This is a genomic window from Pedobacter segetis, assembly GCF_016623585.1.
Lineage (GTDB): Bacteria > Bacteroidota > Bacteroidia > Sphingobacteriales > Sphingobacteriaceae > Pseudopedobacter > Pseudopedobacter segetis.
Genome location: NZ_JAEHFY010000020.1, coordinates 1 through 57,671, shown reverse-complemented (window position 1 = coordinate 57,671; position 57,671 = coordinate 1). Strand labels below are relative to the sequence as shown.

Below are 57,671 nucleotides of genomic sequence, written 5' to 3'. Positions count from 1 at the left end.
AAGTTGGAGTTGATGATGATCTCATTGTCCATTTCGCTAAAGCGGGAAGAGCTTTCTATTTCTTGTGATTCTTCTTCCGAGGAATATTTAATATCGAAATAAGTTTCAATGGTTATCTTTTCTTCTACCGTTGGGTTTTGAAGATCTACCCAAACCATATCTTGCATCGGTATTTCCCGTAAAATCCCCACATCAGACTCTTTGGCCAAACGGGTATTTTTCTTATAGTATATTCTCAGCATCTCACCTCAATTTTAGATTGATTATCTATTCGTATCTTTGCAAAAATATCATTTGACATTGGAAAAAGCATTAGCCTTCGGCGAAAAGAATTATAACTACTACAGTGCATACTTAAAAAACAAGTATAAAGTAAAACGGGTTTACAAAGTTATTGTAGATGGGGGCTTTACTTGCCCCAATAGAGACGGTTCTAAGGGCTACGGGGGCTGTACCTATTGCAATGTAGATTCTTTTACACCAACTTCACGCACCATGGCTTCTATGAAAGAACAAATAGAATTTGGGATGGAAAGAGCTTGGAAACATTATAAGGCAGAAAAATTCATTATCTATTTTCAGCCCAACACCAATACTTATGCGCCTGCGCACTATCTTAAAATAATGTATGATGAGGCTTTAAGTGTGGATATGACAAATGTTGTTGGCCTTTCTGTTGGTACCAGGCCAGATTGTATAGATAAAGAAAAAATAACTTTATTAGAAAGTTATACCGATAGGGTAGATGTGGATCTGGAAATGGGAATGGAGTCTATCTATAACCAAACGCTTTCACAAATTAATAGAGGTTGCTCTCATGACGAGTTTGTTGATGTGATGGGCTTGTTGACAAAATCTAAGCTGGATATTTGTGTACACACCATTTTCGGTTTGCCCGGAGAAACAAAAGAAATGATGTTGGCTTACGCCGATGAGATCAATCGCTTTCCACAGATCAATTTCGTAAAATTCCATCATTTACATATTGTAGAAGGTTCTATAATGGGTGCTAAATACAAAAAAGATCCTTTCAAACTGTTCTCCTTACAAGAATACGCCGATTTTCTTTGTGAACTTTTACCACTGATACGCCCTGAGGTTGTAATACAACGTCTTTTCGGAATATCTGATTTAGAGATGCTCATTGCCCCAAAATGGGGATTAAGGAAATCTGAAATCCAAACTTTTATTGATAATGAGATCGAGAGGAAAGGAGTGGTGCAAGGAAGCAAATACAGTAAAAGTTCATTAGTTGAAATACTTCATTAGATCTTTAAGGTTTATTAGGATCGTAATCAAATTAAAATATTTATGAACCAATGACCTCATTGCCATAACGCAAGTACTACAGTTAACAGTAATGTTTCCAGATAGAAAGAAAAGAAACTAAAAACTTGAATTAGAACCATGAATTTTGTAGTAGAAAATGAAAAATTAGAAATTCAATATATCCCTGGGAATGGTGCTTGGACTTATCAATTGATTATACCCAATACTAAAGATATCAAAGGAAAATGGGGAGATTTAAAAGTATCTGGTAAGATAGACAATTTAGAAATTAAAAATAAGAATTTAGGTCCGATGAAAAACGCCGACAAAAAAATGGCGGTAAACTCTGAAATTAGAAATTCTATTGGAAAAGGTGCTGGAGATTTTGTCTATGTTACTCTTTATCTTGAAAATAAAAACACCGAAGAAAACAATAAAGATGAAATGATTTTTGAATGTTTCAAAGATGCTGGGGTATTAAATATATTCAACAAACTTAAAATTGAGGAACAAAATGAAATAATGCAAAACATAAATTCAACCGCTACTGAAGATCAGAAAGTAGAAAAGATCGTAAAATTTATTTCAAAACTTGAACAGTTAAATTAAAAAAATTACTGCTAACCAATTACAAATGACCTAATTGCCATAACGCATCTACTAATGAACCAATGAACTTAATAAACACCAAAAATTTCATCCACCGCCTTAACCCTAAAATCAAAAATCTCTTTGGTTTGTTTAGAAACCATTATTGAGTTAGCTAATTGGCCGATAATCCCATAGGGTATGGCATAGGTTAATTTATCGGTCATTAATACACCGCCTTCAATTTCTTCAAAATGATGCTCGTGGTGCCAAAATTTAAACGGACCAAAACGTTGCTCGTCAATAAAATATTTATTCTCTTTTACGGTGGTAATCTCCGTCATCCAATCCATTTTTATTCCTAAAAGAGGAGAAACCTTATAGGTAATGATCATCCCTTCATACATCTTAGTTTTTTCGGTATAATCAGAGGTAACTATAAAAGACATACTTTTTGGGGTAATCTTGGATAGATTTAACGGAGAAGAGAAAAAATCCCAAGCTTTTTCTAATGAGATGGGTATTTTTTGTTGATAATGTAATGTATAAGTTTTCATAATCTATTTAACAAATCATTATGACTATTGTTTATTGATTTATTCTATTCTTTTTTTGCAGAATTTAGCCGGTAATTTTATCAATTATGATAAAAAAGTGAAATTATAAGGTTAAAAACATGATATTGATTATATTTTTTTAATAAAAATATGAAATATTGGAAAATATTTTAGATAATTGTCTAAAATTTAAACGTTATTTAAAAAATGAACACAACTCCTTTAAAAAGATACTTGCCATTTGTAATCTTTTTAGCAATTTCAATTTCAGCACTTTTTATAAAAGTATTGCCCAATTTCGCTGATGAATCTAAATACAACCAAGCAGATATCACATTTATTTTAATAGCAACCGCCCTGGTTTTTATCATGACACCCGGCTTGGCTTTCTTTTATGGAGGAATGGTGCACAGGAAAAATATTTTATCCACCATGATCAAGAGCGTAGTAGCAACTGGGGTTGTTGGTGTATTATGGATAGTTGTTGGTTATAGTTTATGCTTTGGCGAAGACATCCACGGTTTTATTGGTAACCCTTTCACGCATTTATTTTTTAAAGACGTTGCTTCTTCTGGGCCCTGGCCATTGGCACCTACCATACCCAGAACGTTGTTTGCGTTTTTTCAATTGATGTTTGCGGTAATTACCCCGGGTTTGGTTGTTGGGGCGGTTGCCGAACGGATAAAATTTACTTCTTATATTTTGTTTACCGTACTGTTCAGCATATTTGTTTATGCACCTTTAGCACATTGGACCTGGCATCCAGATGGTTTCTTGTTTCAGTTGGGGGCTTTGGATTTTGCCGGTGGAACAGTTGTCCATATTTCTGCTGGCTGCGCTGCATTAGCGGGAGCCATGGTTTTAAAACGTAGAAAAGTACATCTAGAACATAAAGAAATTCCGCCAACCAACATTCCTTATGTTTTAATAGGTACTGGCTTATTATGGTTTGGTTGGTTTGGCTTTAACGCCGGTTCTGCATTGGCAGCAAATGGTTTAGCGGTTTCTGCTTTTGCAACTACCAATACTGCAGCAGCTGCGGCAGGTATAACATGGATGTTTTTTGACGTGGTAAGGGGCAAAAAACCATCTGTATTGGGCTTTTGTATCGGTGCGGTTGTAGGCTTAGTAGCAATTACGCCAGCTGCGGGTTTTGTAAGTATCCCCCATAGTATTTTTATAGGCACCATTGCATCTTTAATATCTAATGTAGCGGTCTCTATAAAATCTAAATCTAAGTTAGATGATACTTTAGACGTGTTTCCTTGCCACGGGATCGGCGGAATGGTGGGCGTTATCATGACAGGTATTTTTGCTTCTAAAATGATTAACCCGGCTGGTAATGATGGTTTGTTTTTTGGGAATATTGCTTTTTTCTTAGTACAAATGAAAACATTGTTTATAACCGTAATTTATAGCTTTGGTGTTTCTTATGCCATTTTTAAACTGGTAAACTTTATAGAACCAATAAGGGTAAGCGAAGAAGAAGAAGAACTGGGTTTAGATGAGAGCCAACATTCAGAGAAATACACCCAAGGAACTTTATTGAGCGCAGAAGAGTTTGTAAAGCATTAATTGATGAGGGTATATTAAGGTTTTATGGGTGCTTTAACACGCCTGCCCGTACAGGCGGGGATGCCGTTTCAATTGTTAGCGCCATAGATATCAACATAAAAAGCATTGCAGTTTGGCTCAATGCTTTTTATTCATCCTCATATATCTTCAATCTGTTTTTAAGTGATCTAAGCTCCAATTGCATAGCCTCAACCCTGTTTAAAAGATTAAAGATAGTATCTATGCCTGCCACGTTGATCTGTAGATCTTCATGCAGCCTCAGCATTTTTTCTAACGATGAAATAAAATCTTGATGGATGCAAGGAGACTTTTCTATCTGGATAATCGGTATCAACCCGTTATCGTCCAGGTCTTTTATTAAAGACATTTCTACATTGTAATGAGTGCATAAAGTAGCTATTGGGATATAGTTTTCTTTAGTCATGATGTTCTCAATTTAGCAAGTTGTTCAAATAAATCTTTTTCTTTATCACTTAGGTTTTTTGGCAAAACAATCTGATAAGTAAGATAGAGATCACCAAATTCATTTTCGTTCTTATAAACCGGGAATCCTTTACCTTTTAATTTTACCTTGGTGTTGGTTTGGGTAGATGGTGCAATTTTCAGCTTTACCTGCCCATCCATAGTATCAACAGTGATTTCTCCACCTAATAAAGCCTTATATAGGTCTAGATGAATAGTTTTATAAAGGTTATTGCCATCCCTTACAAAAGAAGTATCATTTATGATGTTAAATTTAATGTTAAGATCCCCTTTTGGCCCACCGTTAACACCATCAGACCCATAACCTTTGATTTTTATCACTTGCCCATCGGCCACACCGGCAGGTATGGTTAACCTTATGTTTTTGCCGTTTACAGTTAAGGTTTTTTTATCTGTTACGTAAACCTCTGATAGGTTTAACTTTAATTCGGCATTAAAATCTTGGCCTTTAAATCTCGATTGATTTCCCCTTCTTGCGCCCCCGCCACCAAACATAGAACTAAAGAAATCAGAAAAATCTGATTGATCAAAACCGCCACCTTGGTAACTTTGCCCAAACGGATTTTGCTGGTTTTGGTTGCTGTTGCCTCCGTAACTTTGCTGCCTGCCCTGTGCATCAAATTGATCGGCATGTTTCCAATCTTTGCCGTATTTATCGTATTTCTTACGATTTTCGGCATTGCTCAAAACCTCGTTCGCTTCGTTAACTTCCTTGAATTTAATTTCGGCCTGTTTATCGTTAGGGTTAACATCCGGATGATATTTACGGGCCATTTTACGATAAGCTTTCTTGATATCTGCCTCTGTTGCAGATTTATCTAAGCCTAAGATCTTGTAGTAATCTATAAACTCCATTGATGATGGTTAAATTGAAATGACTGCTGTTTAAATGATACCATTAAATAATTGATATAGCCTTTATTGATCCACGGGAAATATTAGATTTAATGGGTTTTATTTGGGATAAACTCATCCTTTAAGTTAAAATCCGATCTTTTAAATGTCCCTGGTGTGGCGTGATCGCCCATCTTAAAATTTATTTTAACATAGTTTACACCCGCTATTTCTGTAAAAGAATAAGTGGCTTCTGCCAAGTATATCTCTGATCCCATGTTGCCGCTTTGCTGCGTTAAATAAGTTGCATTTGGGATATTTACCAAAACAGTATCGTTGCTTTGGGTTTGCGAAGCGATCTGTATCTCTGGATATTTCCTGTTTAAAGATTCGGCTACGTTATCTATATCCAAATCTTCTTTTTTAACCATATCGCTTTTTTTCATGCTTATTTTTTGCGAATTGGCATCCAATTCTGCTGCCCAAGGTACATCGGCAATTTCTTTAGGTTTTTCTTTTATTGAGTAGTGCATGATTTTGCTGCTATCTGCTTCATTATCTGCTTGTTTTTTATCTTGGTTACAAGCCGAAATGGTTATAGCCATTAAAAGGATGCTCAAGAAATATATCGGTTTTTTATTCATATCTTTTTTTGATTTTAAAGCGCAATAATCTTGCCTTTTTATTGGTTTTGATTTTTTTGTTGGGCCAAACTTCATAGCCCCGATTGTACGGAAAGCCCGCAGGACCGTGGGAGCGGACTTGGAGGGAAAGCGGGAATATCGCCCCGTTTGAAACACAGGCTTTGCGCTATAAATTTTTAAATATTTTCTTTTAGGGCGTACTCAATGCTACTGGTAAAATTTTGCCATTAAAGAATTTGTTGCCGGTTAAAGCGAAATCTGCCAAATATTGACCCATTTCAAAAGCTTGTACGGGCGACTGGAACCCGGGAAACGCTTTTTCTAACATTTCTGTTTGGGCAGAGCCTAGGGCAAGGCAATTCACGCTAATTTTATCTTCTATCAATTCTTGCGCTAAACACTCGGTTAAATTATGCAGGGCGGCTTTACTGGCAGAATATGCGGCAAGCCCACTAAATTTTGAGCTGCCTTGGTAACCGCCCATAGAGCCTACATTAACGATGTGCGAGTTGGGCTGCATCAGCGGAATTAAAGCTTGTATCATTCTAAAATGGCTCAAAACATTGCTTTGGAACATTTCGGCCATATCCAGTTCGGTTAGTTGTTTAAAAGGTTTGTTTATTAGGGTGCCCGCGTTGTTGATCAAGATGTTGAACGCACCAAATTGTTGTATAACAAAATTTGTCAATATGTTCTCATCATCATTTAAAATATCAAAAACCACTGGGTAAATTTTAGCATCGGGGTTTAAGCTTTTAATGATCTTATGGAGGTTTTGCAGTTTTTCTTTAGTACGGGCAATGGCAATTATTTGATGCCCTTTTAACGCCAGATCTATGGCGGTTTCAAAGCCAATGCCGCTACTTGCGCCTGTAATCACTATTTTTTTTGTTTCTATTTGATCGTCTAAAGAAGTGGTTTGCATTAATTTTGTTCTTTTATGGTGAGTTGTATTACGGGGTTATCTATTAATTTTATACCATCCACGATCAGTTTTTTTAATTCTGATTGGTTAGATGCTTTCATCTCCAAATATATCTTAATCTCTTTTTGTAAAGAAATATTTAATTGGTGCTGGCGTAAGATCTCTAATAATTCTATGCTACAAAGCCAATCTTCCCGGTGTTTGGTTTTAAGCTGGGTAAATATTTCTTCTAATTTTTCTAGTGCTGTATCGTTTTCTCTAATTTTTCTGGTTTGGGCATATAGCTGATGTAATTCGGTTTCTTTTTTAGAACGTTCGGGTATTTTCTTTGATGTTTTAGAAACATGGGCAATTTCTTCAAAAGCGTCTTTATCTGCCGCCCCGCAATATACAGAAACAATTTTTTCTCCTACTGCCATATCAAAAGCTCCCCAACCGGGTTTAAAAAGTGTTTGGTTTTCTTTTGTGGTTACCGTACAATCTTCAAAACTGATCAGTAGTATCTTGTTATCTTCTTTTAAGATGGAGGTTGTTTTTCCTTTTACAATGGTCCCGCTCTCAAACTCTAAGCTGCATTTATCTCCAATGATGATATTTAGGGCCTCTAAATCTTGGGCATCAAAATCTTCTAAGCTTTTTTCTTGATTTTTCAGTTTGCCTACCGGCGAGCTAAATCCATTTTTATGGTTTTCTTTACCGTGGTTGGCTAATTGTTTGTTTTTATGGCTCAAGGCCGATGCTCCCGTTGTTTTTATAAATAGCACTTCATCGTTCTTACTGATGCCGATATCGGTAAAGACACCACTTATCTGTAAACCAGAAGAGTAAACAGCCGTACAGGTCTTTTTACATTCTATAGCTTTTAAAATGCTTTCAGCACCTCCTTTTCTAAACGCCATGGTATCGGCGAAGGCCTCCAAAACATTCACAAGGTTTTCAAAATTTGGTGTTACAAATAGTTGTGGCTGTGTTTTGGTAATATCATAAGCATAGTTTACCGTATCTAAATTATACCATAATTTCTTCACATCATTTTTCATGCAGCTAGCGCTCTCGCCAATAGAAGAGAGCAAACCAGCACCATAGATCTTTGGGCTTTCTAAAGTACCTATTAGGCCATATTCTACCGTGTACCAATGTAAACGGCTCAATAATGCCATTTCAGAAGGGTCGCCAAGGTTTTCTTGGCAAAAAGCCACTTTGTTTTCTGCCTTTTTAATATCTGCAGGATGCGCATGGGCATCTTCTTTTAAAATAGAAAGATTTCTAATGGCCTCATATAATTGGTGATCTTTTGAAGAAAACATCGCTTTGGCACCAATAGCACCAAAATAACTTAGGTATCTATTATAAGCCTCATCGGCGATAATGGGAGCGTGGCCAGCAGATTCATGAATGATATCTGGTGCGGGAGTGTATGCGATATGGTTTATCTGCCTAATGTCTGCGGCAATTACCAAAACCTGGTAGGCCTGAAATTCCATAAAGGCAACCGGAGGGATAAAACCATCAACAGTAACCGCTCCCCAACCAATTTTTGCCAAATTATGGTTCATGGTTTGCAGATCGGGTATGTTTTCTATGCTTAAACCTGCCCTAGCCAAGCCCTTTATGTAGGGGTAATAGGCCACATCTTTTAAATAGCTATAATTTTGCCTCATAACGTATCGCCAAACGGCATGGTCTATCGGCGAGTAATGATCGTAATTTTGTGCAACAATGTATTGCCTAAGATGATTTGGTAATTTTTTTACTTGAGGATTTTTAAAGTCGTCTATTTCTATCATCAAATGGGTTTTTCAAAATTGGGTTAATAGCAAATCTAACAATTTACAGAATTAATTATTGTTTTTTTAAGGGTAACTTTTTGGATATGCTTAAATGATAGTATTTTAAAATTTATTATTTGTTAAGCTGCTTTCAATGCCTGCACCATCACAATAAATTCTTGTAAATAATCTGTTGTGATAGATTTTTATTAACTTATTTGCTTTAAACTTGTAACTTATCTAAGGTATAACGGTCTTACCTTTAACTATGCTGTTTTTAAAATTATTTAGAGAAAGTTTCATTTTTGCTTTTGATGCGTTAAGGCAAAACAGAACCCGTACATTTTTATCATTATTAGGGATAACCATAGGTATTTTTACCATTATAACGGTTTTTGCAGCCGTTGATACCTTTAGGGGAAACTTACAAACCAGTGTAGATAAATTGGGAAGCAAAACCGTTTATATACAAAAATGGCCTTGGGGTGGTTTTGGGGATTATCCTTGGTGGAAATATATGCAGCGCCCAAATGCCAATCTGAGAGATTTTGAGGCATTAAAAGGTAGGTTAACCACCGCCGAAGCTATTTCTTTTGAAGTTGGCTTATCTAACAGAACATTAAAATATAAAAGCAACAGTATAGAAGGGGCAAGGGTTTCTGCAGCTTCCCAAGATTATAACAAAACCTTTAATTTTGATTTATCAGAAGGAAGGTATTTTACAGAAAATGAATCTAATAGCGGTTCGCCCGTTTGTATTATAGGTGCTGATTTGGCAGACGGGCTTTTCCCCAACCAAACCGCAACCGGAAAGGAGATAAAGGTTTTGGGGAGGCGGGTACAGGTAATTGGAGTTTTTGCTAGGGAGGGAGAAGATTTATTGGGCGTTTCTTCTGATAATACCCTTTTATTACCATTAAATTTTGCCAGAAACCTGGTTGATGTAGAAAGTGATAGATATGGCCCACAAATTACCGTAAGAGGAAAAGATAAATATTCTGTAGATGATGTAGAAAGCGAATTAAGAGGTGTAATGCGTTCTATAAGAAGGATAAGACCAACAGATGATGATAATTTTGCATTAAATAAAACCACAATTTTATCAGGACAGTTGGATCAACTTTTTGGGATCGTAAATGTTGCTGGTTGGATAATTGGCGGCTTTTCTATTTTAGTTGGCGGCTTTGGTATAGCCAATATCATGTTTGTTTCGGTAAAAGAACGCACAAACATCATTGGGATACAGAAATCTTTGGGTGCCAAAAACTATTTCATTTTGATGCAATTCTTGTTTGAAGCTATTGTTTTATGTTTGATAGGAGGAATGATCGGTTTGGGAGTGGTATATCTGGCCACCTTAGTTGCTACTTATGGTTTTGATCTAAAGATTGTACTGGATAAAGGAAACATCATTAGGGGGATAAGTATATCCGTAATCATAGGTATTATTTCTGGTTTTTGGCCCGCTTTTTCTGCTGCGAGGTTAGATCCTGTTGAAGCAATTAGGTCTAAGTAGTATATTGAAGCGATAACTCACTAAGCACTCTTTTGTAAATAAACTCTACCAATCTTTTATTGATCTCTTGTTGATTGTTTAGATAGTATTCTAGTTCTAATGAGGTAAACATCCCTTTTATCATCCCGATTAAATCTTTTTTAAATGGGATGTCTTTTTTTAGGCTTTGATAAAACAGTTCTTCTTTGACGGTCTCATCACGAGTAGAGAAACCTTTGTATTTATGTTCTAAATAATCTCTTGTTGTTTGCACTAAAACATCGTGTTGAAATTTTAAGACCTGCCTTAAAACTTCTTGAAACTGCTCTAATGGTTGCGGAATATCACCAAAATCTATTTCTGGTCTTAATTTTATAATTTCGTTATCTCTATTTGTCATCGATATAAAAAGAAATATAACTATATTTTGTTTTCGATGGTAAAAATTGTGTTTATCATGATTTATAGGATTTTAGGATTAACGGGATTAAAACCTCAACGAATTTTTCCATCATGCTCTGTGAACACTGCGTCCTCTGCGGTAAAAAAAATTACATTTGTTTACTCTGTGCAAAAAATCCGAGAATTTTGTGGTTAAACTAATCGACTCAAACAGTCTCAAAAGCCAACTTATCCATCATGTTTCTAAAACGGAAATATAATAATGTTGCTGATGCGGTTAATGCGATGGAGAGGGAGATCCAAATGCCTTGCGGGCCTAAATGAAACGTGAAACCTAAAACATAACCTAATGGCAAGCCAATTACCCAATATGCTACCAAAGTGATAATCGTTGGGATCTTAACATCAGACAATCCCCTTAAAACCCCTGCACCCACTACTTGTATGCCATCAGATAACTGAAAAAATGCTGCCAAGATCAACAATTGCGATGCCAAGGCAGTTACCGCTGCATTGTTAATGTATAACCTTGGTAATAACTGGTTGCAAGTAAGAAAGATGAAAGCAGTTGCCAACATATAAGCCATCACTAAATGATAAGAGCTTATTGCAGAAAGTTTTATTTCTTTAAAGTCTTTTTTGCCCATTGCATTTCCCGCTTTAATGGTTGCTGCTGCGGCAATTCCGCTTGCGCCCATATAGGTAAATGCAGCCAGATTTATTGCAATTTGATGAGCCGCCAATTCTACTGCTCCTATCCAACCGATCATGATCGCTGCCCCAGAAAAAGCCCCTATCTCGAAAAAATATTGTAGGGCAATTGGGAAGCCTAATTTTACAATCTTTTTAATTTTATTCCAATCTGGCCGATGGATCTTGAAATCGCTTAAGTATGCGGTAAACAAAGATGATTTAATAACATAAAAGCCCATGGCAAGTGCCATAAAAATTCTGGAAACCAAAGTCCCAATACCGGCACCAAATAAACCATAAGCAGGGAACCCCCACCATCCATAAATTAAAATGAAGTTGAAAAGGATATTTAGCGCATTACCCGCAATAGAAATAAACATGGCCTGTCTGGTATAGCCCAAACCTTCTGCAAATTGCCTAAAAATTTGAAAAACCATTAACGGAACGATAGATGCCGCAATAACCAAAAGATAATCTTTAGCTGCAATTTCTACTAAAAAGGGCTGTGCTAATAAGTGTAGATGTTGGGCAATTAAGGCAACGATCCCAAAAAGAAATATGCCACTAAAAATACTGATGATTACGCCTTGTTCTAAATAAAGTCCGCATATTTTTTTATTGCCCTTACCGTTTTCTTGCGCCACAATAGGGGTAATGCCCTGGGAAATACCAATACCACTTACCAAAAAAATACTTAAAATACTATTGGCTAAAGCACAAGCTGCCAGTGGGATAGTGCCTAATTGCCCTACCATAACGGTATCGCCAATGGCCGTAAGCATTTGCCCCAATTGCGAAATTACAACTGGGTAAACAAGCAAGAAATTACTCTTATAAAAAGGTTTGTACTTTAAAAAATAGTTTAACATCTGGGCAAAAGCAAACGGCGAAATTAATAAAATTTAGCTTGCCGTGTAGAATTCTTCTTTTTCTGAGGTATGAACCCTAACTAAGCCCATAAGGATCAATTTAACCAATATTTTGGATGCCCGCCTTTTAGAAAGATGAAGCATTTCACAAAACTCTTTTAGGGTAATCCTATCGTTTGTTTCTAAGTATCCCAATAATGCTTTTTCTTTAGAACCATATTCTATCAAAACGCCCGTTTCTTTATGTTCTCTTTTTAAAACATCAACCACAATTTTACTCGCCAAAACGCTTTTATCTTTAACCCTGATGTAAACCCACCATTTCTCGTCTTCGCCCAAGGCATAATGTGGTTTTTGTTCGCTTTGTAGAATATCTACCACTAAAATTATTTTATCATCTATGTAGATTTCTTCAAATATGGGTTCTAACAAGGGTTTTATAAAAAATGTAGCTGCTTTTTCTATCATATAGCGTTCTTCATCTTCAGATTTTACGCCGCTGATGCTGCCATTATCTGCCACACCGATAAACAATTTGCCACCTTTGTTATTGGCAAAAGAAACCATTGTTTTTGCGATCTTATGGCAAGAGGTGATGGTTTTTTTAAAATCGAGGCTCACGCTTTCTCCTTCCAAGATCATCATCTTTAGTTGAGCGATTTTTAACCTATTCATGATGAGGATGTTTGGTAAGGTTTGAATTTTTGCATAAACCTATCAGGTTGGTTTAAAGGCTCAAATCCAAATTTTTTATACAATTGATGGGCATCGGCGGTAGCCAATAGAAACCTTCTAATGCCTTCAAAATCTTTATGGTTGATGATAGTTTGTACCAACCATTTAGATAGGCCCTGTTTTCTAAAATGTTTATCAATAAAAACATCGGCCAAATAGGCAAATGTGCTTTTATCACTGATCACCCTGGCAAAACCAATTTGTTTTTCTTGCAAAAAGACCCCAAAACAGGTAGATCCTTTAATTGATGTCTCAAATTTCTCTCGCGACAAACCCTTTGCCCAATAAGATTCTTCTGATAGATATTGATAGATATAATCTAGTTTCAACAGCGATTTATCTGTATTTATGAAGTAACCTTTTTTAAGATAAACCTCGTCATTAATGATCGTTTCCATTTAATAAGCTATGGTATTTTGCTCGCCATAAAACAAGTTTCTTATATAAACTTCGTTGTTTACCAAGGCACAAAGCATACCTTCTTTGTTATAAATTTCTATGGGATAGGATTTTACAAACTTGCCTACAGTTTCTAAAGCTTTTACGGCTTCGGCTATTTCTGTTTCGCTAATGCTGATTTTGAAATATAAATTGCCCTTGCCGGGTTTTAAATATTGGATATTGGCGCTTTTTAACCAAACCCTTGTTTTAAAACCTTTGATCCTTAATATTTGATCAAACAATAAGGCATAAAAGGGATCTGAGGCAGCAAATATGGTTCCTCCAAAAATGGATTTATTATAATTGATGTTGAATATGCTTTTGTTGATCTTTACATTTACACCCCTAAAATCCTTCTCAAATTTTTGCACCCAAATACGTTGGAAAAATAAAGGCGGATAAAACCTGAGCATCCATTTTAAAGTGTTGGCACTTACTTTCATAGATTTATAAATATCATAAAATATAGCTTTTAAAAAAAAAGATTAAATGTTTTATGTGTAGAAAATATATTAAAACAAGAAAATCAAATTATTACATTAAATATATTTTTGGTAGCTATTTATGGGTTAACGGTTGTAAAATACAGATTAAAATAGATTTAAAATTAATGATTTGATAATATTTTGTTTTGTTTAATGAATTGTAAGTAATTCGGTTATATTTGAAAATCACAATAAAAAACGCCTATCAGCAAAAATTTATCAATAAATGAAGGTTAATTTAAAGGAATTTGAACAATACGAAGCGGTTATTGGTTTAGAAGTCCATGTTCAATTATCTACAAATTCTAAAGCCTTTTGTTCTGATTCTGCAAGTTTTGGCAGTGAACCAAATCAAAACATTAGTGCGGTATCTTTAGGCTTGCCGGGTGCATTGCCCGTTTGCAACCAAAAAATAATTGCCTATGCCGTTAAATTAGGGCTCGCCATCAATTCAGAGATCAATAAATATAATTTTTTTGATAGGAAGAATTATTTCTATGCAGATTTACCTAAAGGTTATCAGATAACTCAAGACAACAGGCCTATTTGCGTAGGTGGTAAATTGAAAATAAGGTTAGAAAGCGGTGCAGAAAAGGATATCATCCTTAACCGTATCCATATTGAAGAAGATGCCGGCAAAAGCAACCATGATCTAGATAGGAATTTTTCTTATATAGATTTGAATAGGGCTGGGGTGCCTCTGTTAGAAGTTGTTACCGAGCCAATGATCACTTCTGGCGAGGAAGCTGCCGCTTATTTAACAGAGTTGAGAAAGTTGGTACGTTACCTTGATATTTGTGACGGCAATATGGAAGAGGGCAGTATGCGTTGCGATGCCAATATTTCTATCCGTTTAAAGGGCGATAAAAAATTAGGAAACCGTTGCGAGGTTAAAAACCTAAACTCGATTAAAAATGTTCAAAAAGCGATTGAACATGAGATAGATAGGCAAATTAATTTGGTACATAAAGGAGAGAGCATTTCTCAAAATACCCTAAATTTTGATGCCATTACTGGTAAAACCAGCCCATTACGCTCTAAAGAAATGGCTAATGATTATCGTTATTTCCCTGAGCCTGATTTATTGCCGATAGCCATTTCTGATCAATTCTTGCAAGAAATTAAGGCAGAAATGCCCGCTTTGCCAGAAGAACTATATCAAAAGTTTACCAATGAAATGGGTTTATCTTCTTATGATGCCTTGGTTTTAATAGCTGAAAAACAAACTGCCGATTATTTTTTATCGCTAGCAGAACATACCAAAGCCTATAAAATAGCCTCTAACTGGGTAATGGGTGTCATGAAATCTTATCTTAAAGAAAAACAAATCGGATTTGATGATTTTCATGTCCCTTTGAATGAGATAGCAGCGATCATCAATCTATTGGATAATAAGCGCATTAATCATCATCAAGCTAAAGATAAATTATTTGCCAATTTGGTAGAAAACCCTCAATTAACCGTTGCTGGTTTGGTAGAAAAACATCATCTGGGAAACCATCACCATGAGGATGATCTTTCTGATTTTATCATGGCAGCGTTAAATAAATTCCCGGATAAAGTAAAAGAGTACCATAACGGGAAAAAGGGAGTTATAGGTTTGTTTATGGGCGAAGTGATGAAACTATCACACGGTAAAATAGACCCAAAGAAAACAAATCAGTTAATTATAGAAAAAATAGAAAGTTTAAAATGAGAAGGATTTTTTTAGCGGTAATTTTTTTAGCCACAGTTTTAGCGGCCTGTAAAAACAAAACAGAATTTACCATCAATGGCGAGGTTAAAAATGTTGGTAACAACAAAAAAATATATCTTTTATTGGCAGATAGTTTAGGGCAAATGGTGCCTAAAGACTCTACCTTTTTTAACGAAAAGCAACAATTTGTTTTAAAATCTAAAAGTGAAGAACCAGAATTTTTTCAGTTGATCATTGGGCAAAGGTCTTATTTTGGAATTGCGCAAAACGGCGATGATATTGAGTTTAAAGCAGATCTAACAGACCAAGCAAATACCTACCAGATCAAGGGAACGCCAGAAGCCGATAAACTGACCGCTTATAATAAAATAACCAGTGATTATAGCTTAAAAACAGGCAAGCTGGCCGAAGAGTATAGTGGTAAGATCACAAAAAACCAAGATAAAAAAGAAGAAATTATAGCAGAGTTTAATGCCAAGTCGCAAGAAATAAACAAGCCTTTTTTAGCACAATCCTATCAATTTATACAAGACAATAAAAACTCGTTAACAGCATTTTTTGCTGCTAACATTATGGCCGGCATGAATGCGCCAGAATATGAGAACAAATTGATCGCTTATAGTAAAGAAGCTAAAAACAACTTCCCAAAAAACAAAGCGGTTGATGCCTTTTATCAGCAAATGGCAGCGGCAGAAAAAGTTGCTATTGGGCAGCAAGCACCAGAGATTACAGCAGTAAGCCCAGAAGGCAAAACAATTAGCCTATCTAGCTTTAAAGGTAAATATGTTTTGGTAGATTTTTGGGCATCGTGGTGTGCACCCTGCCGACAAGAAAACCCTAACGTGGTAAAGCAATACCAGCAATTTAAAGACAAGAATTTTACCGTTTTTGGTTTTTCTTTAGATACAGATATTGATGCTTGGAAAAAAGCGATCAAAACTGATGGTTTAGTTTGGGACCAGGTTTCAGAATTGAAACAATGGGATTCCCCAACAGCCAGATTGTACAATATCAACGCAATACCCGCCTCTTTCTTGGTTGATCCATCTGGCAAAATTATTGCTAAAAATTTAAGGGGAAACGAGTTAAACGCTTTTTTAACTAAAAATTTATAAGCTATCTTGTTGCGGATGCTTTTTGTTTTTGTTAAGAAATTGTAAACCTTAACAATTTCTTAATGTAAAGTTAATCATTTGGTGCTAAAAACAACTTAGATTAGTAACAAATTAAGTTTATGAGTAACAACAAGCCAAAAATTTTAATAGTTGATGATGAGCCCGACATTTTGGACTTAATAGAATACAACTTAAACAAAGAAGGCTATCAGGTTTATACGGCCAATAACGGTAAAGAAGCGATAATAGAGGCGAAAAAGGTAATCCCAGACTTGATCATCCTTGATATTATGATGCCTAAAATGGACGGTATTGAAGCTTGTAGGGTTATGAGAACAATGCCCGAGTTTAAAAACACTTTTATGGTTTTTTTAACCGCCAGAAGCGAAGAATACTCTGAAATTGCGGGATTTAATGTTGGTGCTGATGATTATATAGCGAAACCGATAAAACCTAGGGCCTTAATTAGTAGGATCAACGCCATTTTAAGGCGTAATGTGCAAACAGAAGAAGAAATTGATAACAAAATAGAAATCGGGAATTTAGTAATAGACCGAGAATCTTTTTTGGTTTACCAAAACGGGAAAAAGGTTGTTTTGGCAAAGAAGGAGTTTGAACTGCTGTTTCTTTTAGCATCTAAACCAGGTAAAGTTTATACCAGGGAAGCTATTTTAAATAATATTTGGGAAGATTCTGTAGTGGTAACCAACCGAACAATTGATGTGCACATCAGAAAATTAAGAGAGAAATTAGGAGATAACTACGTAACCACTGTAAAAGGTGTAGGCTATAAGTTTGACTCATAGGCTTTTATTTTCACAAGTATTTAAAGATTATGATTCTTGATTTAGATTCACTTAGTTGTAAAATTCCCCAATGAATCTCTTTAAAGTATTTTCTTTAACATAAAAAAAGCAATCATTAAGATTGTTTACAACTTCCCTTTGATCATAAACTTTAGTTGACATATCCATTATTTGAAGCTATGCACTTTAATGCTTATTTTCAGTTTTAAAAAATATTTTCCTGTTATAATTACTTTTTGCTTTACGTTTTGCTTATAATTGATTGCTTTCAATAAAAAGAATTTGATCTTTCTTTGCCGCAAATCTATTCACTTTTATTTTCAAGTGGTTTGGTTGAATAATTATCCATAACCAAAACAAAAAAAGTTTTAATTCCGCAACGCCTGCCTCTAAATAAAGAGAAATTCGCAACCTTTGGTCGAGGTAGTTTTTTGCTCTATAATATTTGATACAGTTCTTAAATGCTATTTAAGTTGACCTGATTTCTTATCCTAACGATAGAGGTTTTCAAAATTATAAGCTCAATTTTTTTTTATTTGATTTTTATAAATTGTTATTCAGCACTATTTGATTTTCTCAAATTTATTTTGGTTAAAATTAATAAAGTCTTATACTTGCACCATTGTTTATAATTAGTCTAAATAAAAATGAAGCAAAAGATACCATTAATGATGATAGCCTCCTTGACCATTGCTCAAGTTCAGGCACAGGAAAAACCAGACAGTTTGAGGAACAAAAAAATTTCTTTAAAAGAGGTAATAGTAACAGATGTAAGAGCTATTAAGGGGATGGGTTATTTGGGCGAAAGCAGCAATCATATTAATTATTCGGGTAAAAAAACCGAAGTAATTTTATTGGATAGCTTAGATGCCAATACGGCACAGAATAATCCAAGGCAGGTTTTGGGCAGGGTACCCGGAGCCAATTATTCTGAAACAGAAGGAAGCGGTTTCCCTACCAATGGTATTGGTTTCAGAGGGTTGAATCCTTCACAATCCATAGAGACAAATACACGCCAAAACGGCTACAATATTGCCGCAGATTTGTACGGGTATCCTGAATCATATTATTTGCCCCCGCTTGAAGCCGTGGAAAGAATAGAAGTGATCAAAGGTTCTTCCTCGCTTCAATTTGGTTCTCAGTTTGGTGGAGTGATTAATTACGTTTTAAAGAAAGGAAACCCAAACAAGCGTTTTGAATTCACATCGAAAGAAACAGCAGGGAGTTTTGGTTTTGTAAATGCCTACAATGCTGTGGGTGGTCAAATTGGTAAATTGAATTATTTCAGTTTTATAGAGCACAAAAGAAATGATGGCTGGCGGCCAAATTCTTCATTGAAGCAGTTGAGCGGTTTCGGAGGCTTATCCTACCAGGCGTCTGCAAAATTAAAACTGGGTTTAGAATATTCTATCTTAAGAAATCGAATTCAGATGCCAGGTGGCTTTACAGATGAGCAATTTAACGCAGATAGCAGAGCTTCGTACCGCTCTCGCAATTGGATTACTTCACCTTGGAACGTGATTACGGCAAAAGCAGATTATCAAATTTCAGAAAACACCTTCCTTTCTCTAACAAATGCACTTAACTTAAGCAGGCGTTCTCTGGTATGGCGTAATGAAGATGGTGGACCAGGTGCACCTGATGATATTGACCCAATAACCGGTCAGTATGTAAACAGGGAAGTGGAGAACGAAAAATTTAATAACAATACCTCAGAACTTCGTTTTTTTAGAAAATATAAGAATAACGCTTTCTCGGGTAATCTGGCTGCTGGTATCAGAGGTTTTTATGGCAAACTCCACCGCCAAGGAGGTGGAAAAGGCACCACAGGAACAGGTTATGACCTAACTTTAGTAGAACCCGGTTATGAATATGACCTTAATTTTTATACTACCAATATTGCCCCTTTTATAGAAAACACCTTCAAATTTGGAAAGCTATCCATTACCCCTGGATTGAGGTATGAATTTATCAAATCAAGTGTAAAGGGTTACAATCCCTCAGAAGATGATAGTGAGGTTTTGCAAAGTGATTATGCTCAAACAAGAAGTTTTCTTTTAGGTGGATTAGGGTTGCAATATAATCTCAACTATAATAGTAACCTTTATGGAAACATTACACAAGCTTATCGCCCGATTGACTATTCTAGTCTTACCCCATTAGGAAGTATCGCCCAAGTAAACCCTGATTTAAAAGATTCCAAAGGATTTAATGTGGATGCAGGCTTTAGGGGGATACTCAAAAATTACCTTAATTATGATATCAGTTTATTTTATTTGCGTTACAATGATAGAATTGGTGTGATAGAAAAAACCGATAGTCAAGGCAATACCTATCCTTTCAGAACCAATATCGCAGATAGCGAGCATAAAGGAATCGAAAGTTATCTGGAATTGAATTTAACCAAATGGCTTTCGCCGATGCAGAAAAACTGGGGATTCAGCATTTTCAATTCCAATGCTTTTATAGATGCCAAATACATCAGCGGCGAATACAAAGGCAAACAGGTGGAGTATGCCCCTAAAGTAATTAACCGTTCTGGCGTTACCGGGAAATATAAAAACCTGTCTGCCACCTATCTATTAAGTTATACCTCTAAATCTTTCGGGGATGCAGCGAATTCCATAATTCCATCTGCAGATGCGGTAGCAGGGTTAATTCCTTCCTATACGGTAATGGACATGGCATTTACCCTTCGCCTAAAAAATGTGAATATAAAAGCCGGGGGAAATAATTTAACAGATGAAAGGTACTTTACCAAAAGAACGGATGAATATCCTGGCCCGGGAATCATTCCGTCTATCGGCAGAAGTTTTTACCTTGGTTTGGGCTTCAAGTTATGAGTTTATTCAATCGGGGAGATATAAGTTTTGCTCCCTGATTTTTTTATTTCTATTTAATTTAGTATCATTTTTGATTGATTTTTCAAAAAGCTAAACCATCAGACAATAAAAGTTCGTGGTGGTTTAGTTGTTTTTAGGGGCAAATGCCTATGAATTGATTCCCGAAAAGAGAAAAGAAGAATTTTTTGGGTTAGAAATACCGAATTATTTAGGGTTAACAACAGATTTTGATGGCAGTAAATTCTGCTAATCTACTTCTAGGTGTAATGATGCCAAATTGCGATAATAATTTTTCTGAGCCTTAAAGGTAAGGTTTTTTTAATTACAAATATATTCAAAACAAAAAATCGCCGTCTAAAGTTAATTAAAGACGATTTATAAATTTTAGGTGCGGGCTGAAAGGGATTACAGTCGAACACTTAATACCGCTTTTGACGTTTTTCGATGGCTTAAAACGGTAGTGTTGTTACTTGTTAAAAAATAAGAAGACTAATAAATATTATATATCCACTATTGTTGCCATAACTTCAGCCTCATTTGTATCTCGTCAACTAAAGGTTTGTTATTCTGAAAAATAAAATTAGTTGAGACGAGTTCTTCAAGCTTCAAAGCCGCTTGTTTCTTTGTAAGAATATTGGCTTCTACAAGTTTATCAAATATCCAAATCATACCGTGATACTCAATATCTTTATTTTTTGCACAATTACGAACGGTTTTGTCGCTACTCAAAACACAAGCATCTAATTTATTGGCAACGTGTAAAACTGATTTGTCAGTTTCAGATAAAGATTTAGGATAAAGTTCTGACTGAATTTGAAGAAAATCTTCCTCTTTGAGATTATGAACAAGAAGTCTATCAACGGATTGATAGGCTTTTAAAATTTGTTGCTGTTCAGAATATAATTCAAAATAAACTGAGGTCGTAATATGTATTTCTATTTCAAGTTGGAAAAATTCATTAACAAGACCTAAATCATAAAGGTCTATAAAAATACAAGCATCTGTAACAGCTATTTTTAATTTCATTCTCCTGACAGTTTTTGGCTTTGGGAATCAATACTAAAACATCGGTTGATGCTGTTTTTTAAATTCAGCCAAAGATTGATTAGATAATGAAGCGGCTTTTGACATTGAAATCTGGTCTTCAATCAAAGCTCTAAATAATAATTGTTCGAAGCGGTTGCTCTCTTCAATTCCTTGATATTCTACGGGTTCATCTACTTTCCAATTTTGCTGTCTAATTAAAAAGAAGAATTGTTTGGTATAATTGTCATTGATAATACCACAAACCTTTGCTCTCATCACAATGGCCTGCATTGAAATGCCATATTGTTTTTTGATATTACCCAGTTCTAAAGTCGATAGCTTTGTACGGTGGTTACCTAATTCTGCTTTAATAGCTTCTTCAGGAAGTAGCATTGCTCCTGCGAACTGATGGCATAAAGTTTCCTTTTGTTTTTCGGTTACATCACCCAATACTAAAAGTAAATGAGCCAACTCGTGAAGCAAAGTAAAACGTATTCTATCAGCCTTATTAGCCTTTCTTTCATTATAAGCTACAACAGGTATGGTTTTGTTAACAAAAGTCTGTAAGCCATCGAAATCTTCGTCCACACTTAACTTTACAACTTTGATATTCTTATCTTCCAAAAGTTCAACGATATTGAATATTGGGCCAGTGCCTAAAGACCATTCCTTCCTTAACAGTTCAGCAGCTTTATTTACCTGCTCATAAGTAGTAACCTTTCCAAAATCTTTTAGAGGATTATCAAAACTATGAGGAAGTCCGATAATTTCTTCTAATTCTAAGTAGCGTGAAAGATATTCTTTAGTAGTTTCATTGATGATTGCCACATCTTTTTGTGGCATTCTGCTTAGCTTTCTGTATTCGATATCGCTAAATTCAACTTTAGTAGTTCTGAAAAAATAATCAGGACTTATATTAAGTGCTTTGCTTAGCAAATTGATTTTTTCTGCATCAGGAATGACTTCTCCTTTTTCGTAACGATGCAACGCCTGACGTGATAAAGTACCACCTAAAGCGTCAGCCAAATCCTGCAATGAGAAACCATTCATAAGACGGGCTGACTTAAATCTTTCCGCAAATATTGCTTTTGTTTCCATTGTATATTGATTTTGTACCGCAAAGGTAATTGTTTTGGTTGACAAATGCAATAGTATTATGGTGTATTGTGCCATCAGTTGTAACTATGACAAAAGTTCACATACAGCAAACGCGTTAGAAAAGGGCATTATCTCACAATTTAAGTAAAAACTAACTGGTTGACAGATTTGGTTGACAGATTTATTATTTGGAATACATTTTGTAACTTTGTATTTGGATGCCTATAGATGCATCAGTAACTTTTTAAATATTACAAAATGGATAAAAACAAACATTTAGATTCAGTTATTTCGACGCATCAAATAACGAAAGAAGAAACACTTTTTGATAAATACGTCAAAAAGAAAAACGAGGTTAAAGAAGCCTTAGAAGACAAATACGAGAGCGACATTTACTCTCCGTTTAACTCCGGTTCGTACGCCAAGAATACCGCTATTAACACAAAATTCGATTTCGATTTGGTGTCTCCATTCAAACGTAATGCTTTTGGCTGCAGCGGAACATTAAAAGAAATGTATGAAGATGTCTATGATTTCCTTTACGAAAAATACAAAGATGTTGCCGAGGTTAAAAAACAAAAGGTTTCAATTGGGCTGGAGTTTTATGCAGATAGTGATGGAGACGTAATTAAGATTGATGTTGTCCCAGGACGAGAGTTATCTCAAGACCAATACAAGGAAAATGAAAATTTGAACTTGTATGTGTATTACAAGTACGGGAATATCGATGCAGGAAGCGAACGTATTAAAACTAATGTCAAAGCTCAAATCAATAACATTAAAACCAGAGCTACGGATGAAAAAGATTCAATAAGAAAAATTATACGCCTTTTGAAAGTTTGGAAAAACACTAAATATAATTATCCTACAAAATCATTCTTTTTGGAACTCATTACTATTAAAGCATTTGATAACAAAACCATAACCGGAAGTATTTGGGAGAAACTTGAAACTGTCTTAGAATATATTAGGGATAACGTAACCAAGGACAGCTTTACACTAAAAGACCCAGGTAATAGCTCTAATGATTTGGCCGACACTTTAACTTCGTACGAAAAACAACAGCTATCGGATGATATGAAAAATATGCTTGACAGGATTAGGGATAATGACGAAAATTTGAAAACCTATTTTCCTGAAAATTCAAAGTTTAAAAAGGAAGAGTCTAAAACTAACCAATATGGAACCAACAGCGGTATGCCAGTCCCTCCACCGAAACTAAATTTTGGATAATTATAATGAGCCAAAGAGTAAATGAAATCAATACAGTGATAAAAGGCATCCCCGATGTGAAAATTGTAAAGCCATTTGAGCAAAGCAAAATTGACATCGAGGGATGTATTACAGTTTTTGTTGGCGGTTTGATGCAGCCATTAGAATTCAATGTTACTATCCATCCTCAATATCCGTTTAAAAGCCACGAGACTGAAACTATTAAGTTTTCTAATGATAATTTAATAGAACACAAACACATTATGCAGAATGGAGCCATCTGCATTCATACGGCACATACTCCTGTTTTGTCCCAAAAACTGATATATGATATTGAATCTGTAAAGGCTTGGATTAAGAAATACTACATCAACAAAGATTCAGATACTCATTATGAACATTTAATTGTACCACAAAAAGCATTCAAGGAAAATTATTTTGCTTACTTCTTTAGTGAAGTAGATTATACTTTTCATAAAAACCAATTTGGCTTTGTTGATTATTCAATAATGAACAATGGGGTTTTTTATAAAGAGAATATTCAAAGCAGTATTTTCCAAGCTTTCTTAAATAAGGATAGGAAAAAAATAGTAGATGTAGATTGGAATTTCCAACTTAAAAACCTGCCTCAAAGCACCGCATTATTCGTCTTCTTAAAAGATGCACCAAGTAAAAATCAACGATGGGTTTTTAATGATTGGAAAGACTTTGAGACGACATTACCACAAGATTTTTTAAAATTTCTACACAATGTTGAAGAAAGACTGGCAAAAGAGAATGGGAAAACGCTTCCTTTATTTGTAGGATACAATATTTCTGAAACAGAAATTCATTGGCAGGCCATTATACTTGAGATTGGTAACTTTCCTATCTACGGCGAAAAAATAGACAAGCAATGGCTTACAAAGATTGAAGAAGATAGGTCCATCCATTGGGCGATGACCCGAAACTGTTCTTATAAATACTTTTTTGGCAGAGGAAAACTAAGTGAGCGAATAACTGAAAGTAAAATATTGATTATTGGAATCGGAGCCGTTGGAAGCATATTAGCCAAAACATTGATAAGATGTGGTTGCCGCAGATTAGGTTTTATTGAGTTTGATGTAAAAGAACCGGAAAATGTTTGCAGGTCAGAATATTCTTTCTTTACAGGAATTACAAATAAGACCAATGATCTGATAAACGAATTGTGTCTAATTTCTCCCTTCTTTGAGCCGATTAATGGTGGATATGATTATTCCGAAGCCTTTGATTTTTTCATTAAATCGCACTTGGCAGATACCGGTATCAAAGCTGAAATGGAAAAACATCTTGAAGAGTATGATATTATAATTGATTGCTCGGCTGACAATGGTTTGCTATATGTGTTAAGTCAGCTACAAATAAAGTCAACACTCTTAAATCTTTCAATATCAAATCACGCCAAACATTTGGTGTGTGCTGCGGAACAAAACAGATATGATTTCATCATCTCTCAATTTGCTGGGAATATATTAAAGTTTGATGTTGACGACTTGCATAATCCTACAGGATGTTGGAGCCCGACGTTTAAAGCCTCATATAATGATATAAATGTTCTTGTACAGGCAGCGATAAAACAGATAAATACAAAGTTCGAGCAAGAAAAGACACTACGAAATTTTTTCATTGAAACGGATGATACAAATTGCTTCAACATTAGTATAAAGGAATTTTGATTTTAAAAATAGAAAAAATAGGGTTAAGCCTTGAAGCTGAACTACTGAATAAACTTTTGGAAATTGGCAAAACTCATTACCAGAAAGAATTTGGTGGATTTTTAATTGGGTATTATTCCGAAGATAACCGGCATTTGCACATTACAGATACTGTGCTTCCAAAGAGATATCAAGCATCAAAATATTCTTTTGAACGAAGTACAGAAGGAATTGAAAATGAATTTACGGAATTTTATACAGGCACCCCGATAAAAATTTACATCGGAGAATGGCATACTCATCCGAATAATAGCCCCATCCCGAGCGCAACAGATATTTCGGCAATAAATACAATTATTAATAACAAAAATACTTCCATTGCAAATCCTGTTTTATTAATAATAGGATATTCCAAAAACACAGTAGATTTTGGATTTTATGTATGGTTTGAAAATAACTTATATAAATATGACTAAAGTCGATTTAAAACAATTATTCAATGGGTTGCAGCGCCAGATGTCTGCCCAACTAAATACAAATAGAGAATTTATTGACCATCCTGGTTCTAAAGGCGACGCGATAGAAAATGCTTGGATTGAATGGTTGCGAAAATATTTACCAAACAGATATTGCGTTGATAAAGCAATAGTAATAGACCACGAAGGCAATACAAGCCAACAAATGGATATTGTTGTATATGACAATTGGTTTACTCCTTTTATCTTTAATCAGAATGGATTTTACTATGTTCCGGCAGAAGGAGTATATGCAGTTTTTGAAGTAAAACCTGATATACAAGGTAATGTTGGAGAAAAAACATACATAGAATATGCAGGAGAAAAAATTGAAAGCGTAAGAGTGCTAAAAAGAGAGGCTGCAAGCTTTATTAACGGAGGCACAAAATTTACTCCCCGCCCCTTAACAAAAATAATAGGTGGAATTCTTTGCAGCACTAACGGTTTCACTCATAAGAATAATGATACAATTGAAAAGCATATCAAAGCGTTAGATAATCTCCAAAGTGTTGATTTAGGGTGTATCGCTGATTATGGTAGTTTTTATATTGATTATAACCCAAATGAAGAAATTACAATAGTTGGACAGGAAGCCTATTTAAAATTTTATGCTAATCGGAAGTTTAATAAGATGAAATTTAGCGAGGCTGACCACTCATTTGTAACTTTCTTTATGCAGCTAACGAGATACTTACAGCAAGCAATTGGGACAATTCCTGCAATTAACTTAAACGCTTATTTGAAAAATATAGGCGAAGAGGTTGATGAGCAGATATAAATCTTGGACTATAAAATGTTCTTTGCTTAGATAATTTATCGTCCTTCAGTACTTCCAGTTATTTCATAATATTCTTACAACGTCGCTTGAACGATGATATCTACAATAAGAGCGTCTAATGCTTTTTCTCTTTCCTCTTCATTTCGAGCACGGAAATCAGCTATTCTCTGCTCTAAATTTCCTGGATGCTTTTTTTAATGCGTGATTTTTGTTTCATAAATTAGGTTAATCTGAGAGGGATTCGAACTCACAATGTATCAAAAATACTTGATTGTCAGTTTTTTATAGTAATAACTTGCGATGCTGATGAATTAGCAGAATAAAGCTTAAACATAAAAGCCTGTCTAAATCAACGATTTAACAGGCTTTTAATATTATTACGCGGAGAGCGAGGGATTCGAACCCCCGGACCTGTTACAGTCAACAGTTTTCAAGACTGTCGCAATCGACCACTCTGCCAGCTCTCCGCCGCAAAAGTACGAAAGCGAATCATTTTGGCAAATATTATTTGAATAATTATTGATTTTTTTTAGTTGAATGCTGTAATCTATTATCCATCAGAATATTAATTTTTTATATTTTATGATTTGTTAAAGTTTTACTTTAAAAAGCCAATAATTTATTAACTAGTCTGAAACTTAAAATGGTATATTTTCTTTATTTATTTGTGTACTAACAAAGATTTTGTAATTTTCACACATCATGTCGAAACTAAACAAACAACTCAATTCAAAAGATATCATTTTCAAAAATGAAGTAACAACAAAATTTGACCTTTATAACAGTTTATTCTTAACCCTTCCATTTTACAGCGTTAAGAATACAGGCCTTGCCCTGCCTTATTTCTTTGATCATTGCGAGAAAGGCATTGAAAACAGGTTAAAGCCAGATGAAATTATCGAATCTTTTTTTACCCAGCAAAAGGGCTTAACCAAACAGCAAGACACTACTGATCTGTTGTTTAGGTTTATCCAATACATTGAAAGGCAAGTGGTTTTGTTTGATGCCGTTGAAGATGCCGCATTCAGTAAAATCAGTTCCCAAGAAGAAGCAACTTCGTTAAAAACATTGATGAATAAATCTTTAGAAGACGAGGTACTTTATAAAAAGATACAAGATTGTTTAAAGGAATTTAAGTTGAGGTTGGTGTTAACCGCTCACCCCACCCAGTTTTACCCTGGCCCTGTTTTAGGCATCATGACGGATTTGACCGATGCCATAAAAGAAAATGATGTTAACGCCATCAACCTTTTATTGCAACAATTGGGTAAAACCCCGTTTTTTAAGAAGAAAAAGCCTACTCCCGTAGATGAAGCAATCAGCCTAACCTGGTATTTGGAGAATATTTTATACCAAACAGCTTCGGATGTGCATAGGAACCTGGAAAATGTTTTTAACCTAAACCTAGATAACCATTCTTTAATAGAACTAGGTTTTTGGCCAGGCGGCGATAGGGATGGCAATCCTTTTGTAACCGCAGGAACCACCGATCAAGTTTCTTCTTTTTTAAGGAAAGCTTTGTTTAGGTGTTACTACCGTGATTTTAAAAACATGAAACGCAGGGTAACATTTAATGGCGTTGAGAAATACATGGATATTTTAGAGACCATCATTTATGATAATGCATTTAGGGCTAATGTTAATGTTTACGATAATAAAGAAGACCTTTTAGAGAATTTAAGAAATATTAAACGTGTTTTAATAGAGTATCACGATAGCTTATTTGTTGATATTGTGGACGATATGATTTGGAAAGTGAAACTTTTCGGCTGCCATTTCGCATCTTTGGATATTAGACAAGATAGCAGGGTTTTAAGGAGGCTTTTTGAAGAGTGCATGACGAACCCCGAAATTAAAGGCAGCATTAGCGAAAGATATATGGATCTATCCGAAAGCGATAAAATCTCTTCAATACCTTTAAATGCCGCCGAACTGATCGACTATAAAAAATTTGAAGACCTTAGTAAAGATAGTTTGGATGTTATTAGACTGATTAAAGACCTTCAAAAGAACAACGGAAAAAGAGCTTGCCATCGTTTCATCATCAGCAACTGCCAAAAAGCATCCGATATATTGCAACTGATGCAATTGTTTTTATGGAGCGGATGGAAAATGGACGAATTAGATATTGATTTTGTACCACTTTTTGAAACCATAGACGATTTAAAAGATGCTGAAAGTGTGATGCAAAGCCTTTATAGCCACCCTATTTATTCAAAACATTTAGAACGCAGAAAAAATAGGCAGGTTATTATGCTGGGTTTTTCTGATAGTACAAAAGATGGTGGTTATTTAATGGCTAACTGGTCTTTATATTATGCAAAATTTACTTTAACCTCTGTTTCTAGAAAAAACGGGATTGATTTGGCCTTTTTTGATGGCAGAGGAGGCCCACCAGCAAGAGGTGGAGGTAAAACACATAAGTTTTATGCTTCATTTGGTAAAGATGTGGCTAACAAACAAATCCAAATCACGGTTCAGGGGCAAACAATAAGTTCGCATTATGGTACTTTTCAAACCTCAATCAATAATTTAGAACAATTGATACATGCTGGTATTTCTTCTGCTCTAGATAAACAGAAAGAAAATACAATGAATGAGAGCGAGAAAGTTTTATTGAGCAAAATGGCAGATATAAGCTATAACACCTTTGTAGATTTAAGAACAAACCCTTTGTTTTTAAAATTTATGGAAGTACAAAGCCCTTTAAGAATGCTTTCTCAAATAAACATTAGCAGCCGCCCGGTAAAGAGAAACTCTGATGCCGAATTAAAATTAGAGGATTTAAGAGCCATTAGTTTTGTTACCTCATGGAGTCAGTTGAAACAAAACATACCGGGTTTTTACGGCGTGGGCACCGCTTTGGCTAAGGTAAAAGAAGAAGGAGAATGGTTAAACATTAAAAATCTTTACAAAGATTCTGGGTTTTTTAAAACCATTGTAGATAATTGTATGATGTCTATGAAAAAAGCCGATTTTAGGTTAACGGCCTACTTAGCTGATGATGAAACTTTTGGGGAATTTTGGAAAATGCTGCATGCAGAGTATCAATTGACCCAAAAACTGTTATTAGATTTATCAGATACCGAGGTTTTGATGGAGAAATACCCAATAGAAGCACAATCTATCGATGTTAGGGAAAAAATCATCCTGCCTCTGGTTATCATCCAACGTTATGCAATTATCAAAAGCTTGGATAAAAACACTAAACCAAAGCAAAAAGAAGTTTATGATAAACTGATTTTAAGGACTTTATATGGGATCGTTAATGCAGCAAGAAATTCTGCATAATTTCTAATCTCTTCTAAACATAAAATGATTTGGTAAAAACCAGATCATTTTATGTTTAATCTAAGTTTATTCCCATCGGCATTGCGTTGATCAATTTTTGTGTATAAGCCTTGGTTGGGTGATGATAGATTTCTTCAGGGTAACCAATTTCCTCAATTTGCCCTCTATTCATTACCATCATCCTATCAGAAACGTGTTTTACGATTGCCATATCGTGAGAAATAAAGATATAGGTAAGTTTAAATTGTTGTTGCAGATCCTTTAAAAGGTTGATCACTTGCGCTTGCACAGAAACATCTAGAGCAGAAACACATTCATCGCAAATGATCAATTTCGGTTTTAAGGCTAATGCTCTAGCAATAACGATCCTTTGCCTTTGACCGCCAGAAAACTCATGGGGATACCTGTTAAATTGTGATGCAGTTAAACCAACCTTCTCCATCAAATCAATCATAAAATCTTTTCGCTGTTTGTTGTTTTTTAAAGTTTGGTGCACAATCAAAGGTTCAATTAAAGCTTCGCCAATGGTTTTTACAGGGTTTAATGATGAATATGGATCTTGAAAAATAATCTGGATATCTTTTCTTAAGGGTCTCATTTCTTTATCGCTGAAACCCGATATATCTTTACCATCAAAAATAATTTTACCCCTTGTAGGTTTTATAAGTTTTAATATCGTTCTGCTCAAAGTTGTTTTGCCGCACCCACTTTCGCCAACCAAACCAAAGGTCTCACCGGGATAAACCTCAAAACTAACATCGTTTACAGCTTTGGTAAATACTTTATCCTTACTAAAAAACGATTTGCTTTTTGGAAACCAAGTACTTAAATTTTCTATTTTTAAGATGGGAGCTGCCTCATAAAGCAATTTTCTGTTTTTATGGATAACTTCGTCTGCAGCCTTAAATTTCTCTTGTAAATCACTTATTTTTAATTTGGTATAATTAAATTCCCCGTTGCTTTCTTTTGCAAAATCTGCAATGGTTGGTAATTTTGTTAATTGTAATTTGGGGTTTGGGCGGCAGGCCAGTAAACCTTTGGTATATGGATGAGCTGGATGATTAAATATATCTTTAACAGCTCCTTGTTCTACTATCTCGCCTTTGTACATCACCAGTATCTCATCAGCAATTTCTGCTATTACGCCCAAATCGTGAGAGATAAAAATCATGCTCATATTGCGTTCGGTTCTTATCCTTTTCAATAATTCTAAGATGCTTTTTTGTACGGTTACGTCTAAAGCGGTTGTAGGTTCATCGGCAATTAAAATTTTAGGGTTGCATGCCAAAGCCATCGCGATCATTACCCTTTGTTTTTGTCCGCCAGATAATTGATGGGGGTATTTATTGAAAACCTCATTTGGCTCTGGTAGTTTTACCTCTTCAAAAAGCCGAATCGTTTTTTCTTTTGCTTGCTGTTTGTTTAATCTTAAGTGCAAGACGATACTTTCCGTAATCTGGGCCCCACATTTCATTACAGGGTTTAAAGATGTCATGGGTTCTTGAAAAATCATCGCGATTTCATTTCCCCTGTAAGCTTGCATCTCTTTTTCAGAGATTGCGAGTAAATCTATATCCTTTAATAAAACCTCGCCAGAAACATTGGCGCTTTTTTCTAACAATCTCATTATGGCCAAAGAGGTTACCGATTTTCCCGAACCAGACTCGCCAACCAAACCGATGATTTCGCCTTCATTAAGCCTAATGTCGATATCTTTAATGGCCTCGAATAGGCTTTCGCCAGATTTAAAAGCGATATTTAGCTTATTGATCTGTAGTAGGCCCATTAATCAACGTAAGTAATTTCATTATCTTCTGTAAATGGCAGGCCTTTAAAACGCTGTAGAAGTCTTGCGGTAGTAATCACATCTTTTTGGCAATAGGTTTTTATTCTTTCTAAATCGTTTTCTTCCCAATAAACATGGGCAACCATACTACCGTCAATATCATCTTTTGGAGTTGGGATATTGAAGATTGCTGCCAATAAGTTTAAGGAGGTATAATTTTTATAATCGCCAAATTTCCATAGCTCTAAAGTATCTAAGTGATTGATTTCCCAAGGTTTTTTGCCGGCAATATTTAATTGAACGGGGATTTCTAACCCATTGATCAGCATCCTTCTACAGAGATAAGGGAAATCAAACTCTTTACCGTTATGTGCGCATAGCATTAGGTTTGCAGGCTGATTATTTAAAAGATGGTTAAATTCTTTCAATAAATCAGTCTCGTTATGATCGTAAAAAGACTTTACCCTCAATCTTTTATCATCTACAAAAACCCCAACAGAGATACAGATGATTTTACCAAATTCTGCCCAAATGCCAGCTCTCTGATAAAACTCTTCTGCCGTTTCTTGGTTTTTACGCTGATAACTTGTTTTTAAATCCCAAAGTTTTTGAAAGTGAGGTGGTAAATCATTAAAATCGGCACATTGAGGCACCGTTTCAATATCCAAAACTAAAATACTTTTTAGGTCTAACTGTGCAAGCATAATGTTAAGTTAATCAAAATCCGATAAATGTATTTTATTTCTTTTTTTTGAATTAACAATCAGATAATCTGTTTTATATAAAATTGATGTTACACAATTATCTAATCGCAACAATAAAGAGTTTTTTTTGTTAAATATTCGATTTTATTTTCAAAAACACCTTGATTTGTTTAATTTTTTCATAAAACAATTGCATTTTGATTACAAGTTTTAAAATTTTAAAGAACTAATTTTGCCACCTTGCCCAAACAAAGTAAAGCATTGGTGTTAAAAATAAAGCCATAGCGTTTAAACAATAAATATGAATAGATATATCAGTAAGAAAATCATAAAATTAAGTTTGTTTCTTGCTTCGCTTCTTCCGTTTAGTGCGTTGGCACAAACCACCCAGCCCGATAGTTTACTAAAAGAAGTTACTTTAAATAACGCCATAGAATATGCTTTAAAAAGGCAGCCAACTTTACAACAAGCTTATTTAGATGAGAAAATTACAGAATCTACCATAAAGAGCAAATTAGCAGATTGGTATCCCCAAGTAAATTTCAATTATAATTTGCAACATAATTTTATCGTACAAACCTCTGTAATAGGTGGCAATCCCGTTAAGTTAGGTGTTGATAATACTTCTAGCGCACAGTTTTATGCCTCCCAAAATATTTTTAATAGAGATGCGCTTTTGGCGGCCAATACAAAAGGCGATGTTTTGTTGCAGGCCAAACAAAATACTGCCAGTAATAAAATCGATTTGGTGGCAAATATTTCTAAGGCATTTTATAATGTTTTATCAACCATACAACAGATAAAAATCTCAAATTCTAATATTAGCAGGCTAGAAAGAAGCTTAAAAGATGCCTACAACCAGTATGAGGCAGGTATTACAGATAAAATAGATTATAAAAGGGCAACTATCACGCTTAATAACACCAAGGCAAACCAAAAAAGTAATGAAGTTATCTTAAATGCAAGGTTGGCTTTTTTAAAATCATTGATGAATTATCCAAAAAATGAAAAACTGAACATCGTTTATGATAGCTTACAATTAGAGAACGAGGTTTTTTTGGACACCACACAGACCTTGGTAGATAATAACAGAATAGAATTTGCCCAATTGCAAACTCAAAGACGTTTATTAGATGCTAACTTAAAATATAATAAATGGAGTTATTTACCTTCGGTATCTGCAAACGGGGCCTATAACTTTAATTTTCAGAACAATAATTTCGGTAATCTATACAATAAGAGCTTTCCAAATTCTTATGCAGGCATAACCTTGGGCATTCCCATTTTTCAGGGAGGTAAACGTAGGGATAATATCAATATCGCCGAATTTAGATTAAGGCGCAACGCTTTAGACCTGGAAATATTGAAGAATGATTTTAATACAGAATATGAGCAAGCCTTGGCTGTTTATAAAAGTAATTATGCCAATTATTTGGCCCTAAAAGAGAATATGGGGCTGGCAAAAGAGGTTTATGAGGTGGTAAACCTTCAATACCGTTCTGGGATCAAAACCTATTTAGAAGTAATTGTATCTGAAACAGATTTGCGTACCTCACAAATTAATTATTACAATGCAGTTTATCAATTGTTGATAAGCAAAATAGACGTGGAGAAGGCTTTAGGGCAAATTAAATATTAATCAAATTAATCAATAACGTATATGTTATCTAATAAATCAGTAGCAGCTTTTGCTTCAATAGCCTTATTTTTGATGGTTGCCTGTGGCGATAAAAAAGATAAATCGGCAGCAGCACCTCCCGCTGTACCAGTAACTGTTGAGGACGTAAATTTTACCCATGCTTCTTATTTTGACGAGTATCCCGGTACTGTTGTTCCGCTAAACGAGATAGAATTACGCCCTCAGGTTAGCGGCAATATCACAGGTATTTATTTTAAAGACGGGGATAAAGTTTCTAAAGGTCAGCTTTTATATAGTATAGATAATCAGCTTTATGCAGCAAATTACGATCAAGCGGTAGCGGCTTTGCAAGTACAAAAAGCAAATTTGAATAAAGCACAAAAAGATGCTGATCGTTACCATGAATTAGATAAAAAAGATGCGATTGCCAAACAATTGGTTGATAACGCCGATGCTGCTTTAAGGGTTGCCAAAGAGCAAGTTGCCGCAGGAAAAGCAAATATCAACGCGGTACAAACTAACGTGAAATATACCAAGGTTTATGCACCTTTTGATGGTATAATAGGGATTTCGCAAGTTAAAGTAGGTACCGCAGTGGCAACGGGGCAAACCGTTCTTAATACCATTTCTACCGTTGCAGAATTAGCAGTAGATTTTAACATCGATCAAAAAGAAATTTATCGCTTTAACAAATTATTGAACGATAAACAAAGCCAGAACGATTCTACCTTTACCTTGGCTTTTGGTACCGATGTTTATCCTTATCCGGGCAAACTTTCTCTATTAGATAGGGCTGTAAATCCTCAAACAGGAACCATCAAAGCTAGATTAGTTTTTCCCAATAAAAAGAATATGCTGATTGCGGGAATGAACGCTACCGTAAGGGTTAAAAGCAATAATAAAAGCAAATCTGTTGTTATCCCTAGCAAAGCCGTGGTAGAGCAATTGGGCGAATTTTTTGTTTACGTTCCTGGTGATAGCAGCAAGGTTTCACAACGCAAGGTTGTTTTAGGTAAAACTATCGATAAAGATGTGATAGTAAAAGATGGTTTAAACGAAGATGATAAAATTGTAGTGGAGGGGGTTCAAAATTTGAGGGAAGGCGCTGTTATCACTACCAAACCGGTTGAGAAACAAGCTCCGATTAAATAAAAACCTCAAAAAAAAATTAAGATTAGTATCATCGAGTAAATAAAATAGATAAATGGTATCAGATGTATTTATAAAAAGACCAGTTACTGCAATAGTTGTTTCTGTTGTTATCGTATTGGTTGGGTTAATCTCCATGTTTAATTTGCCTATTGCCCAATATCCTGATATTACGCCACCTTCTGTCTCTATTTCTGGCAATTTTACCGGTGCAGATGCTCAAACAGTAGAACAAACTACTACTACTGCCATTGAAACGCAGGTTAATGGTACGCCCGGCATGACATATATGTCTAGCAATAGTACTTCAAGCGGGCAAAGTTCTATCAATGTGAATTTTGAGTTAGGTACCGATATAAACAATGCAGCAGTAGAAATACAAAATAGGGTAAGGGTTGCAGAGCCAAGATTACCTGATGCCGTAAAAAATTTAGGATTAACCGTAGCAAAAAAAAACCCGAGTATTATGGTGGCCTTGGCTTTTTATTCGCCAAAAGGCACACATGATGCCACTTTTGTTGGTAATTATGCCAATTTGTATGTTAAAGATGCGCTCCAAAGGGTAAAAGGTGTAGGCGATATTGTTTCTAGAGCAGATGAATTTAGCATGAGGGTTTGGCTAGACCCAGAGAAATTAGCAGCACTTAATCTAACAACTACCGATGTTCTGAGTGCTTTAAGAGAACAAAATTTGCAAGTTGCAGCAGGTACCATCGGCGGAAACCCACAACCAAACACCCAAACTTTTGAATATAGCGTTTTAACAAATAGTAGATTAAACAAACCAGAACAGTTTGAAAACATCATAGTAAGAACCGTCCCTTCTGATGGAACAGTTGTTTACCTTAAAGATGTTGCAAGGGTAGAATTGGGTAAATTCGATTATGCCTCGAATGCTTTTGTGAACGGTAAACCAGCGGCTTTTGTATTAATTTATCAAGCGCCCGGTGCAAATGCCTTAGATACTTACAAAGGATTAACCGAAGCGTTGGCAAAGCTTAAAAAATCTTTCCCTAAAGATATAGATTACGTAATGCCATTGGAAACGGTATCGGTAGTAAAAGTTTCTATGAACGAGGTTTTGCACACTTTATTAGAGGCTTTGCTCTTGGTGGTAATCGTGGTTTTCTTGTTCCTCCAAAATTGGCGGGCTACTTTAATTCCTGTTTTAGCGATCCCAGTTTCTTTAATCGGGACGTTCATTCTGTTTATTCCTTTTGGTTTTACCATCAATACTTTAACGCTTTTCGCCTTTGTTTTGGCCATTGGTATTGTTGTAGATGATGCCATTGTGGTGGTAGAAGCGGTTCAACATTATATTGATCATCATAAATTATCGCCCAAAGAGGCAACTCAAAGGGCAATGAAAGATATATCGGGCCCAGTTATAGCTATTGCGCTGATCTTGGCCGCAGTATTTGTTCCCGTTGGTTTCTTGCCGGGTATCGTAGGTCGTTTGTACCAACAATTTGCCATTACCATTGCAGTTTCTGTAATTATTTCTGCTTTTGTAGCACTTTCTTTAACCCCTGCTTTGTGCGCCCTGATGTTAAAACCATCAAAAGATAAAGACGCTAAGAAAAACTGGTTAGAAAACTTCTTTGCCTGGTTTAATAAAGGTTTTGATAGGATGAACCGCTCTTATACCAAAGGAGTGGCTTTATGGATTAGGGCAACCCCAAAAGTTTTGATTATGATGGTGTGCTTATTCATCGGTTTATTTTTCTTGTTCAAGAATAAACCTTCGGGTTTTGTGCCATCAGAAGATGAAGGGCGTTTATATGTAACCTATGAAATGCAAGAGGGTGCTTCTACCACCAGAAGTAAAGAAATGTTGGTAGAAATACAGAGACGTTTAAAGCAGATCCCGGGCGTTAAAACGGTTGGTGGTTTAGCGGGCTTAAACATCATCAGTTTTTCAAATAAATCTAATGCGGGTACTATTTTCGTTCTGTTAGATCCATGGGAAGATAGAACAAGCAAAGAATTACAGCTGTCTAACATTATGGCAGAAGTGCAAAAAAGAACCGCTGATATTAAAGAGGCCAGGATTTTAGCCATTGGGCCACCAGCGATCCCGGGTTTGGGGGCAACATCTGGTTTTACATTTGAGTTGCAACAAACTACCAGTGCAGATGATATCAAGAAGTTTGATGCCGTTGCTAAAAAGTTTTTAGCTGCCGTTAACAAAAGGCCAGAAATTGGTAAAGCTTATACTTTTTTTAGCACCAACACCCCTAGTTATCAGGTAAATGTAGATAAGGATAAAGTTAAAAAATTAGGTATTTCCTTAACGGATGTTTATAGTACGCTCTCTACTTTATTAGGAAGTTCTTATGTAAACGATTTTAACCTCTATGGCAGAAATTTCAGAGTTGTTGCTCAGGCTGATAGTACCTATCGTTCTTCTATTGATGAGTTGGATAAATATTATGTACGTAACAGCAGGGGAGAAATGATTCCGATGGGTTCTTTGGTTACCACAAAAATAATAGAAAGCCCTTCGTTAATTTCTCATTATAACATCTATCGTTCTATAGAGATAAATGGCTCTGCTGCACCAGGCGTAAGTAGCGGAGAAGCAATTAAAGCTTTACAGGAGGTTGCCGCCAAAGAACTACCAGAAGGCTATGGTTATGAATTTTCTGGCTTAAGCCGAGAAGAGGTAGCTGCGGGAAGCAGTTCTACTTTGATATTTGGCTTATCGCTGATATTTGTATTCTTATTTTTAGCTGCACTTTATGAAAGCTGGTCTATTCCATTTTCTGTATTATTTGCTGTGCCGATAGGTGCATTTGGGTCTATTTTGGTATTAACATTTATCCCCAGCATCAGCAATAACATTTATGCACAAATTGGTTTGATAACCTTGATTGGATTGGCTGCAAAAAATGCGATCTTAATAGTAGAGTTTGCCAAAGAACGTGTGGATAAGGGGATCAATATTTTAACAGCAACTTTGCAAGCCGTAGATCTAAGGTTAAGGCCCATTATAATGACCTCCTTAGCTTTTATTTTGGGAGTTTTGCCATTGGTTTTTGCAAGTGGTGCGGCGGCAGAATCTAGGAAAACAATAGGTTGGACAGTTTTTGGAGGGATGTTGGCAGCAACTTCTTTAGCGATATTTGTTGTACCGGTATTGTTTGTTTTAATCACAAAATTGGCATACGGTAAAAAGTTGAAACGGTTAGAAAAAGAAGCAGAAAAAAGAGACAAACTGTTTTCTTAAAGGCATAATCATGTAAGATAAAGTCCTTCACATTAATTTGTTGAAGGATTTTTTGCTTTTTATAAATTGTAGAACATCGTAGTTCAGCTTATGGAAAGAAATATCCTAGCATGGAGTCTTGGGTTGGTAACTTTACGATATAAAAAAATTTTGGTCATACGGCGTTTAATCCTTGTTAAGCTTTTATAAAGATTGCCTCAGGTATGTTATTCTTATAAAATTTTATGGATATTTAAAATAGCTTAATCTTTTTAAATCACATTAAAGAATATGAATCGCATCGTTTACATTATATTAGTCTTAGGGATTGGGATATTTGCGTACAATACGTTATCTGCTAAGAAATCACACAAATTTGATATTATTTCAGAAAAGAGAAACATCAATTTAATGCTAGATTCTTTTAACGTTGCTGCTGCTAAGGCTGATTATAGCACTTATTTTAATTTTTATTGTGATGATGCCATTTTTACAGGGACAGATGCTAAAGAACGTTGGAACAAAAAGGAGTTTATGGTTTGGGCAAAACCATTTTTTGATAGGGGTAAAGCATGGAATTTCAAATCTTTACAAAGACATATCTATTTTGATAAAACTGGAAATTTAGCCTGGTTTGATGAATTGTTAAACACACAAATGAAAATTTGTAGAGGTTCTGGCGTTTTGGTAAAGCAGGGAAAAAGTTGGAAGATTGAACAATATATCCTATCTGCCACCATACCAAATCCAATTATGGATGAGGTGGTAAAGATGAAAGCAGGAGCGGAGGATAGTTTGATGAATGTTTTGAGAAAATAGGTTACAATTTTTCAAACAAAAATAGATAAGAAAATAATCCAAATGAAAATCATAAACGCTAAAAGCCTTCCAACACCACTCACTTTAATGATGTTGGTAATTATTGTAGCTGCAATAAGTACTTGGCTTTTACCGGCGGGCGAGTATAGCAAGCTTACGGTAGAGGGCAATAAAAGCTTTGTGATCAGCTCGCCAAACAAAAGTTATTCATTACCCTTTAAACAAAAAACCTTAGATAGCCTTTCTATCAGAATACCGATCCAAAAATTTATTAACGGCGATATTCGCAAAGCAATTTCGGTTCCAAATACTTATCAAAAACTTAGCGCTAAACCACAAGGTTTTATACAAATTTTAGAAGCACCCATAAAAGGGGTAATGGATAGTATCGATATTATTTTATTTATACTCTTTATAGGTGGTTTTATGGCGGTTTTTAATAAAACGGAGGCCATGTTTAACGGAGTGGAATATTTAGCACAAAAGATGAAAGGAAAAGAAAAACTGCTCATCATCATCTTAACTTCTATCTTTTCGTTTTTAGGGGGCTCTTATGGGATGGATGTAGAAGCCATCGTGTTTTATCCTGTTTTAGTACCACTTTTTATAGCAGCAGGTTATGATCTAATTGTGCCCTTGGCGATTGTTTTTGGAGGAACTTGTACTGGAGCAATAGCTAGTTTTACCAATCCGTTTGCGGTAATTATTGCTTCTAATGCTGCAGGCATAAACTGGACAGATGGTCTTTATGAACGACTTTTGTTTTTTGTGATCGCAACCTCGATACTTGTTTGGTACATTTTAAAATATGCCGCTAAAGTAAAAAATGACCCTAAACAATCCATCGCTTATAAAATAGACGGCGCCATAAAATCTGCTTTTGAATTTAGTATTGATGTAGATGCCCCACAGATAAAACTCAATACAAAAAATAAATTTTTGTTGTTGATTTTCTTTCTCACGTTTACAGGAATGGTTGTTGGGATTGTGTTTTTTGATTGGTGGACGTTGGAAATGTCGGCATTGTTTTTTGGTTCGGCTATTTTGGTTGGGATAATTGGGCGAATGGGGGAGAAAACGTTTGTGGCAGAATTTATAAAAGGTGCAGAAAGCTTACTATCTGTAGCATTGATCGTTGGCTTGGCTAGAGGGGTTACCATTGTTTTAAACGAAGGTTTTGTGGGCGATTCTATCTTGTTTTATGCTTCAAATTTGGTGCAGCATTTTTCGCCAAGTATATTTATTATCGGCATAATGCTTTTCTATTTCTTCTTTGCCATTTTTGTGAGTTCATCTTCTGGGATGGCTGTATTAACCATGCCCATTATTGGTGCATTGGCCATAATCTTAAATCTCCCTGGTAGGGAAATTGTAAATTCTTATTTATTTGGCATTGGTATTATGTTTCTAATATCGCCAACCGGATCGGTTTTTCCCGCTTTGTTGATGGTGCAGGTAAGTTATAAAGCGTGGCTAAAATTTATCATGCCATTGGTATTTATCATGATGATTTTAAGTGCAATCTTTTTGGTTGTAGGGATTGGTTTTTAAGAGAGTTAGTGGACGGCAATCAGAAGTCTGTAAGGCTCTTAGGCATGTTTCTTAAAAGATATAATCAAGCAGAGCAGCTCTGTTTGCGGACAGCAGCAGACTTTAAACTTCTGACTTTAAAGCCTTTAACCTACTTCACTTTAAAATTAAAAACAATCGTACCGATTTGGGTATCAGGGGCAGATTCTAAGGTATTAAAACGAGAACCCAGCGCAGCAGTTTCACATTTATCCCAAAGTGTTGGATCTGTTAAGGTAGTACCACGCCCACCCGCTTTTGCGCTGGTAACGTTACCATTTTTATCTACCCTAATTTCTACCACCACTTTACCAGATTTTTGCCCATCATCTTTTATAGATGGTAAATTAACAAACCTTCTGCTTGCTAAAGAAAGTGCAACACCACCATTACCAGAACCCGATCCGTTATAATTATCACTCAAAGGATCTCCTTCTTTTTTACCTTGGTTGCCAGCCTGGTCTCCTGTACCATCTCCTGTACCTGTTCCCTTGTTTTTGTTGCCCTTGTAAAGCGCATTTTGATTGATAACAGGTGCTTTGGGCTTGTCCTCTGTTTTTTGGGTTGGGGCGTTATTGGTGGCTTTTGCCTTATTATTTAAACTTACGGCATCAGAATTATCGTCTGTAACAATATTATTATCAGAATTTACCGCTTGAGAATTTTGGGTAACTTCTTTGTTAGGGGTAATTTTGTCTGGTGCCTTGCCATTTGCATTTGGATCTACAGAGGGGTCTTCTACGCTCATGTAATCATTCCCCATACCAACATCAGAAGTGCCATAATTAACAATGATGCCGCCTACACCCACCTCTTCTGGGGGTGTTGCCTTGCTCACGATGTAAAAAATACTCAATAACAACAAAGCAACCAAAATAGCTATGGATATGGCAATAGCTTTTGGGTAATTGTTATCTGGGTTTTTTTGGTTTAACGCAATCATTTCTGAGGCTCTGTTGCCAATACTAATTTTATTTTAAGCTTGTTAGCGATGTCTGTTAAACTTACCACATTTTGTATCGCAATGCTATTATCAGCATAAAGAATAACGGTTAAATCTGGATTTGCTTGTTGGTAAGTTGCTATTTTTTGTTCTAGAGCGGCAAAAGGTACTTGCTCTTTCTCTACATAATATTGCAAATCTTTGGTTATAGAAACATTGATGGTTTTTTGCGGTGATGCTTGCCCCGAGCTTGAACGCGGTAAGAACAATTTTACCACGTTAGGGTTTACAACTGCTGATGCCAGCAAAAAAAACAACAGCAAGAAAAACATAATATCGTTTAATGCAGATGTATGTACCTCTACGTGTGGCCTTGCTTTTTTTCTAAAATTCATCGTCCCGGTTCTTCTAGTAAATCAATAAACTCAATGGTATCCGTTTCCATTTTAAGTACCACTTTATCTACCATCGCATTTAAAATATGATAAAGAATATAGGCAATGATACCGATGATCAATCCCGTTGCGGATGAGATCATTTTGATGTATAAACCGCCAGAGATGGTACCAATTTCTATAACTCCTTTTACAGAAACATCGTGAAAGATAGTGATTACCCCAATAATGGTTCCTACAAAGCCAAGCATGGGTGCTATACCCGCAATTACGCCTAAAATACCGATATTGTTCTCTAACTTAGAAACCTCTAACTTCCCAACATTTTCAATTGCACCTTCAATATCTTTAATGGGCCGGCCAATTCTTAGCAAACCTTTTTGTAACATCCGCCCAAGTGGGGTGTTGCTGCTTTTGCAAATGGCTATCGCCGAATCTAAATTCCCGGTTTTGATACTTGATTTTACCTGCATCGATAATTGGGACTCATCTTTATTTGCTTTTCTAATGGTAAGGTACCTCTCAAAGAAAATAATGAGTGCCAAAAGTGCCAATATGGTGAGTGGAATCATTACCCAACCTCCTTTGGTAAGCAGTTCAAATAAACTCAAATCTTGGGAAGGGGTTGCTTTTAAGGCAGATATTGCATTGCTTGCGGTATCTGCAAGTGGCTGTAAGGCAGTTGTATCTTGTAAGTACATTATTTAGTTTATTTTAAGATTTTATATGCTTTTTTAAAGGCTTCGGGATTGATCTCTTTTCTTATCCTTTTTAATTCTTTTTCTGCATCATCATTGTTGTAAAGTGTGGCGCCGCTAATTTTAACCATTGGGCCATCTTTATCGTCTAAAATGTAGGCGTTGATCTGGTAGCTTTTTAGTTGTTTCACTCTTTCTTGCGCTTCTTCCTTGGTCATGTATAAACCTATGATGATCTCATACCTAAATTCGCCTTTTTTAGGCTCTACTTTGGGTTTTATAGAAACGTCTGTAGAATCCCTGGGTTTTTCTACATCAAAACCATCTGCTTTTAATTTATTTTCAATATCATCATTCCCTTTGCTGTTCATGATAGAATCTGCCCTTTGCAGATCCTCTTTATTTGCGTTTATAACAACCGGATTGGTTGCTTTTTTAGGTTTGATGTTAAAGTCTATGGTCTGTATATTGGTAATAAGGTTTTTATAAAAATCTGGTTTTGCAAAATAAAGCCCAATAGCACCGGCTATAATTGCAACCGCCAATATCATCAAGATCATGCTCCAGATACTCCTCGGTTCTCTTTCTTCCACAAAATCTGCTGGCATTGCCGTAATCATCGCTTGTTGTGCCAGGCTATAGGTTTCTTCTTCTTGCCCAATGAGTAAAGGTGATTGAGTATCAATATCTGGCAAACCAAAAAAAGATTTGTTTAAGCTTTTTGCTACTGCCGATTCTAGCTTTAGTTTACCACTGTGTGATGATAATTTGCCGATACCATTAATCTCTATATCATCGGTTTTTAAAAGGTTTTTGATCTCCCTTACATATTCATCTAACATTGCATAAGCAGAAGTTAAAGATATATTGCCATTCTGGCTGATCAGGTGCACCAATTTATCATCGTGAAGGTAATCTGTAGAGAAATCTATTTTATTGATGGGCGGATAAAAACTTTTACTTTCTTCATCATAAAAACCGGCAGTCCTCTTTTTGAAAAACCTACCTAAACCAGGTACAATTATCTGATCTTTTTGGTTTAGCAAAGCTGAAAAATAAGGTGTGATATCCATTTTACCGTAAATGTAAATTTAATTAGTGTTATTGGAAAGATTAAATCTAAAATCCATAACGCAAACCTGCTAAAATATTGATGCCATAATTAGGATAGTAAGGCAGTTTTTCATACTCGTTGCCTAATATATTGTTAACCCTAAAAAACGCGGAAATCTGTTTATCGTATTGATATTCTGCGCCAACGCTTATATCGGCGAAAGCCTTAATGGTTTTTACGGTTATTATTGGAGGCAATGGCATTGGAGGTACGCTAAGGTCAGGATTTAATATCTTAGCTTTTGTTTCTCCTTGAAAAAGCAAATCCCCAGATAGTTTTACCTTATCAATAATTTTAAAAGATGCGGTAGATGTTAGGACAAAGCCAGGCCTAAGCCATGCAAATTGTTCTGTATTATTATTGTATTGTTTAATTTGAACTTTACTATCTAAATTAAAATCATCAGAAAAATTAATGTTCAACTCGCCATCAAAACCGATGATGTTGGTATTGCCTGAAAAATAAGCAACATCAAATTTTTGTTTTTTATCGATATTATTTACAAAATAGCTTAAATCCGACACGGTTTGATAGCTTACCATTGCTTTATAACCAACGTTTGGAGCTAAAGTGCCTCTAATACCTCCTGCTACATCAATCTTTTTAACCGTATTTCTTAAATTTACATTGGTATTTAGATAGGGATTAAAATCCGTTAAATCTTTTAACAAGGTTTTATCAACATCGCCGCCCAAATTACCAAAAATGGTTAGGTAATTTTTGATCAGCATAAAATCTAAGCTGGCCGCGGGGAAAATGTTTATCCTTTGGTTGGCACCAAACTCGTTCACATAATTAATGCCTCCGGTAAACCTAAATCTATCGGTTTTAAATTGTATATAAGGGTTTAATCTGAACAGGTTATTGTTAAAACTATAAGCAGAATCTTGGCTTGTTGTAATGTCTATGCTTGCATTTGCCCCCAAATGAAATTTATCTAGGTCTTTTCCTAAACCTCCAGAAATTATAAAAGCGGTTTCTTTTGCATCAAAAGCATTGTTAAATAAAGAAGCGTTAATTTTTGCTGCATAATCAAAATTGTTGGTTTCTGTTGCATCGTTACGGTTCATCACTAATCCTTTTGCCTCAAAATAATTAAATTTTTGCCTTTCGGGATTTGGGTTTGTAAAGCTACCGTTCGGATCTATCCCATAAAAGTAAGTACCTGTTCTATCGTAGCTCAATTTTCCTTCTAATATGGTAGCATCGCCAATACTTCTTGCATAACCTTTAATAGTTTGCTTGCTGATTTTTTGTTGGTTTAACTTACCGCTCATTGCTAGGTGGTTAAAGTTGAAACCCGCTTGTAAAGCTTCATCTTGCCCGGTAGCAATGTTTAGTTGAGCTAGGTTGGTGCCCAAATTGCCTAAGCCCAGTTTTGCGAAATTATTTTTAAGCTCATCTTGTTTCTGTTTAATCAATTTCTGAGCCTCCAATTCCCTAATCCCGCTATTTAATTCTAACCTTTTATCCATTAAATCATAGGTCATTTTAGGGTTAAATGGACGGGTATCGTTAAGGTTGGGGCTTTTTCTAATCTTTACGGCATCTGCCAAAACGGGTTTGTAAGACCTAACCACTTCTACTTCTTCTGAAACGGCAGTTTTTGAAGTATCTTTTACGGCAGCGGGCACAGGTTTTTCTACTGGTTTAGTTTGTGCAATTAATGCCGAACTAGTTATTAAACCAGATAATAGTAAAAAACTTGCTTTAAAAATTTGCTTAGTCATGTTCTTATTTGGTATCTAGTTTTTTCAGTTTATCTTTTGCGGTAGGTAGTATTTCATCATTACCTTCATAATTATCTATTACAGATTTTAAAGTGGCTATTGCCTGTACCTTATCTTTTTGTGCTGCATAATCATCGGCTAATAGGATAAAGGTTTTAGCAAACCAATAATCATAATTTGGCATATTGTTAACCAGATCAAAACAGGTTTTTTGTGAAGCCTTAAATTCTTTTTGAAGATATTGGATTTCTGCAACGTTATATAGTGCTTCTGCACCAACAATAGATTTTGTAGCCTTTGCAACTTGCTCTAGTTCTTTTTTTCCTTTTGTGGTATCGCCTTGCATTAAATAGGCTTTTCCGCTGTAAAGGCCAGCCTTTAACTTATCATCTTCAGATGATTTTTCATAATTCTTCACTAAATCTGCATAAAGCAAAGTTTGATCTGGTACTTTAATGCCTGCGTAACAAATCATTAGATTATTTATTGCAAAAGAATAATCTGCCTTATATTCTGACGCTATTTCTAATTTTTTAAGATGCACAATAGCTTCGTTATATTGTTTGTTGTTTAGGTATATTTTAGAAATACTTACCAATGCCTTTTCTGTATATTCACTTGTCCAATCGTTTAAGATGTATTCATAATCTATAATGGCAGGGGCAAACTTGCCCAAATTTTTATAGCTCTCTGCCCTAATAAATTTAGCTTGCTTGTCTTGGATGGCTTTTGGAAACTTATCAAAATAAGCATTTACCGATTCTATTGCACCTTCCCAGTTTCCCCTTAGATATTGTGTGTTGGCAGCCTGGAACATGATGTTATCTTGTTCTGAAGTGGTATAATTACCAATGGATGTGGTATTTGCGTAATTTATGAAATCTGTAGCGTTGCCCATATCTACATAAATTTTTTGAATCAATTTAAGGGCTTGTTGTGCTTCATCTGTAGATTTGTATTCGCTAACCACTCTTTTAAAGGTTTCTAAAGCAGCTTGATCGTTTTTTTGATCATAGTTTACCAGGCCAATGGTAACCAATGCCCTTGGGATATAAGAGCTACGAGGATATTTAGCAACAAATGTGGTTAAATCTGTTTTGGCAATATCTCCCTGCCCAATTAAAAAATAGGTATAAGGGATTTCAAAACCTGCATCATCTGCATAGTTAGAATTTGGGAATTTGCTCAAAAGCGATTGTAAAGTGGCAATTTTAGCATCCGGTTGGTTTTGCAAACCTTGTATAATTCCTCTTTGAAAAAGGGCATAATCTTCACTTGTGCCACCTTGTGAAATTATCTTATTGTAATAAGCCAATGCGCTGCCATAATTTTTGGCACCAAAATAAGCATCTGCCAATCTTAATGTTGCATCTTTTATGGTTTTTGGGTCTTTCTCGTTCCCGTTAAGGAATTTAGCAAAATAGGTTGCTGCTTTTGGATAACTTTCGCCTTCTAAAGCCGCATAACCCAAGGCATAATTTGCGTAATTATAAAGATCGGTGTTTTTAGCGGCGGGCATTCCTAAGAAAGTCTCGAAGTTATCTACCGATTCCCCGTATTTTCTTACTTCATACATGGCTTCTGCACACCAAAAGGTAGAAAGTGCCAAAATATCTTTATCAACAGGATAATTTTTAGATCTTAAGAAAAGACCGATCGCGTTTTCAAATGCTCGTTCGTTGTAAAATTCTAATGCCCTAAAATAGGTTACTTTTTGATAAGCTTCTTTGGCATCCGCCGATTTATTTTCTATACCTTCTAATACATCTATAGCATCGCGATAATTTTTTGTGCTCGCCAAAGATTTTGCCAATAAGGTTTTAGCCTCTATCAGCTTTTTTGAACGGGGATAATCTTTTAAATATTGTTGAATGGCATCTAAAGCAATAGAATTGAACTGTAATTCATAAGAAAGTTTGGCGAAATTAAATAAAGCATCTTCTTTAATTTCCCTATCAAAATCTAATTTAGAGCTTACTTGTAAAACATTTCTGGCCGATCGTTTATCTTGCTTGGTCAGATAGGCATCGCCAAGGGTGTATAATCCGGCTTGGCTGTAATTAGATTTATCATTGATGAGCTTGCCTAATTGAACAATGGCCTCGTTATATTTTTTAAGTTTATAATAGGTATAGCCAATTTGATAACTGTCTTGGTTGTTTTGGGTTTTGCCATTATCACGTTTCATAAAACGCTCATAATAAGAAAGGGCATTGTTATAATCTTCTTTTGCAAAATAAGAAGCTGCAATAATGCGAAGCATTTCTGTCTCGTTTAATTGCTTGGTGTTTTCTACAATTGGTACGGCGTAAGCAATTACATCGTCATATCTTTTATCCAAAAAATAAATGGCAGATATGTAGTATGGATAACTTTCTTTATAATTTTCAGAATTTTTTAATTTCTCGAAGTTTTTTAAAGCAATATCATATTCTTTATCTGCATAAGCAATATAGGCGTAATAATAGGTGGCCTGTTCGCTATATTGAGAGTTTTCATCCTTTATTAAACCAAATAAGGGCTTTGCACTAGCATAATCTTTGGTTTCAAAAAAAGAATAGGCGGTTTTAAACTTATATTCTGTATCGTCTTTACCGGTTAGATCAATAGAGCTAACTTTTGTGAACCAATTTAAGGCTTCTTCATAATTTCCTTGGTTAAAATAATATTTACCAACCTGAAAATAGGCTTGTTTGGCTTTGGGGCTTTCTGGGTGGTTTTTGATAAACCTTTTAAAAAGTTGCTCTGCATCATCGTTACCTAACTCTAGGGCGCAAACCGCTCTGTAAAATTCGCTATTCACTTTTAAATTAGAGGTAAAGGTATTATTGAAAGATTGCGGGGTTTGTACGGTCTTGTCTTTTCCTACCTCGTAAAATAGGGAAGAGGCAGCTGCAAATTTCCCTTGCTCAAACAATTCTGTTGCGCCCTTATACTTTGAATTTATATCAAAATAAGCAGGTAATTGAGCAAATAGCAAAGTTGACGAAGTAAAAAATAAGGTAAAGACGATGATTATTTTTCGCATAATTATGACCAAGTGGAAAATCTAAATTACATTAAGCTTTTTAATCTTATTAACATAATTAACTAACAAGTGTTAATAAGCAAGATTAACGCAATTTATTCTTTGATAATATGAACAGAACAAAATTTTTAAGGATTTAAGCTTTTTGACTGGCCAAAAGATATAGAACGGCCATCCGAACGGCAACTCCATTTTCGACCTGGTTTAATATTATGGATTGTTTGCTGTCTGCAACATCGCTAGTGATCTCTACCCCACGGTTAATAGGGCCAGGGTGCATTACCACTATTTCTTTATCGAGGCTGTTCAGTATTTTTTTATTGAGGCCGTACATCATAGAATATTCCCTTAAAGAAGGGAAATATTTAATATCCTGCCTTTCTAATTGTATCCTAAGCATATTTGCAACATCGCACCAGTTTAAAGCTTTTATCAAGTTATGCTCTACTTTTACCCCAAGTGTGCCAATATATTTTGGGATCAATGTTGTTGGGCCGCAAACCATTACTTCTGCACCCAATTTTTGTAAGCATAAAATGTTTGATAAGGCAACCCGAGAATGTAAAACATCACCCACTATCACTACTTTTTTGCCTGCCACTTCGCCTAATTTTTCTTTGATGGAGTAAGCATCTAACAAGGCCTGGGTAGGGTGCTCATGTGCGCCATCGCCTGCATTTACTATTTGGGCATTGATATGTTTGCTCAAGAACACACCGGCACCGGGGTAAGGGTGCCGCATCACTACCATATCTACTTTCATAGATAGGATGTTATTTACCGTATCTATCAGGGTTTCTCCTTTGCTTACAGATGAACTTGATGCGGCAAAGTTAACCACGTCTGCAGAAAGTCTTTTTTGAGCCAGCTCGAAAGATAATTTTGTACGGGTAGAATTCTCGAAGAAGATATTTGCAATGGTAATATCCCTTAAAGAGGGTACTTTTTTTATTGGGCGGTTGATAACATCTTTAAAAGTGTTGGCGGTTTCTAGAATAAGCTCAATATCTTTTTTGTTGAGGTCTTTGATGCCTAAAAGATGTTTGCTGCTTAATTTTTGCGCTGTTTCTGACATTCTTTTTTAATTCTCTGAAACTAAAACTACTTTATCTTCTTTGTCTGCCTCTTTCCAGCTTACCACTACTTTTTGTGAGGAGATAGAATCTACCTTTATGCCTATATAATCGGGTTCTATTGGTAATTGGCGGCTGTAACGTCTATCCACCAAAACTAAAAGTTCAACTTTTTCTGGCCGGCCGAAAGCCAACATGGCATCCATGGCGGCTCTAATGGTTCTGCCGGTCCATAATACATCATCAATTAAAACAACTTTTTTCCCCTCTATAATAAAATCAATTTGGGTGCTGTTTGGCACTAGTGGATTATCGCCTCTTCTAAAATCATCGCGATAAAAAGTAATGTCTAATATCCCGTTTTGGATTTTAGCACTGGGTAAAATATTTTTTAGTTCGTCTGAGATGCGTTGGGAAAGATAAATTCCCCTAGGTTGTATCCCTAAAATTACCGAATTAGAAAAATCGTTGTGATTTTCTATCAATTGATGACAAAGCCTTTCTAAAGTGATCTGGAATTTTTTACCGCTAAGAAGAGTTAAATTTTGCATCAGCTGGTTTGGTTTGGGCAAAAATATAAAAAATATAATTAGTGAGTGATAAATTTTGAGATTGCTGTAGGCAATAATGATGAAATTCTTAACTGATTATTAGAATTTACCTTGTTTATCCTTTAAGGAAAAGGATTATCAGCACAACTTTAAAATTAAAAGCTCATCAATCTTTATCGATCTTTTTACCCAACCCCACTAAAACGGAAGAAATGGTTATAAATAAAATCATGATCATTAAACTATTGATGATCACTTGGCTTAAACCCAAATTTAGAACGTTAACAAACGGATAAGGATAATAATTGGTAAAATAACCTCTAATCAAAATAAAAATCAGATAAACCAATGGGTATAATAACCAACCCAATATACTTTTCCATTTGATGATAGATTTCTCTTCGTAAAGATACCAGAACAATAAAACCAAGATGGGGATTAAAGAATGTAAAAGCTCGTTTACTATTTTATTTAAACCAGTAAATGTCCATGTTTTTCTTAAAATAACCTGATAAACTAGCCCAACCACTAAAATATATACCGTAGTTGAGGTTAAATTACCAGTTTTATTTAAAAATGCTTTATGAGCATAATTTTTTACGAATGCTTGGTTGGTAAAATAAATGGCCACCAAAATATTGGTAAGAATTGTAAAAAAGCTAAAAAACCTGATGGATGTATCTGCAAAACCTGTGGTACTTGCGTTCAACATTAAAATATACTGTGCTATTATTGCAAACCAAGCTATAATTGCAAATAAAATTGATAAAAACTTTCTCATATCTGAGATAAATTTAATAAAAAAAGCGATTTAATTATTTTATTAAAACCTAAAAAAACGTTTTTATCAAAATACAACAATTTTATTTTTAATAGCGATAACCCAATACTTTATAAATTTTTTATTTAGGATATTTTCACAAGCAAAATAATGCTCTAGGTATGCTCATCCGTCAATTTGTTTGGTTTTTTAAACTAAAAAAGGCATTTCTAAATCAGAATATTTTGGTTAAATATTATTTTTTGGAACAATTATAGCATCCCCCATAAACAAACGAATAAATAAAAAATGATTAGGCAAATCATATTTTTAATTTGATAATTAACATCCAAATATCATTTTTTATCGTTTTTAAGTTTGTAAACACAATTTTTAAACTAAAAAATTAAATTCTTATGAAAAATTTTGAAAAAGATGATCAAGAGTTGCAAGTAGAAAATGAAACATTTTTCTCTAAAAGTATGCAACGTCGCAATTTCTTGCAATATGCAGGAGCCAGCGCAGCAGGTATTGCCTTAGTAGCCGCAGGCTGTAAAAAAGACGACAATTTTAATAGAGGCATTGATTTAGGTACCGGAGATATAGGTATATTAAATTATGCTTATGCGCTAGAGCAACTAGAGGCTGCATTTTATACCCAAGTGGCGCTAACGCCGTATGCTAGTATTTCATCTACCGAAAGTGCCTATATGACCGCAATACGCGACCATGAAGTTGCCCATAGAGAATTTTTTAAAGCAGCTTTGGGAAATAGTGCCATCCCCGGCCTAGAAGTTGATTTTTCTTCCATAAATTTTGCAAGTAGAGATAGTGTTTTGGCATCTGCAAAAGCTTTTGAAGATTTAGGTGTAACAGCTTATAACGGAGCTGGTTATTTGATTAAGAGTGCCGATTATTTAACATTAGCAGGTAAGATTGTTTCTGTTGAAGCTCGCCATGCAGCTTTAATTAGGGATTTAATTACCCCTGGTACTTTTGTGGGGCCAGATGTAGTAGATGCTAATGCTGTTAATAACAGTAGAACGCCCATAGAGGTTTTAACAATGGCCAAAAAATACATTGTTACAGAAATCAACGCAAGTAATTTACCTTCTTAAATAAAACAAAATGGACTTTTTAAAAATATTAAAGGATATAGAAACAATCGATCCTGAAATTACAGATAGATTAAACCCACGTAGGGCAGCAATTAAAAATATAACTAGTTTTGGTTCTAAAGTTGCATTGTCTGCTCTTCCGTTTGCTTTAGGTACGTTATTTAATAAAGCCTATGGGCAAACCAGCAATAGTGTTAATGATGTTTTAAATTTTGCTTTAACATTAGAATACCTAGAATCAGAATTTTACATTAAAGGAAATTCTAGTTTAGCCTTTACCACTGGTACAGCTGGTAATAGTGCAGCCGCTGCCGCATTAAAACAAATTCAGGCAGATGAAAGTGCCCACGTAACTTTTTTAGTGAATACTATAAAAGCTAATAACGGTACCCCTGTTACAAAACCAAATTTTGATTTTACCGCAAATGGTACTTTTAACGATGTTTTTGAAAATTACGCTACTTATTTAGCGGTGGCGCAGGTTTTTGAAGATACTGGTGTAAGGGCATATAAAGGGCAAGCACCTAATTTATTAGGAAACAAGGTTTATTTAACCGCCGCTTTGGGTATCCATGCGGTAGAAGCCCGTCACGCTTCACATATCCGCCAGATGAGGAGGGCCTTTGCGGCAAGCGGGGTAACAGGGGTAATTACTCCTTGGATTTCTTTGGGTGCAAACGGACAAGCTAATGATTCTGGTGTGCCAGCTGCTGATGATAATTTTAAAGGCGAAGATAATGTAATGCAAGGTGGATTAGATGTTACAACGTTAAATGGTGCTACTACCGGTACAAAAACATCCAAGAAAATTGCGGTTGAGAGTTTTGATGAACCTTTAAGCAAAGAGGCTGTTTCTGCTATTGCAGGTATGTTTATAAAACCATAGTTATAAACTATTTGATTAGATAAATAAAAAGCGGAAATAAATTTCCGCTTTTTATTTTTATGACCTAATAATCTGGATCAAAATATTTAACCCTCATAATATCAATTACCTACCTATCCACTTCACCCAGCACAATATCTAAAGAACCAATTATTGCCACTAAATCTGCGATCATAACGCCTTTAGAAATTTCTGGCAATACAGATAGGTTGCAGAAACTTGGCCCGCGAGATTTTACCCTAAAAGGTTTATCAGAACGGCCATCAGCTATAAAATAAAAACCGATTTCTCCCTTTGGGTTTTCTGCCCGCACATAAAAATCTTGTGCCTTTGGGACAGTTTTCTTAGGCACTAAAGCTCTTGGATCAAATTCTGTGGTACGTTTGTGTTCTTTGGTCAATTTTTTTACGCACTGCTCAATAATTTTCAAAGATTCTTCGATCTCATCAATTCTTACTTTATACCTATTCCAGCAATCGCCAACCTGGCCAATCTCGCCTTTGGCAAAAGGAATCTCAAAATCAATCTCGGGATAAACAGAATATTCATCAACACGGCGTAAATCATATTTTAAACCAGAACCACGCAGCATAGGGCCAGAGCAACCATAATTAATGGCCACATCTAAAGGTAAAACACCAACATTAGCTGTACGAGAAATAAAGATTTGATTATCGGTTAGCAACTGGTTTAATTCTTTCATTTTTGGCTTAAAATAAGCAACAAATTCTTCACAGCGTTTTTCAAAACCAACCGGAATATCGTAAAACAAACCGCCCACCCAAATATAATTATAGAGCATCCTTGCACCAGAAGCCCATTCTAGCATATTCATGATGTGCTCACGATCTCTAAAACACCAAAGAAAAGGGGTAAAGGCACCAATATCTATTCCATAGGTGCCAATGGCGATCAGGTGCGAGGCAATACGGTTAAGCTCACAAACCAAAACCCTAATGTACTCTACCCGTTTCGGGATGTTGTTCTCAATACCCAACATCCGCTCAACACCCATCACAAAAGCGTGGTTATTGTTCATAGAGGCTAGATAATCCATACGATCGGTGTAAGGAATTATCTGGGCATAATTTAAAGACTCGCCATGTTTTTCGAAACAGCGATGCAGGTAACCGATATGAGGGATTACCTCTTTAACAATCTCACCATCGGTAATCAATTCTAACCTTAAAACACCGTGTGTACTAGGATGTTGAGGCCCCAGATTGAGCACCATCTCTTGTGCGGCAACGGCTTTAATTTTTTCTTGATAACGGATTAAAGCTTCTTGGTAATTATATGTATTGGTTTCTAGCAAAATTTAAAAATCGATTTTAATTTGATGATAATTTTCTGCGGTTTGATAATCTTTTCTTAGAGGATAACCTTCCCAATCATCGGGAAGTAATATTCTACGTAAGTCTGGATGGTTCTCAAAATAAATACCGCACAAATCAAAAGCTTCCCGCTCATGCCATTCGGCAGCTTTATAAACAGCACAGATACTTTTAAAAACAGGTAGGTTGTTGATTTCCCTATCGTTTTCTTTAAAGGTTTTTAAAACTATCTGATGGTTTTTGATGATGGAACTTAAATGATAGGTTACACCAAATTTCTTTTGCTCCAAACCATAATCTACGCCTGTTAAACAAGAAAGAAAATCGAACCATAATTCTTCATGGTTTCTTAAAGTAAGGCAAACTTGATCGATCAAATCTGGATCGATGATCAAAGCAGGTTGTTTTTGGTCTAATTCCTCATCAATTATTACAGTATCGCCAAACTTGGCAATCAGAATTTCTTTTATTTTATGGATGATCATGGTGCAAGCCTTTCAAATTTCCACGATTGGTCTTTTTCTTGAACGTATGCCAAGCGATCGTGTAAACGGTTAGAGCGGCCTTGCCAAAACTCAATCCGGTTAGGGATTACCCTGTAACCGCCCCAATTTTCTGGTTTTGTGATCTCTTTATCTTCGTATTCTTTTTCCAATTTCGCTAACTTATCGGCTAAAAACTGGCGGTTGGGGATAGTTTCGCTTTGGGGTGAGGTTAAAGCACCTAACTGGCTTCCTCTGGGGCGAGAATGGAAATAATTAGAAGATTCTTCTTCGCTCACTTTCTCTACAACGCCTTCCACACGTACTTGTCGCTCCAAATCTCCCCAAAAAAACACTAAGGCAGCATAAGGGTTTTGTTCAATTTCTTTACCTTTTTGGCTTTCATAATTGGTATAAAACACAAAACCATCCTCATTAAACCCTTTCAATAAAACGATCCTAGCCGATGGGATGCAATTGGTATTGCAAGTGGCAACCGTCATGGCGTTTGGCTCTAAAACTTCTGCTTTGAGTGCTTCAGTAAACCATTTTTCAAATAATTGATAAGGGCTCTCGGTTGCATCCTCTTCAGAAAGAGAGGCAGAACGGTAATCTTGCCGTAGGTTTTGGATGGTCTTTTTATCGATACTCATGATAGAACAAACTTAACTATTGTGAAATGGTTTTAAAGAATGTTTTTAAATAAAGAATGTATTTAGGTAATAGATAATGGTTATAAGAACTGAGAACTTATAAAATGACATTAAATATGATCTTAGATCGCCAAAAAACTTTTTTATATCCCAAAACGTTTATAGGGTATGCTTACAAAAGATATCCCAACTAAAGGTAGTTTATTGATTTCTGAGCCTTTTATGATCGACCCTAATTTTAAAAGGGCCGTGATTTTAATTACAGAGCATTCTTTAGAGGGTTCTGTGGGATATATTTTGAACCAAAAAAGCGATTTTGTTCTAAAAGATATAATCCCTGATTGTTGGGATGCTGATTTCCAGGTTTATTATGGGGGCCCCGTGGCTACAGATACCTTACATTTTATACATAATTGCCCCGATAGGGTACCAAATGGGCTTGATTTAGGAAACGGTTTGTTTTGGGGTGGCGATTTTGAACCTTTAAAAACCCACATCAATAATTACAACATCAAAGATGATGAAATTAAGTTTTTTATCGGCTACTCTGGCTGGTCTAAAGATCAATTAGATGATGAATTGGCATTAAACAGCTGGATGGTTTCTAAAAAATACAACTCTGAAATGATCTTTGATGAAGATGCTTATGATTTATGGAAAGAAGCCGTTGTAAACATGGGTGTAAAATACGCCCATATTGTTAATTTCCCTAACGATCCAGCGTTAAATTAGATCTTTCTATAATTAATTTGTTTTAGGATTCAATGATTTTAAAGATTACCCCCAAATCGTTTGGCATAGGACTTTTGGTTAGCTGTAGCAATTTTTTCCATACTGTTTCACGTTTAATCTGTCCAAAGAATTAACTGCACAATTCAAATCTTAAAAGAGATCGAAATAGTTTACTACGTTTTAAAAATTAGCAGTATAATTATTAGAAAGTCTAATAAACCTCACTCAACTAATTTCTATTATTTATTTTAATAACTTAAATTACTTCACATTTCTCACATCTATAATTGTTGTAAAGTAACCATCATTACGACAACCAGGGATATTAATGTCTTTATACACTACGCATTTTAATATAACTTTAATTGGAAAATTTGAATTAAGAATTTTATTTGAACTTTTAGGGGCTCCACAAATAAAATTAAAAATATTTTTACAATCAAACGGTCTAAATCTTAAACTACAGTCAAAGTCTTTAGAGTGTAATAATTTCTTCTTTTATAGATAAAAAAGTGCTGGAATACTTGGAAGTTGAACCATATCTAATAATTCAACATTTACCTCAATTGTGTCAATTAAATTATTTTTTTCTAAGAAAGGGTCGCATTGAGAATGCTTTTCTTTTTCACAAAAATTTAATGATAAAAAAGACATTGCAATAATAAATAATGTTTTCATTTACCTTTTACTAGTTAGCTTTTTCGATTTTTTTTATTATAACAAAAGGTTCCCCTTTATAATAACTTGGAGGTATGTTTTTGTCATTGAAAATAATGCAGGTAAAAATAAATTCTTGCGATGGTCTTAAATTATTAAAATCAGGAATTTTATTTTTGTTTTCTGGCTTAACTTCATAATAAAAATTATAATATTTATTGCATCCGTTAATTTTGAATTCTACACTAGATTGAAAATCTCTAATTTTCAAAATTCCATTTTTTTGCATGTACATCAATCTTGGATCATCCCCAAATCTCATTATAATGCTCCTTATATGTCCCTTTACTTTAAAAGTATCCGATGAATTTAAAGATGATGATATCTTGCAAATAGTGTTTTGTGCAAATGTTTCTTTACATCCTAAAAATATAAGGAACAAATAAAATATATAAATTATTTTTTTCATTACTTGCTCCTCCTTACATGGGTAATTGTATAACTTATATTATTCTTTGAATCTCGATAAAGATTTGTATTTGAATTTGGAATAGATGTTGCTCCTTTTATCAGTCCAGTAGTAGAATTATAATATAATTTATTTCTTAAACTAGTTCCATCCCATAAGTTAGCTGTTGCACTATCGAAAAACCTAAAATATTTACCTTTAGAATCTGAACCCATGCCTACAATCACAATGAAATGGTCTGTTTTTCCATCTGGATTACCACTTGGTGAGCCAGGGGCGTAATCTACGGCTACTATTACGGGGATATTTGCTGATAAAGCTCCTTTGATGTAACCCGCAGCTTTTTTTGCTTCA

At 35.2% G+C, this 57,671-nt stretch carries 52 protein-coding genes and 1 tRNA gene (1 of these 53 running past the window's edge); 21 read left to right on the top strand and 32 right to left on the bottom strand.

The window, feature by feature from the left end:
- On the bottom strand, window positions 1-242 hold the 5' portion of the coding sequence (gene corA / locus I5M32_RS13600) for a magnesium/cobalt transporter CorA (protein ID WP_200587295.1). The gene continues 712 nt to the left of window position 1, outside the view; only the first 242 of its 954 coding nucleotides appear in the window; it begins with the start codon at window positions 240-242; its stop codon lies beyond the left edge, outside the window.
- Between the two features lie 58 nt (window positions 243-300).
- Here corA and I5M32_RS13595 point away from each other — a divergent pair, with 58 nt between their 5' ends.
- Together I5M32_RS13595 and I5M32_RS13590 are read left to right on the top strand one after the other, a co-directional pair.
- A complete protein-coding gene (locus I5M32_RS13595) occupies window positions 301-1,269 on the top strand; it encodes a TIGR01212 family radical SAM protein (protein ID WP_200587293.1) in 969 nt (322 codons plus the stop codon).
- A gap of 138 nt (window positions 1,270-1,407) precedes the next feature.
- A complete protein-coding gene (locus tag I5M32_RS13590) occupies window positions 1,408-1,878 on the top strand; it encodes a DUF1905 domain-containing protein (protein ID WP_200587291.1) in 471 nt (156 codons plus the stop codon).
- 68 nt (window positions 1,879-1,946) lie between these two features.
- On the opposite strand, the gene I5M32_RS13585 is transcribed toward I5M32_RS13590, so the two are convergent.
- Entirely contained in the window at window positions 1,947-2,414 is a 468-nt protein-coding gene (locus tag I5M32_RS13585; protein ID WP_200587289.1) for an SRPBCC family protein, read from the bottom strand.
- A 207-nt stretch (window positions 2,415-2,621) separates the two neighbouring features.
- On the opposite strand from I5M32_RS13585, the gene I5M32_RS13580 reads away from it, so the two are divergent.
- Window positions 2,622-3,989: an ammonium transporter gene (locus I5M32_RS13580; RefSeq protein WP_200587287.1), complete on the top strand. Its 1,368-nt coding sequence runs from the start codon at window positions 2,622-2,624 to the stop codon at window positions 3,987-3,989.
- Window positions 3,990-4,116: 127 nt separating this feature from the next.
- Here the strand turns inward: I5M32_RS13580 and I5M32_RS13575 are convergent, their stop codons facing one another.
- From I5M32_RS13575 to I5M32_RS13555, 5 genes are all read right to left on the bottom strand, one after another.
- Window positions 4,117-4,413, bottom strand: a complete 297-nt coding sequence (locus I5M32_RS13575) for a chaperone modulator CbpM (protein WP_200587285.1) — start codon at window positions 4,411-4,413, stop codon at window positions 4,117-4,119.
- Window positions 4,410-5,327 (bottom strand): DnaJ C-terminal domain-containing protein, encoded by a 918-nt coding sequence (locus I5M32_RS13570; protein WP_200587283.1) that lies wholly within the window; start codon window positions 5,325-5,327, stop codon window positions 4,410-4,412. The genes I5M32_RS13575 and I5M32_RS13570 overlap by 4 nt, the downstream gene beginning before the upstream one ends.
- 89 nt (window positions 5,328-5,416) lie before the next feature.
- Window positions 5,417-5,950, bottom strand: a complete 534-nt coding sequence (locus I5M32_RS13565) for a hypothetical protein (RefSeq protein ID WP_200587281.1) — start codon at window positions 5,948-5,950, stop codon at window positions 5,417-5,419.
- Window positions 5,951-6,140: 190 nt separating this feature from the next.
- The gene (locus tag I5M32_RS13560; RefSeq protein ID WP_200587279.1) at window positions 6,141-6,875 is read right to left on the bottom strand and encodes an SDR family NAD(P)-dependent oxidoreductase; all 735 of its coding nucleotides are present in this window, start codon (window positions 6,873-6,875) and stop codon (window positions 6,141-6,143) included.
- The gene (locus tag I5M32_RS13555) at window positions 6,875-8,662 is read right to left on the bottom strand and encodes an aromatic amino acid hydroxylase (RefSeq protein WP_200587277.1); all 1,788 of its coding nucleotides are present in this window, start codon (window positions 8,660-8,662) and stop codon (window positions 6,875-6,877) included. Before I5M32_RS13555 ends, I5M32_RS13560 begins: the two co-directional genes overlap by 1 nt.
- A gap of 250 nt (window positions 8,663-8,912) precedes the next feature.
- On the opposite strand from I5M32_RS13555, the gene I5M32_RS13550 reads away from it, so the two are divergent.
- The gene (locus I5M32_RS13550; RefSeq protein WP_200587275.1) at window positions 8,913-10,160 is read left to right on the top strand and encodes an ABC transporter permease; all 1,248 of its coding nucleotides are present in this window, start codon (window positions 8,913-8,915) and stop codon (window positions 10,158-10,160) included.
- On the opposite strand, the gene I5M32_RS13545 is transcribed toward I5M32_RS13550, so the two are convergent.
- The 5 genes from I5M32_RS13545 to I5M32_RS13525 all read right to left on the bottom strand — a co-directional run bounded on the left by I5M32_RS13545 (window position 10,153) and on the right by I5M32_RS13525 (window position 13,722).
- The gene (locus I5M32_RS13545; protein WP_200587273.1) at window positions 10,153-10,539 is read right to left on the bottom strand and encodes a hypothetical protein; all 387 of its coding nucleotides are present in this window, start codon (window positions 10,537-10,539) and stop codon (window positions 10,153-10,155) included. The two genes, I5M32_RS13550 and I5M32_RS13545, sit on opposite strands and share 8 nt — an antisense overlap.
- A 208-nt stretch (window positions 10,540-10,747) precedes the next feature.
- Window positions 10,748-12,103: an MATE family efflux transporter gene (locus tag I5M32_RS13540; protein WP_200587271.1), complete on the bottom strand. Its 1,356-nt coding sequence runs from the start codon at window positions 12,101-12,103 to the stop codon at window positions 10,748-10,750.
- A 33-nt stretch (window positions 12,104-12,136) separates the two neighbouring features.
- Entirely contained in the window at window positions 12,137-12,778 is a 642-nt protein-coding gene (locus I5M32_RS13535) for an RNA-binding domain-containing protein (RefSeq protein WP_200587269.1), read from the bottom strand.
- Window positions 12,775-13,236: a GNAT family N-acetyltransferase gene (locus I5M32_RS13530; protein ID WP_200587267.1), complete on the bottom strand. Its 462-nt coding sequence runs from the start codon at window positions 13,234-13,236 to the stop codon at window positions 12,775-12,777. The genes I5M32_RS13535 and I5M32_RS13530 overlap by 4 nt, the downstream gene beginning before the upstream one ends.
- Entirely contained in the window at window positions 13,237-13,722 is a 486-nt protein-coding gene (locus I5M32_RS13525) for a DUF4442 domain-containing protein (protein ID WP_200587265.1), read from the bottom strand.
- A 268-nt stretch (window positions 13,723-13,990) separates the two neighbouring features.
- Between I5M32_RS13525 and gatB the strand changes: the two genes are divergently transcribed.
- From gatB to I5M32_RS13505, 4 genes are all read left to right on the top strand, one after another.
- Window positions 13,991-15,460, top strand: a complete 1,470-nt coding sequence (gene gatB, locus I5M32_RS13520; RefSeq protein WP_200587263.1) for an Asp-tRNA(Asn)/Glu-tRNA(Gln) amidotransferase subunit GatB — start codon at window positions 13,991-13,993, stop codon at window positions 15,458-15,460.
- Entirely contained in the window at window positions 15,457-16,575 is a 1,119-nt protein-coding gene (locus I5M32_RS13515) for a TlpA disulfide reductase family protein (RefSeq protein ID WP_200587261.1), read from the top strand. The genes gatB and I5M32_RS13515 overlap by 4 nt, the downstream gene beginning before the upstream one ends.
- Window positions 16,576-16,694: 119 nt before the next feature.
- Window positions 16,695-17,381, top strand: coding sequence for a response regulator transcription factor (locus I5M32_RS13510; protein ID WP_200587259.1), 687 nt, complete (start codon window positions 16,695-16,697; stop codon window positions 17,379-17,381).
- Window positions 17,382-18,028: 647 nt separating this feature from the next.
- The gene (locus I5M32_RS13505; RefSeq protein ID WP_200587257.1) at window positions 18,029-20,224 is read left to right on the top strand and encodes a TonB-dependent receptor family protein; all 2,196 of its coding nucleotides are present in this window, start codon (window positions 18,029-18,031) and stop codon (window positions 20,222-20,224) included.
- Window positions 20,225-20,734: 510 nt separating this feature from the next.
- On the opposite strand, the gene I5M32_RS13500 is transcribed toward I5M32_RS13505, so the two are convergent.
- Window positions 20,735-21,250, bottom strand: a complete 516-nt coding sequence (locus I5M32_RS13500; RefSeq protein WP_200587255.1) for a PIN domain-containing protein — start codon at window positions 21,248-21,250, stop codon at window positions 20,735-20,737.
- 33 nt (window positions 21,251-21,283) lie between these two features.
- Complete coding sequence (locus tag I5M32_RS13495; RefSeq protein ID WP_200587252.1) at window positions 21,284-22,348, bottom strand: helix-turn-helix domain-containing protein; 1,065 nt, start codon at window positions 22,346-22,348, stop codon at window positions 21,284-21,286.
- A gap of 258 nt (window positions 22,349-22,606) precedes the next feature.
- Here I5M32_RS13495 and I5M32_RS13490 point away from each other — a divergent pair, with 258 nt between their 5' ends.
- From I5M32_RS13490 to I5M32_RS13475, 4 genes are read left to right on the top strand one after another with little or no spacing between them, the layout of a single operon-like run.
- Window positions 22,607-23,581, top strand: coding sequence for a nucleotidyltransferase (locus I5M32_RS13490; RefSeq protein ID WP_200587250.1), 975 nt, complete (start codon window positions 22,607-22,609; stop codon window positions 23,579-23,581).
- A gap of 5 nt (window positions 23,582-23,586) precedes the next feature.
- Window positions 23,587-25,257, top strand: coding sequence for a ThiF family adenylyltransferase (locus I5M32_RS13485; protein WP_200587248.1), 1,671 nt, complete (start codon window positions 23,587-23,589; stop codon window positions 25,255-25,257).
- On the top strand, window positions 25,254-25,712 hold the full coding sequence (locus tag I5M32_RS13480; protein ID WP_200587247.1) for a Mov34/MPN/PAD-1 family protein: 459 nt from the start codon (window positions 25,254-25,256) through the stop codon (window positions 25,710-25,712). Before I5M32_RS13485 ends, I5M32_RS13480 begins: the two co-directional genes overlap by 4 nt.
- Window positions 25,705-26,529: a DUF6602 domain-containing protein gene (locus I5M32_RS13475; RefSeq protein ID WP_234461958.1), complete on the top strand. Its 825-nt coding sequence runs from the start codon at window positions 25,705-25,707 to the stop codon at window positions 26,527-26,529. Before I5M32_RS13480 ends, I5M32_RS13475 begins: the two co-directional genes overlap by 8 nt.
- Window positions 26,530-26,911: 382 nt before the next feature.
- Here the strand turns inward: I5M32_RS13475 and I5M32_RS13470 are convergent.
- Window positions 26,912-26,996 (bottom strand) — tRNA-Ser (locus tag I5M32_RS13470).
- Window positions 26,997-27,231: 235 nt separating this feature from the next.
- On the opposite strand from I5M32_RS13470, the gene I5M32_RS13465 reads away from it, so the two are divergent.
- Window positions 27,232-29,820, top strand: coding sequence for a phosphoenolpyruvate carboxylase (locus I5M32_RS13465; protein WP_200587245.1), 2,589 nt, complete (start codon window positions 27,232-27,234; stop codon window positions 29,818-29,820).
- Between the two features lie 55 nt (window positions 29,821-29,875).
- Here the strand turns inward: I5M32_RS13465 and I5M32_RS13460 are convergent, their stop codons facing one another.
- Together I5M32_RS13460 and I5M32_RS13455 are read right to left on the bottom strand one after the other, a co-directional pair.
- Window positions 29,876-31,606 (bottom strand): ABC transporter ATP-binding protein, encoded by a 1,731-nt coding sequence (locus I5M32_RS13460; protein WP_200587243.1) that lies wholly within the window; start codon window positions 31,604-31,606, stop codon window positions 29,876-29,878.
- Window positions 31,606-32,310: a 3'-5' exonuclease gene (locus I5M32_RS13455; RefSeq protein ID WP_200587241.1), complete on the bottom strand. Its 705-nt coding sequence runs from the start codon at window positions 32,308-32,310 to the stop codon at window positions 31,606-31,608. Before I5M32_RS13455 ends, I5M32_RS13460 begins: the two co-directional genes overlap by 1 nt.
- A gap of 301 nt (window positions 32,311-32,611) precedes the next feature.
- Here I5M32_RS13455 and I5M32_RS13450 point away from each other — a divergent pair, with 301 nt between their 5' ends.
- From I5M32_RS13450 to I5M32_RS13430, 5 genes are all read left to right on the top strand, one after another.
- Complete coding sequence (locus I5M32_RS13450) at window positions 32,612-33,949, top strand: TolC family protein (RefSeq protein ID WP_200587239.1); 1,338 nt, start codon at window positions 32,612-32,614, stop codon at window positions 33,947-33,949.
- A gap of 21 nt (window positions 33,950-33,970) precedes the next feature.
- A complete protein-coding gene (locus tag I5M32_RS13445) occupies window positions 33,971-35,101 on the top strand; it encodes an efflux RND transporter periplasmic adaptor subunit (protein ID WP_200587237.1) in 1,131 nt (376 codons plus the stop codon).
- Between the two features lie 52 nt (window positions 35,102-35,153).
- Window positions 35,154-38,327, top strand: a complete 3,174-nt coding sequence (locus tag I5M32_RS13440) for an efflux RND transporter permease subunit (protein ID WP_200587235.1) — start codon at window positions 35,154-35,156, stop codon at window positions 38,325-38,327.
- A gap of 270 nt (window positions 38,328-38,597) precedes the next feature.
- The gene (locus I5M32_RS13435) at window positions 38,598-39,125 is read left to right on the top strand and encodes a nuclear transport factor 2 family protein (RefSeq protein WP_200587233.1); all 528 of its coding nucleotides are present in this window, start codon (window positions 38,598-38,600) and stop codon (window positions 39,123-39,125) included.
- Window positions 39,126-39,167: 42 nt separating this feature from the next.
- Window positions 39,168-40,676, top strand: a complete 1,509-nt coding sequence (locus I5M32_RS13430; protein ID WP_200587231.1) for a YfcC family protein — start codon at window positions 39,168-39,170, stop codon at window positions 40,674-40,676.
- Between the two features lie 130 nt (window positions 40,677-40,806).
- Here I5M32_RS13430 and I5M32_RS13425 read toward each other — a convergent pair whose 3' ends face one another.
- The 9 genes from I5M32_RS13425 to I5M32_RS13385 form a co-directional block, all read right to left on the bottom strand.
- On the bottom strand, window positions 40,807-41,637 hold the full coding sequence (locus I5M32_RS13425) for an energy transducer TonB (RefSeq protein ID WP_200587229.1): 831 nt from the start codon (window positions 41,635-41,637) through the stop codon (window positions 40,807-40,809).
- The gene (locus tag I5M32_RS13420) at window positions 41,634-42,032 is read right to left on the bottom strand and encodes an ExbD/TolR family protein (protein ID WP_200587227.1); all 399 of its coding nucleotides are present in this window, start codon (window positions 42,030-42,032) and stop codon (window positions 41,634-41,636) included. The genes I5M32_RS13425 and I5M32_RS13420 overlap by 4 nt, the downstream gene beginning before the upstream one ends.
- Window positions 42,029-42,733, bottom strand: a complete 705-nt coding sequence (locus I5M32_RS13415) for a MotA/TolQ/ExbB proton channel family protein (protein WP_200587225.1) — start codon at window positions 42,731-42,733, stop codon at window positions 42,029-42,031. Before I5M32_RS13415 ends, I5M32_RS13420 begins: the two co-directional genes overlap by 4 nt.
- Before the next feature lie 8 nt (window positions 42,734-42,741).
- A complete protein-coding gene (locus tag I5M32_RS13410) occupies window positions 42,742-43,803 on the bottom strand; it encodes an HU domain-containing protein (protein WP_200587223.1) in 1,062 nt (353 codons plus the stop codon).
- Window positions 43,804-43,849: 46 nt separating this feature from the next.
- A complete protein-coding gene (locus I5M32_RS13405) occupies window positions 43,850-45,574 on the bottom strand; it encodes a TonB-dependent receptor (RefSeq protein ID WP_200587221.1) in 1,725 nt (574 codons plus the stop codon).
- Window positions 45,575-45,578: 4 nt separating this feature from the next.
- A complete protein-coding gene (locus I5M32_RS13400; protein WP_200587219.1) occupies window positions 45,579-48,602 on the bottom strand; it encodes a tetratricopeptide repeat protein in 3,024 nt (1,007 codons plus the stop codon).
- A 136-nt stretch (window positions 48,603-48,738) separates the two neighbouring features.
- On the bottom strand, window positions 48,739-49,677 hold the full coding sequence (locus tag I5M32_RS13395; protein ID WP_200587217.1) for an aspartate carbamoyltransferase catalytic subunit: 939 nt from the start codon (window positions 49,675-49,677) through the stop codon (window positions 48,739-48,741).
- A gap of 6 nt (window positions 49,678-49,683) precedes the next feature.
- A complete protein-coding gene (gene pyrR, locus I5M32_RS13390; RefSeq protein WP_200587215.1) occupies window positions 49,684-50,226 on the bottom strand; it encodes a bifunctional pyr operon transcriptional regulator/uracil phosphoribosyltransferase PyrR in 543 nt (180 codons plus the stop codon).
- 166 nt (window positions 50,227-50,392) lie between these two features.
- Window positions 50,393-51,007 carry a Pr6Pr family membrane protein gene (locus I5M32_RS13385; RefSeq protein ID WP_200587213.1) on the bottom strand — a complete coding sequence of 205 codons (615 nt, stop codon included), beginning with the start codon at window positions 51,005-51,007 and terminating at the stop codon, window positions 50,393-50,395.
- 395 nt (window positions 51,008-51,402) lie between these two features.
- Here I5M32_RS13385 and I5M32_RS13380 point away from each other — a divergent pair, with 395 nt between their 5' ends.
- On the top strand, window positions 51,403-52,104 hold the full coding sequence (locus tag I5M32_RS13380; RefSeq protein WP_200587211.1) for a ferritin-like domain-containing protein: 702 nt from the start codon (window positions 51,403-51,405) through the stop codon (window positions 52,102-52,104).
- 10 nt (window positions 52,105-52,114) lie between these two features.
- Window positions 52,115-52,990 carry a ferritin-like domain-containing protein gene (locus tag I5M32_RS13375; protein WP_200587209.1) on the top strand — a complete coding sequence of 292 codons (876 nt, stop codon included), beginning with the start codon at window positions 52,115-52,117 and terminating at the stop codon, window positions 52,988-52,990.
- Between the two features lie 109 nt (window positions 52,991-53,099).
- Here I5M32_RS13375 and I5M32_RS13370 read toward each other — a convergent pair whose 3' ends face one another.
- From I5M32_RS13370 to pdxH, 3 genes are all read right to left on the bottom strand, one after another.
- Entirely contained in the window at window positions 53,100-54,224 is a 1,125-nt protein-coding gene (locus tag I5M32_RS13370; protein ID WP_234461961.1) for an NADH-quinone oxidoreductase subunit D, read from the bottom strand.
- An 84-nt stretch (window positions 54,225-54,308) separates the two neighbouring features.
- Window positions 54,309-54,809, bottom strand: a complete 501-nt coding sequence (locus I5M32_RS13365) for an NADH-quinone oxidoreductase subunit C (protein ID WP_200587205.1) — start codon at window positions 54,807-54,809, stop codon at window positions 54,309-54,311.
- A complete protein-coding gene (gene pdxH / locus I5M32_RS13360; RefSeq protein ID WP_200587202.1) occupies window positions 54,806-55,459 on the bottom strand; it encodes a pyridoxamine 5'-phosphate oxidase in 654 nt (217 codons plus the stop codon). The genes I5M32_RS13365 and pdxH overlap by 4 nt, the downstream gene beginning before the upstream one ends.
- Before the next feature lie 168 nt (window positions 55,460-55,627).
- Here pdxH and I5M32_RS13355 point away from each other — a divergent pair, with 168 nt between their 5' ends.
- Window positions 55,628-56,191, top strand: coding sequence for a YqgE/AlgH family protein (locus tag I5M32_RS13355; protein ID WP_200587200.1), 564 nt, complete (start codon window positions 55,628-55,630; stop codon window positions 56,189-56,191).
- 498 nt (window positions 56,192-56,689) lie between these two features.
- Here the strand turns inward: I5M32_RS13355 and I5M32_RS13350 are convergent, their stop codons facing one another.
- From I5M32_RS13350 to I5M32_RS13340, 3 genes are all read right to left on the bottom strand, one after another.
- The gene (locus I5M32_RS13350; RefSeq protein WP_200587198.1) at window positions 56,690-56,869 is read right to left on the bottom strand and encodes a hypothetical protein; all 180 of its coding nucleotides are present in this window, start codon (window positions 56,867-56,869) and stop codon (window positions 56,690-56,692) included.
- A 10-nt stretch (window positions 56,870-56,879) separates the two neighbouring features.
- Window positions 56,880-57,317: a hypothetical protein gene (locus tag I5M32_RS13345; protein WP_200587196.1), complete on the bottom strand. Its 438-nt coding sequence runs from the start codon at window positions 57,315-57,317 to the stop codon at window positions 56,880-56,882.
- The coding region (locus tag I5M32_RS13340) for a C1 family peptidase (RefSeq protein WP_200587194.1) at window positions 57,317-57,671 on the bottom strand (355 nt) is incomplete at its 5' end. The genes I5M32_RS13340 and I5M32_RS13345, both read right to left, overlap by 1 nt.

Excerpts from the sequence above, each read along its gene's own strand:
- I5M32_RS13405 (WP_200587221.1), bottom strand. The coding sequence starts at position 45,574 with ATGACTAAGCAAATTTTTAAAGCAAGTTTTTTACTATTATCTGGTTTA.
- I5M32_RS13500 (WP_200587255.1), bottom strand. The coding sequence starts at position 21,250 with ATGAAATTAAAAATAGCTGTTACAGATGCTTGTATTTTTATAGACCTT.
- I5M32_RS13495 (WP_200587252.1), bottom strand. The coding sequence starts at position 22,348 with ATGGAAACAAAAGCAATATTTGCGGAAAGATTTAAGTCAGCCCGTCTT.
- I5M32_RS13435 (WP_200587233.1), top strand. The coding sequence starts at position 38,598 with ATGAATCGCATCGTTTACATTATATTAGTCTTAGGGATTGGGATATTT.
- gatB (WP_200587263.1), top strand. The coding sequence starts at position 13,991 with ATGAAGGTTAATTTAAAGGAATTTGAACAATACGAAGCGGTTATTGGT.
- I5M32_RS13380 (WP_200587211.1), top strand. The coding sequence starts at position 51,403 with ATGAAAAATTTTGAAAAAGATGATCAAGAGTTGCAAGTAGAAAATGAA.
- I5M32_RS13410 (WP_200587223.1), bottom strand. The coding sequence starts at position 43,803 with ATGGATATCACACCTTATTTTTCAGCTTTGCTAAACCAAAAAGATCAG.
- I5M32_RS13515 (WP_200587261.1), top strand. The coding sequence starts at position 15,457 with ATGAGAAGGATTTTTTTAGCGGTAATTTTTTTAGCCACAGTTTTAGCG.
- I5M32_RS13345 (WP_200587196.1), bottom strand. The coding sequence starts at position 57,317 with ATGAAAAAAATAATTTATATATTTTATTTGTTCCTTATATTTTTAGGA.
- I5M32_RS13490 (WP_200587250.1), top strand. The coding sequence starts at position 22,607 with ATGGATAAAAACAAACATTTAGATTCAGTTATTTCGACGCATCAAATA.
- I5M32_RS13450 (WP_200587239.1), top strand. The coding sequence starts at position 32,612 with ATGAATAGATATATCAGTAAGAAAATCATAAAATTAAGTTTGTTTCTT.
- I5M32_RS13415 (WP_200587225.1), bottom strand. The coding sequence starts at position 42,733 with ATGTACTTACAAGATACAACTGCCTTACAGCCACTTGCAGATACCGCA.
- I5M32_RS13535 (WP_200587269.1), bottom strand. The coding sequence starts at position 12,778 with ATGAATAGGTTAAAAATCGCTCAACTAAAGATGATGATCTTGGAAGGA.
- I5M32_RS13550 (WP_200587275.1), top strand. The coding sequence starts at position 8,913 with ATGCTGTTTTTAAAATTATTTAGAGAAAGTTTCATTTTTGCTTTTGAT.
- I5M32_RS13355 (WP_200587200.1), top strand. The coding sequence starts at position 55,628 with ATGCTTACAAAAGATATCCCAACTAAAGGTAGTTTATTGATTTCTGAG.
- I5M32_RS13525 (WP_200587265.1), bottom strand. The coding sequence starts at position 13,722 with ATGAAAGTAAGTGCCAACACTTTAAAATGGATGCTCAGGTTTTATCCG.
- I5M32_RS13565 (WP_200587281.1), bottom strand. The coding sequence starts at position 5,950 with ATGAATAAAAAACCGATATATTTCTTGAGCATCCTTTTAATGGCTATA.
- I5M32_RS13555 (WP_200587277.1), bottom strand. The coding sequence starts at position 8,662 with ATGATAGAAATAGACGACTTTAAAAATCCTCAAGTAAAAAAATTACCA.
- I5M32_RS13440 (WP_200587235.1), top strand. The coding sequence starts at position 35,154 with ATGGTATCAGATGTATTTATAAAAAGACCAGTTACTGCAATAGTTGTT.
- I5M32_RS13375 (WP_200587209.1), top strand. The coding sequence starts at position 52,115 with ATGGACTTTTTAAAAATATTAAAGGATATAGAAACAATCGATCCTGAA.
- I5M32_RS13370 (WP_234461961.1), bottom strand. The coding sequence starts at position 54,224 with ATGGTGCTCAATCTGGGGCCTCAACATCCTAGTACACACGGTGTTTTA.
- I5M32_RS13540 (WP_200587271.1), bottom strand. The coding sequence starts at position 12,103 with ATGTTAAACTATTTTTTAAAGTACAAACCTTTTTATAAGAGTAATTTC.
- I5M32_RS13575 (WP_200587285.1), bottom strand. The coding sequence starts at position 4,413 with ATGACTAAAGAAAACTATATCCCAATAGCTACTTTATGCACTCATTAC.
- I5M32_RS13385 (WP_200587213.1), bottom strand. The coding sequence starts at position 51,007 with ATGAGAAAGTTTTTATCAATTTTATTTGCAATTATAGCTTGGTTTGCA.
- I5M32_RS13430 (WP_200587231.1), top strand. The coding sequence starts at position 39,168 with ATGAAAATCATAAACGCTAAAAGCCTTCCAACACCACTCACTTTAATG.
- I5M32_RS13400 (WP_200587219.1), bottom strand. The coding sequence starts at position 48,602 with ATGCGAAAAATAATCATCGTCTTTACCTTATTTTTTACTTCGTCAACT.
- I5M32_RS13445 (WP_200587237.1), top strand. The coding sequence starts at position 33,971 with ATGTTATCTAATAAATCAGTAGCAGCTTTTGCTTCAATAGCCTTATTT.
- I5M32_RS13570 (WP_200587283.1), bottom strand. The coding sequence starts at position 5,327 with ATGGAGTTTATAGATTACTACAAGATCTTAGGCTTAGATAAATCTGCA.
- I5M32_RS13395 (WP_200587217.1), bottom strand. The coding sequence starts at position 49,677 with ATGTCAGAAACAGCGCAAAAATTAAGCAGCAAACATCTTTTAGGCATC.
- I5M32_RS13350 (WP_200587198.1), bottom strand. The coding sequence starts at position 56,869 with ATGAAAACATTATTTATTATTGCAATGTCTTTTTTATCATTAAATTTT.
- I5M32_RS13365 (WP_200587205.1), bottom strand. The coding sequence starts at position 54,809 with ATGATCATCCATAAAATAAAAGAAATTCTGATTGCCAAGTTTGGCGAT.
- I5M32_RS13560 (WP_200587279.1), bottom strand. The coding sequence starts at position 6,875 with ATGCAAACCACTTCTTTAGACGATCAAATAGAAACAAAAAAAATAGTG.
- I5M32_RS13505 (WP_200587257.1), top strand. The coding sequence starts at position 18,029 with ATGAAGCAAAAGATACCATTAATGATGATAGCCTCCTTGACCATTGCT.
- I5M32_RS13585 (WP_200587289.1), bottom strand. The coding sequence starts at position 2,414 with ATGAAAACTTATACATTACATTATCAACAAAAAATACCCATCTCATTA.
- I5M32_RS13455 (WP_200587241.1), bottom strand. The coding sequence starts at position 32,310 with ATGCTTGCACAGTTAGACCTAAAAAGTATTTTAGTTTTGGATATTGAA.
- I5M32_RS13425 (WP_200587229.1), bottom strand. The coding sequence starts at position 41,637 with ATGATTGCGTTAAACCAAAAAAACCCAGATAACAATTACCCAAAAGCT.
- pyrR (WP_200587215.1), bottom strand. The coding sequence starts at position 50,226 with ATGCAAAATTTAACTCTTCTTAGCGGTAAAAAATTCCAGATCACTTTA.
- I5M32_RS13460 (WP_200587243.1), bottom strand. The coding sequence starts at position 31,606 with ATGGGCCTACTACAGATCAATAAGCTAAATATCGCTTTTAAATCTGGC.
- pdxH (WP_200587202.1), bottom strand. The coding sequence starts at position 55,459 with ATGAGTATCGATAAAAAGACCATCCAAAACCTACGGCAAGATTACCGT.
- I5M32_RS13485 (WP_200587248.1), top strand. The coding sequence starts at position 23,587 with ATGAGCCAAAGAGTAAATGAAATCAATACAGTGATAAAAGGCATCCCC.
- I5M32_RS13465 (WP_200587245.1), top strand. The coding sequence starts at position 27,232 with ATGTCGAAACTAAACAAACAACTCAATTCAAAAGATATCATTTTCAAA.
- I5M32_RS13475 (WP_234461958.1), top strand. The coding sequence starts at position 25,705 with ATGACTAAAGTCGATTTAAAACAATTATTCAATGGGTTGCAGCGCCAG.
- I5M32_RS13530 (WP_200587267.1), bottom strand. The coding sequence starts at position 13,236 with ATGGAAACGATCATTAATGACGAGGTTTATCTTAAAAAAGGTTACTTC.
- I5M32_RS13510 (WP_200587259.1), top strand. The coding sequence starts at position 16,695 with ATGAGTAACAACAAGCCAAAAATTTTAATAGTTGATGATGAGCCCGAC.
- I5M32_RS13545 (WP_200587273.1), bottom strand. The coding sequence starts at position 10,539 with ATGACAAATAGAGATAACGAAATTATAAAATTAAGACCAGAAATAGAT.
- I5M32_RS13590 (WP_200587291.1), top strand. The coding sequence starts at position 1,408 with ATGAATTTTGTAGTAGAAAATGAAAAATTAGAAATTCAATATATCCCT.
- I5M32_RS13580 (WP_200587287.1), top strand. The coding sequence starts at position 2,622 with ATGAACACAACTCCTTTAAAAAGATACTTGCCATTTGTAATCTTTTTA.
- I5M32_RS13420 (WP_200587227.1), bottom strand. The coding sequence starts at position 42,032 with ATGAATTTTAGAAAAAAAGCAAGGCCACACGTAGAGGTACATACATCT.